52 protein-coding genes and 2 pseudogenes (2 of these 54 only partly in view) are annotated in these 56,466 nt (G+C 62.3%); 21 read left to right on the top strand and 33 right to left on the bottom strand.

Translation table 11 applies throughout. The annotated features are described in order from the left end of the window. The 9 genes from HBJ59_RS14740 to tssA form a co-directional block, all read right to left on the bottom strand. Window positions 1-384: the 5' portion of a type VI secretion system Vgr family protein gene (locus HBJ59_RS14740; RefSeq protein WP_167663987.1), read on the bottom strand. It extends 1,563 nt beyond the left edge of the window; the window shows 384 of its 1,947 coding nt (coding positions 1-384); the start codon lies at window positions 382-384; the stop codon falls past the left edge of the window. A gap of 158 nt (window positions 385-542) precedes the next feature. Next, complete coding sequence (tssH, locus tag HBJ59_RS14745; RefSeq protein ID WP_167663988.1) at window positions 543-3,221, bottom strand: type VI secretion system ATPase TssH; 2,679 nt, start codon at window positions 3,219-3,221, stop codon at window positions 543-545. Next, entirely contained in the window at window positions 3,214-4,257 is a 1,044-nt protein-coding gene (gene tssG / locus HBJ59_RS14750) for a type VI secretion system baseplate subunit TssG (protein WP_008439466.1), read from the bottom strand. The genes tssH and tssG overlap by 8 nt, the downstream gene beginning before the upstream one ends. Beyond that, window positions 4,221-6,080 (bottom strand): type VI secretion system baseplate subunit TssF, encoded by a 1,860-nt coding sequence (gene tssF, locus HBJ59_RS14755; protein WP_167663989.1) that lies wholly within the window; start codon window positions 6,078-6,080, stop codon window positions 4,221-4,223. Before tssF ends, tssG begins: the two co-directional genes overlap by 37 nt. Beyond that, entirely contained in the window at window positions 6,077-6,592 is a 516-nt protein-coding gene (gene tssE / locus HBJ59_RS14760) for a type VI secretion system baseplate subunit TssE (RefSeq protein WP_063034108.1), read from the bottom strand. Before tssE ends, tssF begins: the two co-directional genes overlap by 4 nt. Before the next feature lie 78 nt (window positions 6,593-6,670). After that, window positions 6,671-7,159 (bottom strand): type VI secretion system tube protein Hcp, encoded by a 489-nt coding sequence (locus HBJ59_RS14765; RefSeq protein ID WP_003213345.1) that lies wholly within the window; start codon window positions 7,157-7,159, stop codon window positions 6,671-6,673. A 174-nt stretch (window positions 7,160-7,333) separates the two neighbouring features. After that, the gene (gene tssC, locus HBJ59_RS14770) at window positions 7,334-8,830 is read right to left on the bottom strand and encodes a type VI secretion system contractile sheath large subunit (RefSeq protein WP_167663990.1); all 1,497 of its coding nucleotides are present in this window, start codon (window positions 8,828-8,830) and stop codon (window positions 7,334-7,336) included. A gap of 2 nt (window positions 8,831-8,832) precedes the next feature. Beyond that, a complete protein-coding gene (tssB, locus tag HBJ59_RS14775; RefSeq protein ID WP_010168268.1) occupies window positions 8,833-9,339 on the bottom strand; it encodes a type VI secretion system contractile sheath small subunit in 507 nt (168 codons plus the stop codon). 54 nt (window positions 9,340-9,393) lie between these two features. Beyond that, window positions 9,394-10,413 carry a type VI secretion system protein TssA gene (tssA, locus tag HBJ59_RS14780; RefSeq protein WP_076013176.1) on the bottom strand — a complete coding sequence of 340 codons (1,020 nt, stop codon included), beginning with the start codon at window positions 10,411-10,413 and terminating at the stop codon, window positions 9,394-9,396. Between the two features lie 404 nt (window positions 10,414-10,817). Here tssA and tagH point away from each other — a divergent pair, with 404 nt between their 5' ends. From tagH to HBJ59_RS14845, 13 genes are all read left to right on the top strand, one after another. Next, window positions 10,818-12,146: a type VI secretion system-associated FHA domain protein TagH gene (gene tagH, locus HBJ59_RS14785; protein WP_167663991.1), complete on the top strand. Its 1,329-nt coding sequence runs from the start codon at window positions 10,818-10,820 to the stop codon at window positions 12,144-12,146. 52 nt (window positions 12,147-12,198) lie between these two features. Then, window positions 12,199-12,705 (top strand): type VI secretion system lipoprotein TssJ, encoded by a 507-nt coding sequence (gene tssJ / locus HBJ59_RS14790; RefSeq protein ID WP_076013174.1) that lies wholly within the window; start codon window positions 12,199-12,201, stop codon window positions 12,703-12,705. 14 nt (window positions 12,706-12,719) lie between these two features. Beyond that, window positions 12,720-14,054, top strand: a complete 1,335-nt coding sequence (gene tssK / locus HBJ59_RS14795; RefSeq protein ID WP_076013173.1) for a type VI secretion system baseplate subunit TssK — start codon at window positions 12,720-12,722, stop codon at window positions 14,052-14,054. 6 nt (window positions 14,055-14,060) lie between these two features. Beyond that, the gene (locus HBJ59_RS14800) at window positions 14,061-15,350 is read left to right on the top strand and encodes a DotU family type VI secretion system protein (protein WP_076013172.1); all 1,290 of its coding nucleotides are present in this window, start codon (window positions 14,061-14,063) and stop codon (window positions 15,348-15,350) included. Further along, window positions 15,347-18,847 (top strand): type VI secretion system membrane subunit TssM, encoded by a 3,501-nt coding sequence (tssM, locus tag HBJ59_RS14805; RefSeq protein ID WP_167663992.1) that lies wholly within the window; start codon window positions 15,347-15,349, stop codon window positions 18,845-18,847. Before HBJ59_RS14800 ends, tssM begins: the two co-directional genes overlap by 4 nt. Then, a complete protein-coding gene (gene tagF / locus HBJ59_RS14810; RefSeq protein ID WP_167663993.1) occupies window positions 18,844-19,497 on the top strand; it encodes a type VI secretion system-associated protein TagF in 654 nt (217 codons plus the stop codon). Before tssM ends, tagF begins: the two co-directional genes overlap by 4 nt. After that, the gene (locus HBJ59_RS14815; protein ID WP_076013169.1) at window positions 19,498-20,217 is read left to right on the top strand and encodes a PP2C family serine/threonine-protein phosphatase; all 720 of its coding nucleotides are present in this window, start codon (window positions 19,498-19,500) and stop codon (window positions 20,215-20,217) included. Continuing rightward, complete coding sequence (locus tag HBJ59_RS14820) at window positions 20,214-23,231, top strand: serine/threonine-protein kinase (RefSeq protein WP_167663994.1); 3,018 nt, start codon at window positions 20,214-20,216, stop codon at window positions 23,229-23,231. The genes HBJ59_RS14815 and HBJ59_RS14820 overlap by 4 nt, the downstream gene beginning before the upstream one ends. Next, window positions 23,231-23,935, top strand: a complete 705-nt coding sequence (locus HBJ59_RS14825; RefSeq protein ID WP_076013167.1) for an ABC transporter ATP-binding protein — start codon at window positions 23,231-23,233, stop codon at window positions 23,933-23,935. The genes HBJ59_RS14820 and HBJ59_RS14825 overlap by 1 nt, the downstream gene beginning before the upstream one ends. After that, on the top strand, window positions 23,935-25,119 hold the full coding sequence (locus HBJ59_RS14830; protein WP_167663995.1) for an ABC transporter permease: 1,185 nt from the start codon (window positions 23,935-23,937) through the stop codon (window positions 25,117-25,119). Before HBJ59_RS14825 ends, HBJ59_RS14830 begins: the two co-directional genes overlap by 1 nt. Then, entirely contained in the window at window positions 25,112-26,824 is a 1,713-nt protein-coding gene (locus HBJ59_RS14835; RefSeq protein ID WP_063033839.1) for an SUMF1/EgtB/PvdO family nonheme iron enzyme, read from the top strand. Before HBJ59_RS14830 ends, HBJ59_RS14835 begins: the two co-directional genes overlap by 8 nt. Before the next feature lie 84 nt (window positions 26,825-26,908). Continuing rightward, window positions 26,909-27,832, top strand: coding sequence for a type VI secretion system-associated lipoprotein TagQ (gene tagQ / locus HBJ59_RS14840; RefSeq protein WP_167663996.1), 924 nt, complete (start codon window positions 26,909-26,911; stop codon window positions 27,830-27,832). 125 nt (window positions 27,833-27,957) lie between these two features. Beyond that, a complete protein-coding gene (locus HBJ59_RS14845; RefSeq protein WP_010168229.1) occupies window positions 27,958-28,338 on the top strand; it encodes a hypothetical protein in 381 nt (126 codons plus the stop codon). A gap of 148 nt (window positions 28,339-28,486) precedes the next feature. Here the strand turns inward: HBJ59_RS14845 and HBJ59_RS14850 are convergent, their stop codons facing one another. The 9 genes from HBJ59_RS14850 to exbB form a co-directional block, all read right to left on the bottom strand. Continuing rightward, a complete protein-coding gene (locus tag HBJ59_RS14850) occupies window positions 28,487-29,887 on the bottom strand; it encodes an aminoacyl-tRNA deacylase and HDOD domain-containing protein (protein WP_076013163.1) in 1,401 nt (466 codons plus the stop codon). Between the two features lie 213 nt (window positions 29,888-30,100). Further along, window positions 30,101-32,176: an ATP-dependent DNA helicase RecG gene (recG, locus tag HBJ59_RS14855; protein ID WP_088422055.1), complete on the bottom strand. Its 2,076-nt coding sequence runs from the start codon at window positions 32,174-32,176 to the stop codon at window positions 30,101-30,103. 8 nt (window positions 32,177-32,184) lie between these two features. Then, the gene (locus HBJ59_RS14860) at window positions 32,185-33,105 is read right to left on the bottom strand and encodes a hydrogen peroxide-inducible genes activator (RefSeq protein ID WP_017476716.1); all 921 of its coding nucleotides are present in this window, start codon (window positions 33,103-33,105) and stop codon (window positions 32,185-32,187) included. Window positions 33,106-33,219: 114 nt separating this feature from the next. Further along, window positions 33,220-33,750 (bottom strand): iron transporter, encoded by a 531-nt coding sequence (locus HBJ59_RS14865; protein WP_076013161.1) that lies wholly within the window; start codon window positions 33,748-33,750, stop codon window positions 33,220-33,222. Window positions 33,751-33,769: 19 nt separating this feature from the next. Continuing rightward, on the bottom strand, window positions 33,770-34,588 hold the full coding sequence (locus tag HBJ59_RS14870; RefSeq protein WP_167663997.1) for an FTR1 family protein: 819 nt from the start codon (window positions 34,586-34,588) through the stop codon (window positions 33,770-33,772). A 3-nt stretch (window positions 34,589-34,591) separates the two neighbouring features. Then, entirely contained in the window at window positions 34,592-34,927 is a 336-nt protein-coding gene (locus HBJ59_RS14875) for a cupredoxin domain-containing protein (RefSeq protein ID WP_076013159.1), read from the bottom strand. Window positions 34,928-35,093: 166 nt separating this feature from the next. Further along, window positions 35,094-35,843, bottom strand: coding sequence for an energy transducer TonB (locus HBJ59_RS14880; RefSeq protein WP_076013158.1), 750 nt, complete (start codon window positions 35,841-35,843; stop codon window positions 35,094-35,096). Next, window positions 35,840-36,265 carry a TonB system transport protein ExbD gene (gene exbD, locus HBJ59_RS14885; protein ID WP_017476711.1) on the bottom strand — a complete coding sequence of 142 codons (426 nt, stop codon included), beginning with the start codon at window positions 36,263-36,265 and terminating at the stop codon, window positions 35,840-35,842. Before exbD ends, HBJ59_RS14880 begins: the two co-directional genes overlap by 4 nt. Window positions 36,266-36,271: 6 nt before the next feature. Beyond that, window positions 36,272-37,258 (bottom strand): tonB-system energizer ExbB, encoded by a 987-nt coding sequence (exbB, locus tag HBJ59_RS14890; protein ID WP_076013157.1) that lies wholly within the window; start codon window positions 37,256-37,258, stop codon window positions 36,272-36,274. A 188-nt stretch (window positions 37,259-37,446) separates the two neighbouring features. Between exbB and HBJ59_RS14895 the strand changes: the two genes are divergently transcribed. Then, window positions 37,447-38,298 (top strand): NAD-dependent epimerase/dehydratase family protein, encoded by an 852-nt coding sequence (locus HBJ59_RS14895; protein ID WP_167663998.1) that lies wholly within the window; start codon window positions 37,447-37,449, stop codon window positions 38,296-38,298. Between the two features lie 44 nt (window positions 38,299-38,342). On the opposite strand, the gene HBJ59_RS14900 is transcribed toward HBJ59_RS14895, so the two are convergent. The 7 genes from HBJ59_RS14900 to HBJ59_RS14930 all read right to left on the bottom strand — a co-directional run bounded on the left by HBJ59_RS14900 (window position 38,343) and on the right by HBJ59_RS14930 (window position 44,542). Next, entirely contained in the window at window positions 38,343-39,077 is a 735-nt protein-coding gene (locus tag HBJ59_RS14900; protein ID WP_076013155.1) for a hypothetical protein, read from the bottom strand. Window positions 39,078-39,237: 160 nt separating this feature from the next. Further along, on the bottom strand, window positions 39,238-39,981 hold the full coding sequence (locus HBJ59_RS14905; RefSeq protein WP_076013154.1) for a hypothetical protein: 744 nt from the start codon (window positions 39,979-39,981) through the stop codon (window positions 39,238-39,240). A 63-nt stretch (window positions 39,982-40,044) separates the two neighbouring features. Continuing rightward, the gene (locus HBJ59_RS14910) at window positions 40,045-40,425 is read right to left on the bottom strand and encodes a RidA family protein (protein ID WP_003213288.1); all 381 of its coding nucleotides are present in this window, start codon (window positions 40,423-40,425) and stop codon (window positions 40,045-40,047) included. A gap of 24 nt (window positions 40,426-40,449) precedes the next feature. Further along, on the bottom strand, window positions 40,450-42,555 hold the full coding sequence (gene spoT, locus HBJ59_RS14915; RefSeq protein WP_167663999.1) for a bifunctional GTP diphosphokinase/guanosine-3',5'-bis pyrophosphate 3'-pyrophosphohydrolase: 2,106 nt from the start codon (window positions 42,553-42,555) through the stop codon (window positions 40,450-40,452). Window positions 42,556-42,615: 60 nt separating this feature from the next. Beyond that, entirely contained in the window at window positions 42,616-42,879 is a 264-nt protein-coding gene (gene rpoZ, locus HBJ59_RS14920) for a DNA-directed RNA polymerase subunit omega (protein WP_003176920.1), read from the bottom strand. Between the two features lie 167 nt (window positions 42,880-43,046). Then, window positions 43,047-43,667: a guanylate kinase gene (gene gmk / locus HBJ59_RS14925; protein ID WP_003213284.1), complete on the bottom strand. Its 621-nt coding sequence runs from the start codon at window positions 43,665-43,667 to the stop codon at window positions 43,047-43,049. Window positions 43,668-43,678: 11 nt separating this feature from the next. After that, entirely contained in the window at window positions 43,679-44,542 is an 864-nt protein-coding gene (locus HBJ59_RS14930) for a YicC/YloC family endoribonuclease (RefSeq protein WP_093203689.1), read from the bottom strand. A 217-nt stretch (window positions 44,543-44,759) separates the two neighbouring features. Between HBJ59_RS14930 and rph the strand changes: the two genes are divergently transcribed. Both rph and HBJ59_RS14940 read left to right on the top strand, forming a co-directional pair. After that, entirely contained in the window at window positions 44,760-45,482 is a 723-nt protein-coding gene (rph, locus tag HBJ59_RS14935) for a ribonuclease PH (RefSeq protein ID WP_167664000.1), read from the top strand. Window positions 45,483-45,504: 22 nt separating this feature from the next. Continuing rightward, window positions 45,505-45,873 carry a DUF4870 domain-containing protein gene (locus HBJ59_RS14940; protein ID WP_017476705.1) on the top strand — a complete coding sequence of 123 codons (369 nt, stop codon included), beginning with the start codon at window positions 45,505-45,507 and terminating at the stop codon, window positions 45,871-45,873. A 58-nt stretch (window positions 45,874-45,931) separates the two neighbouring features. On the opposite strand, the gene HBJ59_RS14945 is transcribed toward HBJ59_RS14940, so the two are convergent. After that, on the bottom strand, window positions 45,932-46,711 hold the full coding sequence (locus HBJ59_RS14945; RefSeq protein WP_003176915.1) for an exodeoxyribonuclease III: 780 nt from the start codon (window positions 46,709-46,711) through the stop codon (window positions 45,932-45,934). 82 nt (window positions 46,712-46,793) lie between these two features. On the opposite strand from HBJ59_RS14945, the gene pyrE reads away from it, so the two are divergent. Further along, the gene (pyrE, locus tag HBJ59_RS14950; protein ID WP_076013151.1) at window positions 46,794-47,441 is read left to right on the top strand and encodes an orotate phosphoribosyltransferase; all 648 of its coding nucleotides are present in this window, start codon (window positions 46,794-46,796) and stop codon (window positions 47,439-47,441) included. 63 nt (window positions 47,442-47,504) lie between these two features. Here the strand turns inward: pyrE and argB are convergent, their stop codons facing one another. The 4 genes and pseudogenes from argB to coaBC form a co-directional block, all read right to left on the bottom strand. Then, window positions 47,505-48,410, bottom strand: a complete 906-nt coding sequence (gene argB / locus HBJ59_RS14955) for an acetylglutamate kinase (protein WP_003213275.1) — start codon at window positions 48,408-48,410, stop codon at window positions 47,505-47,507. Window positions 48,411-48,431: 21 nt separating this feature from the next. Continuing rightward, window positions 48,432-49,835: pseudogene (locus HBJ59_RS14960) on the bottom strand (phosphomannomutase/phosphoglucomutase); the annotation flags it as partial. A gap of 271 nt (window positions 49,836-50,106) precedes the next feature. Beyond that, window positions 50,107-50,562 (bottom strand): dUTP diphosphatase, encoded by a 456-nt coding sequence (dut, locus tag HBJ59_RS14965; RefSeq protein ID WP_003213270.1) that lies wholly within the window; start codon window positions 50,560-50,562, stop codon window positions 50,107-50,109. Between the two features lie 5 nt (window positions 50,563-50,567). Continuing rightward, window positions 50,568-51,776 (bottom strand): bifunctional phosphopantothenoylcysteine decarboxylase/phosphopantothenate--cysteine ligase CoaBC, encoded by a 1,209-nt coding sequence (gene coaBC / locus HBJ59_RS14970; protein WP_010168193.1) that lies wholly within the window; start codon window positions 51,774-51,776, stop codon window positions 50,568-50,570. A gap of 130 nt (window positions 51,777-51,906) precedes the next feature. Here coaBC and radC point away from each other — a divergent pair, with 130 nt between their 5' ends. After that, window positions 51,907-52,581: a DNA repair protein RadC gene (gene radC, locus HBJ59_RS14975; protein WP_076013148.1), complete on the top strand. Its 675-nt coding sequence runs from the start codon at window positions 51,907-51,909 to the stop codon at window positions 52,579-52,581. A gap of 4 nt (window positions 52,582-52,585) precedes the next feature. On the opposite strand, the pseudogene HBJ59_RS31525 reads toward radC, so the two are convergent. Beyond that, window positions 52,586-52,693 (bottom strand): annotated as a pseudogene (locus tag HBJ59_RS31525) (outer membrane lipoprotein carrier protein LolA); the annotation flags it as partial. A 2-nt stretch (window positions 52,694-52,695) separates the two neighbouring features. Beyond that, entirely contained in the window at window positions 52,696-54,288 is a 1,593-nt protein-coding gene (locus HBJ59_RS14980) for an ABC transporter substrate-binding protein (RefSeq protein ID WP_063033851.1), read from the bottom strand. A 458-nt stretch (window positions 54,289-54,746) separates the two neighbouring features. On the opposite strand from HBJ59_RS14980, the gene rpmB reads away from it, so the two are divergent. Both rpmB and rpmG read left to right on the top strand, forming a co-directional pair. Further along, on the top strand, window positions 54,747-54,980 hold the full coding sequence (gene rpmB / locus HBJ59_RS14985) for a 50S ribosomal protein L28 (RefSeq protein WP_003213263.1): 234 nt from the start codon (window positions 54,747-54,749) through the stop codon (window positions 54,978-54,980). 11 nt (window positions 54,981-54,991) lie between these two features. Next, entirely contained in the window at window positions 54,992-55,147 is a 156-nt protein-coding gene (gene rpmG / locus HBJ59_RS14990; RefSeq protein ID WP_003176906.1) for a 50S ribosomal protein L33, read from the top strand. Between the two features lie 71 nt (window positions 55,148-55,218). Here rpmG and HBJ59_RS14995 read toward each other — a convergent pair whose 3' ends face one another. After that, a complete protein-coding gene (locus HBJ59_RS14995) occupies window positions 55,219-55,581 on the bottom strand; it encodes a cupin domain-containing protein (protein WP_003213261.1) in 363 nt (120 codons plus the stop codon). 230 nt (window positions 55,582-55,811) lie between these two features. Here HBJ59_RS14995 and HBJ59_RS15000 point away from each other — a divergent pair, with 230 nt between their 5' ends. Then, a protein-coding gene (locus HBJ59_RS15000) for an aldehyde dehydrogenase (RefSeq protein ID WP_017476698.1) crosses the window boundary here: on the top strand, window positions 55,812-56,466 show its 5' end (the start). 839 nt of this gene lie beyond the right edge of the window; only the first 655 of its 1,494 coding nucleotides appear in the window; the start codon lies at window positions 55,812-55,814; its stop codon lies beyond the right edge, outside the window.

Here is a 56,466-nt window from a genome sequence, read left to right on the forward strand (position 1 = left end):
CAGGTCGCGGAACACCTGCTTGATGATCTGCGGGATGCTCAGGTTCTGGAAAATCCGGCAGTCGGAGGTGCGGCTCAGCAGCCACAACCATGGGCGCAGGGTCACCTGGTAACTGGCGAACTGGCCTTGGTCGATGTTCTGGCTGCAGCGGGCGACGATGCCGTGGAAGTGCCGCTCGCCACCGTCCGCCAGTTGCAGGTTCAGGCTCATCGGCTTGCCCAGCAACTGGTTGAGGTCGATGTTGGCGTCCAGCGAGGTCAACTGCAGTTCAAAATTGAACAGCCGCCCCAACTCTTCACCGCCGCCCATTTCATTGAGCAGCAGCACATCCGGCCCCAGGGGGCTGGTGATCTTGGCCAGGCGTGACGATTGGTTGAATAGCATCGGTTAACCCGTAAATTGCGTAATAACTGTAGGAACCGGCTCCAACTGTGGGAGCGGGCTTGCTCGCGAACGCGGTGAATCAGTCACCGGATGCCTCAACTGATACACCGCTTTCGCGAGCAAGCCCGCTCCCACAGTTTTGATCGCATTCCGTCAGGTCAATCCGCGTCGTTGAAGTCGTAGTGCAATTCGTTATCCCGCGTGCTGATCCGCACCCCCGCCAGCGCCTTGCCTTCGAGCATGCGGGTGAGGAATTCGCGGCTCATGTCCGGCAGCAGGCTGTTGGTCAGGAGGGTGTCGATCATCCGCCCGCCGCTTTCGGTTTCGGTGCAGCGGGACACGATCAGGTCGACGACTTCGTCGTCGTAATCGAAGGCGACTTTGTGGGTGTTCTCCACGCGCTTCTTGATGCGGTTGAGTTGCAGGCGGGTGATCGCTTTCAGCATCTCGTCGCTCAGCGGGTAGTACGGAATGGTCACCAGGCGGCCGAGCAGCGCCGGCGGGAAAATCTCCAGCAACGGTTGGCGCAGGGCCTTGGCGATTTCCTCGGGCTCTGGGATGTTCGCCGGGTCTTTGCAGACCCGGGAAATCAGCTCGGTACCGGCGTTGGTGGTCAGCAGGATCAAGGTGTTCTTGAAGTCGATCACCCGGCCTTCGCCGTCCTCCATCACGCCCTTGTCGAATACCTGGAAGAAGATCTCGTGCACGTCCGGGTGGGCTTTTTCCACCTCGTCCAGCAGCACCACGCTGTAGGGTTTGCGCCGCACGGCTTCGGTCAGCACGCCGCCTTCGCCGTAGCCGATGTAGCCCGGTGGCGCGCCCTTGAGGGTCGACACGGTGTGGGCTTCCTGGAACTCGCTCATGTTGATGGTGATGACGTTCTGCTCACCGCCGTACATGGCTTCGGCCAGGGCCAGGGCGGTTTCGGTCTTGCCCACGCCGGAGGTGCCGGCGAGCATGAACACGCCAATCGGCTTGCTTGGGTTGTCGAGGCCGGCGCGGGAGGTCTGGATGCGCTTGGCGATCATCTGCAAGGCGTGGTCCTGGCCGATGATGCGCTTCTTCAGGTGCTGGTCGAGGTTGAGCACCGTCTCCAGTTCGTTGCGGGCCATGCGGCCCACGGGGATGCCGGTCCAGTCGGCGACCACCGAGGCCACGGCCTGGTAATCCACGGTCGGCAGGATCAGCGGGGTTTCGCCTTGCAGGGTGGAGAGGCGCTGTTGCAGATCGACCAGTTGCGCACGCAGCTCGTCGCTCTCGTTATTACCCGCATCACTGTCAACCACACCGGCTTTTTCACGCAACGTCGCACGGGTGGCGAGCAACTCATCCACCAGGGTTTTCTCTTCGGCCCAGCGGGTTTCCAGGGTGGCCAGGCGCTCGCGTTCGGCACCCAGCAGCGCTTCGCTGTTGGTCTGGCGCGCACCGATGGCGATGCCGATCGCATGCTCGCGGGCGATGATTTGCAGCTCGGTTTCCAGTGCCTCGATTCGACGGCGGCTGTCGTCGACTTCCGCCGGCACCGCGTGCAGGCTGATGGCGACGCGGGCGCAGGCGGTGTCCAGCAGGCTCACGGATTTGTCCGGCAATTGACGCGCCGGAATGTAGCGGTGGGACAGCTTCACTGACGCTTCCAAGGCTTCATCGAGGATCTGCACCTGATGGTGTTTCTCCATGGTCGAGGCCACGCCGCGCATCATCAGCAGCGCCTTGTCTTCCGACGGCTCGGCCACTTGTACCACCTGGAAGCGGCGGGTCAGGGCCGGGTCTTTTTCGATGTGCTTCTTGTACTCGGCCCATGTGGTGGCGGCCACGGTACGCAAGGTGCCACGGGCCAGGGCAGGCTTGAGCAGGTTGGCCGCGTCACCGGTCCCGGCGGCGCCACCGGCACCTACCAGAGTGTGGGCTTCGTCGATAAACAGGATGATCGGTTTCGGCGAGGCCTGGACGTCTTCGATGACCTGGCGCAGGCGCTGTTCGAACTCGCCTTTCATGCTGGCGCCGGCTTGCAGCAGGCCGACATCGAGGCTGCGCAGTTCCACATCTTTCAGCGCTGGCGGCACGTCGCCGGCGACGATGCGCAGGGCGAAGCCTTCGACCACGGCGGTCTTGCCGACGCCGGCTTCACCGGTAAGGATCGGGTTGTTCTGGCGGCGACGCATTAGGATGTCCACCAGTTGGCGGATCTCTTCGTCACGCCCGACGATCGGGTCGAGCTTGCCGCTACGGGCTTGTTCGGTCAGGTCGACGGTGAAGCGCTTGAGGGCTTCCTGCTTGCCCATCGCGCTCGGGGCCATGGCGCCGCTGGCTTCGCCGGGTACGGCGCCGGCATTGAAACCGTCGCTGGCACTCAGTGCATTTTCGGGCGAGTCGCCGACGTACTCGTCAAAGCGTTCGCTCAGGGCTTCGGCCTTGATCTTGTCGAACTCTCCAGACAACCCCAGCAGCGCATGGCGCAGGCTTGGCGTCTTGAGGATCCCCAGCACCAGGTAGCCGGTGCGCACCTGGGTTTCGCCAAACATCAGGCTGCCGTAGACCCAGCCACGCTCGACCGCTTCTTCCACATGGGACGACAGGTCGGTGATCGACGTCGAACCACGGGGCAGGCGGTCCAGGGCTTCGGTCAGGTCACGGGCCAGGCGCGCCGGCTCGACGTTGAACTGCCGGATGATGCGGTGCAGGTCTGAGTCCTGCAGTTGCAGCAACTGGTGAAACCAGTGGGCCAGTTCCACATACGGGTTGCCCCGCAGCTTGCAGAACACGGTGGCGGCTTCGATGGCCTTGTAGGCCACGCTGTTGAGTTTGCCGAACAGTGCGGCGCGACTGATTTCACCCATGCTCTGGATTCCTTGAGGTGTTGGCGTGTTCGGCGTAATGCCGGGCCAGGATTAGGTCGTTGGCGTCATGCTCGGGTTGGCCGAGCCAGGTGTTGAAACCGAGGCGGAACTGGCCGTTGAGTTGCAGGGCCGGCACTTCCGGTTGTTGCAGGATCAGGTTCAGGTCCCAGTCCAGTTCATGGCCCAGGTACTCGGCGACCCACGCCACCAGCTCGTTGAACGGCTGGCTGCCAGGCAGCATGCCCATGTAGTCATCGAGCTTCAGCGGGCCGAGGCGGATACGGAATTTGTGCTGGCGGTCCCACACGTGGCTGCCCAGGCAAAAGTCCACGCCCAGCTGGTTGGCGCTGACACTCACGCGGCTGCGCTCGGGCAGTTCCAGCCATTGGCCGACGTATTCTTCGATTTCCACCGGCAGGCCGAAGTACTCGCCGAGAATCGCCTTCAGGCCATCCGGGTAGCGGGTTTGCGCCGACAGGTGGCCGCTGTAATGCAGCTTCGCCGTGTCGGGGATCAGGCCTTGGTTGAGCAGGCTCGGTGTACCGCGACCACTCAGTGCCGCGAGGCGCGCCGACCAGTAGTCATCGTCCGGGCGGTCATGGCTGACGGTCGGCCGTGCCTCGGCCCATGCGCGATAAAACAGAGTCAGCAGGCGGTGGTGGAACACATCCAGGAAGCGCTTGCTGGTGCTGTCGGCGTTGTTGCGCTGGCGCTCACGCACGTACTCGGTGATGTGCAGCGGCAGCGGGCCGTTGGGGCCGCCGAGGCCGAAGAAGAACTGCTCCAGCCGTGCCGGCTGGCCTTCAGCCCCAGGTTCGACCGAGGCCAATGTGGCCGGCGCAAAGGTGCAATCGGCCTGCTGCCCGAGACGCAATGGGTCATCCGCCAGGCGCAGGGAATGTCCCAGGCGTGGCAGGTCCGGCGATTCGCACTCGATACGACGCAGCGCCTGGAAGAAGTCATATTCCCAGGGCTCCTGATGCATCGCATCCAGAGTACTCACAGGGTCGGACGGCGTCCGGGCTTGGCTTTCCATCGCATGATCTCGCCGCGTTCGGTGGTACGGATCACCGTCTCGGTAAAACTGTTGATCGACACATAGCGTGCCAGGAACCGTTCAAACACCGCACCGAGCAGGAACACGCCGGTGCCGCGGAACGCGTTTTCATCAAACTCCAGGGTGATCTCAAGGCCCCGGCCAAACACGATCGGGCCGGGCATCGGCAGGCGGCGGGTCACCGCTTTGCTGCTGACTTCCCGCAGGCCTTCGATCTGCAATTGCAGGGCGGCGTCGTTGCTGTCGCCATACAGGCGCAGCAGTTCGCGTAACGCGGCGGCGCCCTGGCCTTGCTCGCTCAGCGACAGGTAGTTCAACGACAACTGGCTGATCAGGCGCCAGGCCTTGGCGTCATGGGCATGGCTGGCGCGCGGGCGGCTTGGCCCGGCGACGCAACGCACGGCCAAGACCGGCGCACTGTCGGCCAGGGTGAAGTCGGTCTTGCCGTTGCCCACGCTCATGAACAGCGGCAAGTCGCGGTTGGTGCACAGCGCGGTAACGCCCAGTTGGCGCAGGTCATGGCGGTACGGCGCTTGCTGGGTGTCCACCAGGCTGACGAAGGTTTCGCTGCCCACATAGGTGGAGCGCGGCCCGTTGCGGCGCTGGTCGCTGGACAACACGCGGGGTTCGCGTCGCACCGTGTAGTAAGCCTGGTCACGGCCATAGCGCGACGGATCGCGTACGGCGTAGAACGGCAAGAACGGTTGCTCCGGTCCGGTGCCGTGGCCCGTGATGCCACTCAAGGAGTGAATCTCGAAATCCATCGGCCGCGTGCGGTCGGCGATCACATGGTGTTCGTTGACCCGCTCGGACAGGTGGATCCGGTCCACGCGCTTGGGAAACAGGTTGATTGCCGGGGTGCAGAACGGCACGAACTGCGCCTTGCCGACGCTGCCTTCCAGGCTTGGATCGTGGCGGTCGAACAGCACGATCAGTTCCAGCTCCTGGCCGTCACAGCGCTTGACGGCGCGGCTCAGCTCAGCGAATTCAACGAATAGAAAACGGTGGGGCAGGGCGAAGTACTCCTGGAGCAAGCGATAGCCCTGGAATGCCCGAGGCACCACCGGCATTGCCGCATCGGCGTCGTCGAAACCCCGGGAGCGCAAGGCATCCTGCGGCAGGCGTTCAACCCAATCGCCACCAGGCTTGCGCGCGAACACCGCACAGGCGTTGCCCAGCAGCTGTTCGTAGAGGCGGAACGGTTGCTCGTCGGCACCGCTGAGGTACAGCGGCAAGTTATCCAGCGCCAGGCTACTGAACGGCAGCTCGGCGCCGGTACGCAAGGTCAGGCGCAGGCCGGCCTTGGCCTTGGGTTCGCTGGCGGCCAAACGCCCGAGCACCGTGGACGGGTTGCCGAAGTACTCGGCCTGGGCGACCTGCAACGGCCACAGTGTCACCGGGTGCGCGGTGCGGTACTCGCAGCAGGTCTGGGTTTCGCGGCCCAAGGCGGCGCGCAAAACGGTGTCGCGGGGCAGTGGAAAACCACTGGCCAGGGAGCCTTCATCGGGATCGGCCTGCAACTGCACCACGGTCATCGACGGGGTCGGCGCCAGGTAGTGCGGGTAGGCGATCTCCAGCAGGTTGTTGGTGAAGGTCGGGTACTCGGCGTCGAGTTTGAGCTGCACCCGGGCCGTGAGATACGCAAAGCCTTCGAGCAAACGCTCGACGTACGGGTCGGCGCAGTCCATGCCGGACAGGGTCAGCCGACTGGCGATCTTCGGGTATTCCTTGGCGAACTCGGCGGCGCTTTCGCGCACGTGGTGCAGTTCCTGGTTGTACAGCTCCAGCAGGCGCGGGTTCATGGGCGTCTCCGCTGGTCGGCGTTGACCACGCGCACATGGCCGGATTCCAGGTCCAGGTCGGTTTGCAGCAACAGGCGCAATGGCACCGGCTGCGCCCACAGGTCGCCCTCGATCTCGAAACTCAGGGCGTTATGGTTCATCTCGCCATGGCCGACGCGCGCCTTGACCCGCAGGGTATGACGCAGGATACGCGGCTCGAAGGTGGCGATAGCTTGTCGAATCAAGGCTTCCAGGGCACTGACGTCGACACTGGAGACACTGTTGCCCGCCAGGGCAGGCAGCCCGTAATTGACCACCGACGTACCGGCCGGCGTGTGCAGCGTGGCATCGGCGTTGAGCAGTGAAGTGGTGTTGAGCAGCCACGTCAGGTCACGCAGCACCGAGGCTTTCAATTGGCTCAGGGACAGCACGCGTTTGTCGGCGCTTTCCTTGGGATTGGTCGGGTCATCGTCGGTCAACCGGTCCAGCAGGGACGGTTGCAGGCGATCGCGGGAAGCAATTTCAGTTACCACCAAAGCAGCTCCACGGACGGGTTGCGAGAGGAACAGGGGGCTTGCAGCCGCCACTTGGGGTGGCGGCTACAGGGGCAATCAGCGTTTGGTGTTGGAGCGAATGTTCCAGCCAAACTTGATCGCGCCGCCGTCTTTGGTGCCGTCGGCTTTCTGTGGCTGGTAGTCCACCATCACCTGGGCAAAGTTCAGGGTCACGTTTTCGGTGAGGCGATCATCGCTGCCCGAACCGCCGGTGCTCAGGGAGGTGACCAGCACTTCTTCCAGGTTGATGATCATGTACTCGACCTGGCTTTCACCACCGGCCTTGCGCACGGTCAGCGTGACCTTGTCGATGTGCTTGCCGCTGGCGCAGTGCATCATCAGGTTAGGCGAGGCCTTGTCGACGTACTTGGTCAGCGACAGGTCCTGGATGTTCACCTTGCCCGCGCCGCCGCCACCGCCAACGTGCATGTTGCCGGACTGGGCCATGCCCCAGCTCCAGTTCAACACGTCGATTTCGTCCTTGTGGGCCTTGTCCATGGACTCGCCCTTGATGTCGCCGATCTTGATGAAAATATCAACAGCCATGTTTTCTCCCTGTGTGGACTCAGCCACGATATTTGGTTAACCCAAGGGCGGTGCTTTTCTGTGGGAGCCGGGCTTGCCCGCGATGGCATCACTGCGGTCTGAATGACAGACCGCGTCGCCTGCATCGCGGGCAAGCCCGGCTCCCACAAAAAGCCCGATCCCGGCGGATCTTTATTACGCGCCTTTCGCCGAAGGCAGTTTCGATACCAGGCGCAGCGACACCGTCAGCCCTTCAAGCTGGTAGTGCGGGCGCAGGTAGAACCGGGAGTTGTAGTACCCCGGGTTGCCTTCAACGTCTTCCACGATCACTTCGGCAGCCGCCAATGGATGCTGGGCCTTGGTGGTTTCGGTGGAGTGCGCCGGGTCGCCGTCCACGTAGTTGAGGATCCAGTCCTGCAACCAGCGCTGCATCTCGTCCTTCTCTTTGAAGGAACCGATCTTGTCGCGCACGATGCACTTCAAGTAGTGAGCGAAACGGCAGGTGGCGAACAGGTACGGCAGGCGCGCGGCCAGGTTGGCGTTTGCGGTGGCGTCCGGGTCATCGTATTCGGCCGGTTTCTGCAACGACTGGGCGCCGATGAAGGCGGCAAAGTCGGTGTTTTTCTTGTGCAGCAGCGGCATGAAACCGTTCTTCGCCAGTTCCGCTTCACGGCGGTCGCTGATGGCGATTTCGGTCGGGCACTTCATGTCCACACCGCCGTCATCCGTCGGGAAGGTGTGGGCCGGCAGGTTCTCGACTTCACCGCCAGACTCCACGCCACGGATGCGCGAGCACCAGCCGAAGTGTTTGAACGAACGGTTGATGTTCACCGCCATCGCATAGGCCGCGTTGGCCCAGGTGTACTTGGAGCTGTCGGCACCGTCGGTGTTTTCTTCGAAGGCGAAGGCTTCCACCGGGTCGGTCTTGGCGCCGTACGGCAGGCGCGCCAGGAAGCGCGGCATGGTCAGGCCGATGTAGCGCGAGTCTTCCGATTCACGCAGGGAGCGCCAGCCGGCGTATTCCGGGGTGGTGAAGATTTTGGTCAGGTCGCGCGGGTTCGACAGTTCCTGCCACGAGCCCATGCCCATCACAGTCGGCGAAGCCGCGGCAATGAACGGCGCGTGCATCGCGGCGCAGACTTTCGACAGCTCGCCCAGCAGCTCCACGTCGGGAGGCGACTGGTCGAAGTAGTAGTCGCCCACCAGGCAACCGTAAGGTTCGCCACCGAACTGGCCGTATTCTTCTTCGTACATCTTCTTGAAGATCGGGCTCTGGTCCCACGCGGTGCCCTTGAATTTCTTCAGGGTCTTGTGCAGGTCCGGCTTGGAGATGTTGAGCACGCGAATCTTCAGTTGCTCATCGCTCTCGGTGTTGTTCACCAGGTAGTGCAGGCCACGCCAGGCGCTTTCCAGTTGCTGGAAATCCTGGTGATGGATGATCTGGTTGACCTGGGCGGTGAGCTTGGCGTCGATGGCGGCGATGATCGATTCGATCGACTTGATCGCGTCGTTGGACACCAGGTCCGTCTGGGCCAGTGCCTGCTCGGCCAGGGTGCGCACGGCGGTTTCCACGGCTTCGCGGGCACGCTCGGTCTTGGGTTTGAATTCTTGCAGCAGCAGCGACGCGAACTCGCTGGTTTCTTCGGTAGCGCCCAGGTTCTGGGCGCCTTCGCGGGCGGTATGCTCGGTCATGATTACTGGTCCCCTGCCGGCTTCGGCGCGCTCGCAAGGGCCTGCAGCAATGCCGGGTCCTTGATCGCTTTCATGATGATTTCTTCAGCGCCGGTCTTGCCGTCCATGTAGGTCAGCAGGTTGGCCAGCTGCGTGCGGGCTTCGAGCAGCTTGTTCAGCGAGTCGACCTTGCGCGCCACGGCGGCGGGGCTGAAGTCGTCCATGCTTTCGAAGGTGATGTCCAGGCTCAGGTTGCCTTCGCCGGTCAGCTCGTTGGGCACGTGGAACGCGACGCGTGGCTGCATGGCCTTGAGGCGCGAGTCGAAGTTGTCGACGTCCACTTCAAGGAACTTGCGGTCGGCCACCGGCGCCAGAGGCTCGGCGGGCTTGCCGGCGAGATCGGCCATCACACCCATGACGAAGGGCAGCTGGACCTTTTTCTCGGCGCCGTAGAGCTCGACGTCGTACTCGATCTGCACCCGAGGCGCACGGTTGCGCGCGATGAATTTCTGAGAACTTTGCTTCGCCACGTTGCTGCTCCTGGTCGCTTGAGCGACGGTGTTGTAACTGCGCGATCCGTACGCTTATTCGCTGTCCGGCCCGCGCAGATTTTCAAATTGGGACATGCCGTCGGGAATCAGGTTGCGCACGATGGCCGCAAAGTCGGCGTGCACCAGATTCTTCGCTCGGTTCAACAGCACCGGCAGCGGGCTCGAAGGCTCGTGGCGGGTGTAGTACGCAAGTATTTTGTCGAGGCTGCGCAGCACTTCATCGCGGCTCGCGATGTCGCCGGTCGGGCGTGCTGCAACGGGCGCGGCGGCGTATTCAACCGAGGGGGCATTGTCGTCACTGACAACCTCGGGCTCGCTGGCGGCGCCGCTGTGTGGGGCATATTGGTTGAGTATCTGCACGGCCTGCTTGAGCAGTTGCTTCAAGGGGCCGAGGTCCACGCCCTGGGCGGAACCGACCTGGTCGCTGACGTATTGTTCGATGGCATCACAGGCGGCGCGGGCGGCGTTCAGCGCGTCGCGGGTGGCTTGCAGTTGCTCGGCATCGCTGTCGAGGAACGCGCCGTTGAGCTGTTCGGCGCCGAGGCTTTCGCCGGGGAAACTCTGCAGCCCGCTGGCATTCAGCGCGGCGCGCAGGCTGACGGGGCCGAAGGTGCGCGAACGGGTAAGAATGGCTTCGCGCAGCAGGCGGATGTTCGCGTCGCTGGTCACGCCGCTGAGGGCGTTGATGCGCACGGTGGGGTCGTTGTCGTCATCGGCATCCAGGCGCGGATGCAGGTCGGCCCAGTATTCGCGCAGCAGCGCGTTGATCAGCGTGAGCGCGTCGGCAAGCCCCGCGATGCCCTGGAGGGCGAGGGCGCTTTGCAACAGGAAATGGGTGATGCGCAGGTCTTTGCTGCGTTGCAGGAGGTCGAGGCTTTGCTGCTGGATGCTGCGCCATTCCGGAGGTTCGGCGGGCAGGATCGAGTCGCCCATGCTGCGCTCGGGTTGACCCTGTGCGGCACGCTCAAGATGCAAATAATCGGCGTCATATTCCAAGTCTTCGCCACAAGGCGAAGTCGCGGAAACGGCGGCGAGCAGCAGAGGCACATCCACTAAATTCGATCTCCCTATCAGCCCGTTAGATGACGGGCAACTCATGCATTAGTTGCGCGAGGAACTTTGCATGTTTTCTTGGTCATATTTAGCGCTTTGACATCATGCTGATTTCAAAGTGCCATCATTGGTGTTCAAGAAGTTGTGCATTTTTGGTGTAGTACTTATGCCTTGTCAAGGTAAGCTATTCGCCCTCTATGACAGATGTGCGGTGCTTAACATCCTGCGCGACCGATCAGTCGAAGCAGGTGCCGAGGCAGGATTTTTGTCATACAGGCCGGTTAAGATCAGCTATTACGCGGGTTGAAGCAGGCTTTCAAGGTGTTGAAAGGATCTGTCGTGGATCCCTCGGGAGCATTTCTCCCAGGGAACGGCCGCGCGCGAAGTATCAGCAAGGAGGCATGATGTCGCTGTGTTTGACTATCACTAGTTATCACAAGATTACCCCTGGCCAGTGCCCTGAAAAGTCCATGGATCAGGGAGCGATGGCTATTGGCCGCGGTTCCGAAAATGACTGGATACTGCCTGACCCGGAGCGCCTGGTTTCCACGCAGCATTGCGTTATTCAATACAAAGATGGTCGTTATTATTTAACCGATAACAGCACTAACGGTGTTGAGCTAGTCAACGCCGGCATCCGTTTGCGCCGGGGAAACAGCGAGCCATTGCAAGACGGTGAGCTGATCCGCATCGGTGATTACGAAATCCAGGCGCGTATCGATTTCAACCTGAAAGTGACAGATACCCCGTCTTTCACCGGTGACGCCTCCAACAGCTTCGAAGCCCTGATGGGCGCCGCCGTGAGCACCCCGACGCCGCACCCGGTGATCGCGCCGCAGTTCCAGGGCGCCTCGTCGATGGACACCCTGCCGGACCTGTTCGACTTCCTCGCGCCCACCAGCGTACCGCCGGCCACCGTGCACGACCACGTACCGGCCGAGCAACACGACTTCCGTCCGCCGACACCGCTGCCCGTGGCTGAACCGCCTGCGCCTGTGGTCTCGGGCTCAATCATTCCCGACGACTGGGATTTGTTTGGCGATGCACCGGCACCCCAGCCTGTTGCGCCGCCGCCACTACCTCCTCCAACACCGATTATCGAGCCTCCCAAGGTTGAGCAGCCGCTCCCTGTGGCCGACGCCAACCCACCCGATTTGCTGCAAGCCTTCCTGCGCGGTGCCGGCCTCGATCAGTTGCGGCTGGACAAGGCCCAAGCCGAAGCCCAGATGGAAAGCATCGGCCGCAGCTACCGGTTGATGGTCGAAGGTTTGATCGACGTATTGCGTGCCCGCAGCAGCCTCAAGGGTGAGTTCCGCATGCAGCAGACGGTGATTCAGCCGGTGGAAAACAACCCGTTGAAATTCGCCCCCAACGCCGATGAAGCGTTACTGCTGCTCCTACGTCACAGCAACCAGGCGTTTATGGCGCCGGACGTGGCGGTTCGCGACAGTTTCGACGATCTGCGCGCACACCAATTGGCGGTAATGGCCGGGGTCGAAGCCGCCATCAAGCACCTGCTGACGCGCTTTGAACCGGCGCAGCTCGAAGAGCGCATGGGCAAGCCCGGCGGGCTGTCGAGCATTTTCAACGGTTCGCGCCAGGCCCAGTACTGGCAGCAGTTCACCGAGCTCTACAGCAATATTTCCCGCGAGGCCCAGGAAGATTTCCAGGACTTGTTCGGGCGTGAATTCAGCCGTGCCTACGAAGAGCACAGCAGCCGACAGCGTCACTAACAACGCAGTACATGGAACAACGGATAGCTAAGTACGTCATTGAGGACGCAGGATGATTCCCAGGTTTTTACTCGCAGCCGCCACCGCGCTTCTGCTGACGGCGTGTGCCAAGGATGCGGCCAAGCCCGAAGCCCCCGAGGCTGAGGCAGACACCGCCGCCGTCGAGCTGCATTTCCACGCCATCACCGGGCTCAACCCCGGCGCCAATGGCCAGGCAGCCCCGGTACGGGTGCGGATTTTCGAACTGAAAAACGCCGCCACCTTCAGCCGTTCCGACTACTTCGCCTTGGCCGATCGCGCCCAGTCGACCCTCGGCCTCGACCTGCTCGACCAGGACGAAGTGGTGATCCAGCCCGGCCAGCAATTGAGCATTCAGCGCGACCTCGACCCGTCCACCCGCCAGATCGGCCTGCTGGTGGGCTATCGCGAACTGGACCGCGCCGTGTGGCGCACCGTGCTTAACGTGCCGGCGCGCCAATACACCGAATACCAGATCAGCCTCGATGTGCATGCGGTGCGTGCCGACGTCGTGGTTCCCCCATCCAGCCCTGCCCAATAAGAATCGGAGCCCCCATGTCCTGGAACAATCGCGTGGTCTGGTCGGAAGGCATGTTCATCGGAACGCAGCACTTCCAGCAGCATGACCGTTACCTGGAAAACCTGATCGATGCGCGCAGCCGCCCGTTGTCGGCAGGGGCCTGGGGCTTCTCCGAATTGTTGATCGACCAGGGCCTGTTGGCCCAGGGCAAGCTGGCGATTGTCTCGGCACGCGGTTTGTTGCCCGACGGTACGCCGTTCAATATCCCCCAGGACGACCTGGCGCCGAGCCCGTTGAACATCGACGACCACCTGCGCGATGGCCTGGTCTACCTGGCGCTGCCCCTCAAGCGTGCGGGCGCCCGCGACACCGTCGACGAAGGCGAAGCCCTGGAAGCGGCGCGCTACGTCAGCCAGGTGCGCGAAGTGCGCGACGACAACGCCCCCTTTGAAAACCGTGCGCCGGTGGCGGTCGGTTCCCGTGCCCTGCGGCTGTTGACTGCCCAGGATGGCATCAGCGATTACGCAGCCATCGGCCTGGTGCGCATCAAGGAAAAACGCGCCGACCGCGCCCTGGTGCTGGACGACAGCTACATCCCGCCGGTACTCGACGTGGCTGCCAGCAAACCGCTGACCGCGTTTCGCAGCGAACTGCTGGGCCTGCTGCACCAGCGCGGCGAAGCGTTGGCCGGGCGCGTAGTGGCTTCGGGCGCCGGTGGAGCTTCGGAAATTGCCGACTTCATGCTGTTGCAACTGGTCAACCGTGCCCAGCCGCTGATCCAGCACCTGAGCCAGTTGAGCCCGCTGCACCCAGAGCGTTTCTTCAGTGAGCTGGTGAGCCTGGCCGGCGAGTTCTCGACCTTCTCCACCACTGGCCGCCGCCCCCAGGAATACCCGCAATACCAGCATGACGACCTGGCCCTGAGCTTCACCCCGGTGATGCAGGCGCTGCGCGAAGCACTGTCGATGCTGATCGACAGCAAGGCCACGCCGATCCCGATTGTCGAGAAAGCCTACGGCGTGCACGTGGCGATGCTGGCCGACAAAACCCTGATCGACAGCGCCAGTTTCATCCTGGTGGTGCGCGCCGATGTGCCGGGCGAAACCCTGCGCGCGCGCTTCGGCCAGCAAAGCAAAGTCGGGTCGGTGGAACACATTCGCGACCTGGTCAACCTGCAACTGCCGGGCATCGGCCTGCTGCCGCTGCCGGTGGCGCCACGGCAGATTCCGTACCACGCAGGCAGCACCTATTACGAGCTGGACCGGGGCAGCGAGCACTGGCAGCAACTGAGTAATTCCGGCGGCTTTGCGTTCCACATCGCCGGCCAGTTCCCGGGGTTGAACCTGGCTTTCTGGGCCATCCGAGGATAATCCGCGATGCATCCCAATGACGATGACCGCACCCAGTTCATGCCGCGCCCGGGTGGCCGCGCACCGGAGCCGGTTCGCGCAGAGACGGCGCCGCTGTCGATGCCTGCCGCGCCGATCCTGACCGGCAAGGCCCAAGGCCTGAACCCACTGGAAAGCGCCGCCGGCCCGCTGCTGTCGCTGCTGACACGCCTGCGCAACACCATTTCCCACCCGGCGCCGTCGAGCCTGCGCGCGCAATTGCTGGCCTACCTGCGCCAGTTTGAAGAGCGTGCCGAGGCCGCCGGCGTGGCCCGCAATGACGTGCTGCTGGCGCGTTACGCGCTGTGCACCGCCCTCGATGAAGCCGTGCTGAGTACGCCGTGGGGCAGTGCCAGTGACTGGGGCAAGCAGAGCCTGCTGATCACCGTGCACAACGAAGCCTGGGGCGGCGAAAAGGTCTTCCAGTTGCTGGATCACTGCCTGCAAAGCCCGCGGGAACGCCTGTACCTGCTGGAACTGCTGTACCTGTGCCTGTGCCTGGGTTTCGAAGGTCGCTACCGCGTGATGAACGACGGCCGCAGCCAGCTGGAAGCCTTGCGCGAGCGCACCGCGGCGGCGATTCGCAGTGCCCGTGGCGAGCATGAACGCGAGCTGTCGCCCCATTGGCGCGGCGTGACCGTGGCCCGTGATCGCCTGGCGCAATTCATGCCGCCGTGGATTGCCGTGGCGATCGGCGTGGCGCTGTTGCTGGCGTTGCTGTTCGGGTTGCGGATGAAACTGGCGTCGGATGCCGAGCCGGTGTTCAAGAATATTCATGCCCTGGGCGAGATCCCGGTGCAGGCCATCGACCGTCCAGTCGCCCAGCCGAAAATCATTGAGCGACCACGCCTGGCAGGCTTCCTGGTGGAAGACATCAAGGCCGGTCGCGTGGCTGTGGAAGATGCCGTCGACCGCTCCGTGGTGACCATCCGTGGCGATGAACTGTTCGCCTCGGCCAGCTCCAGCATCGTCGATGACTTCCAGCCGCTGATGCTGCGCATCGCCGACGCCATCCGCAAGGTCAAGGGCCAGGTGCGCGTCACCGGCCACAGCGATAACCGTCCGATTGCGACCCTGCGTTTCCCGTCCAACTGGGCGCTGTCCGAGGCGCGGGCCAAGTCGGTGCTGGAGATTCTCGCGGCCAAGACCGGCCAGGCGGAACGCTTCAGCGCCGAGGGCCGTAGCGACACCGAGCCGGTGGCGACCAACGCCACTGCTGAAGGCCGTGCGCGCAATCGCCGGGTAGAAATCACCGTATTGGCGGAGGGGGTCGAGTGAAGGCGTTTTTCAGTTTTTTGATTCGCTGGGTGATCCCGTTGCTGGGCCTGATCGCCTTAAGCCTGATCATCTGGTTCGTGGGGCCGTTGCTCGATGTGCTGGTGCCGGAAGGGCGCCGCTGGGCGCTGATCATCCTGGTGTTCGCGGTGTGGATTGCCTACCGCGTGTTCCGGATTATCCAGGCCCGCCGCCAGGCCGCCGAAGTGATGCGCAGCCTTGCCGCAGAAACCCCGGCAGACCCGGCCAGTGTCGCCACTGCCGAAGAGCTGGCAACCCTGCGCCAGCGGATGGACGAAGCCCTGGCCCTGTTGAAAAAGGCCAAGCTGGGCGGTGACGAGCGCCGCAACCTGTATGAGCTGCCGTGGTACGTGATCATCGGCCCGCCGGGTTCGGGCAAGACCACCGCGCTGGTCAATTCCGGCCTGCACTTTCCCTTGGCTGCGCAGTTGGGTGCCGGTGCGGTAAGGGGCGTGGGCGGTACGCGCAATTGCGATTGGTGGTTTACCGACCAGGCCGTATTGCTCGACACCGCTGGCCGCTACACCACCCAGGACAGCAACTCCACTGTAGATAAAGCCGCCTGGCTGGGCTTTCTCGACCTGCTGAAAAAGCAGCGTTCCCGGCGCCCGATTGACGGCGCATTTATCGCCATCAGCCTCTCGGACCTGCTGCTGGGCAGCGACGCCGAGCGTGCCGCCCATGCCGCCGCGATCCGCCTGCGCATCCAGGAGCTGTACACCCAACTGGGCGTGCGCTTCCCGATCTACCTGATGCTGACCAAGCTCGACCTGGTGCCGGGCTTCATGGAGTTCTTCGACAACCTGAGCAAGGAAGAGCGCGCCCAGGTGTGGGGCATGACCTTCGCCCTGGACGACGGCAAGAACAGCGACAGCCCGTTGGCTCATTTGCAAAGCGAATTCGCCGGCCTGGAACAGCGGCTCAACGAGCGCCTGGTGGAACGCCTGCAACAGGAGCGCGACCCGGCCCGGCGCGACCTGATCTACGGCTTCCCGCAGCAGTTCGGCGCATTGAAGGATTGCCTGCAAAGCTTCCTCGAAGGCGTGTTCAAACCCAATGCCTTTGAAGAGCGCGTCTTGCTGCGCGGCGTGTACTTCACCAGCGGCACCCAGGAAGGCAGCCCGATTGACCGCTTGATCGGCGCCATGGCCCAGAGCATGAACCTGGACCGCCAGCACCTGGCGCGCCAGACCGGCACCGGGCGCAGCTATTTCATCGAAAAACTGTTCACCGCCGTGGCGTTTGCCGAGCGTGGCCTGGTGGGCGTCAACCCGAAGGTCGAGCGCCGCCGCAAGTGGATTGCCCGTGGCGTGCTGGCCGCAACCGTGGCGTTGGTGCTGGTCGTCAGCACGCTGTGGTGGGTGAGTTATCGCGCCAACCAGGCCTACATCGCCCAGGTTGACCAGAAGGTCGCACCGCTGGGCCAGACCGTGCAGAACCTGAGCCCGGCGCAACGCGAAGTGCTCGCGGTATTGCCGTTGCTCAACGCCGTGAAGAACCTGGCGGGCGACTCGCCGAGCTGGTCCGAAGGCTTGGGCCTGTATCAGGGCGACATGCTCGAAGCCGAATCCGCCAGCGTCTACCGCAAGCTGTTGATTGCCGTGTTCGCGCCCCGTTTGGTGACGCGCATCGAAGAGCAACTGCACGGCGGCGGCAATTCCGACTTCCTCTATGAAGGCTTGAAGGCCTACCTGATGCTCGCTGACAGTGAGCATTACGACCCGGACTTCATCAAGGCCTGGATCGCCCTGGACTGGGACCGCAACCTGCCGCGCGACCTGCCGGCGGACCAGCGCCAGGCACTGATCGGGCACTTGCAGGCCTTGTTCGAGCGGCATCCGCCCAGCGCCCGGCTTGACCCGCGCTTGATCGACGACCTGCGTCGGCAACTGCAGCAACTGCCGGTGGCCCAGCGCGTCTACGACCGGATCAAGCGCCAGAAATTGCCGGAAGGCGTGCCGGACTTTCGCATCAACGAAGCGGCGGGCCGCGATGCCGCGCTGGTGTTCAGTCGCAAAAGTGGCAAGCCGTTGGGTGAGCCGTTGAGCGGCTTCTTCACCGCCAAGGGTTATCGCCAGGGCTTCCTGCTGACCAGCCTGAACCAGACCGGCACCCTCGCTGAAGAGCAATGGGTGCTGGGCCGCGAGCCGGCGGATCAACAGAATGTGGTCAGCCTCGCGGCCGACGTGCGTCGCCTGTACTTCCAGGACTATCAACGCCAGTGGGACGCCTTGCTGGCCGACATCGACTTTGTGCCGATCACCAGCGTGGCCCAGGCGGCCGACGTTTTGCGGGTGATTTCCGGACCGACCTCGCCGCTGAAGAAGCTGCTGGTGGCGGTCTCCAAGGAGACCGACTTGCAGGCGGAAGAACGCCTGCTGGCCGCCAAGGGCGCGCCGGTGGAAGGTGGCGTGGACAAGCTCAAGGAACGTCTCGGCAGCCTGCTTGGCCAGGACCAACCAACCGCGAATGCACCAGCGGCCAGTGAAGATCCGGTGACCGCGCACTTCGCCGAACTCAACAGCATCGTCAGCAAGAACGAAGGCGAACCGGCGGCCATTGATGGCCTGCTGTCGGACATGAATGCGTTGTATGTGCAGGTCAGCGCCATGGTCGGCGCCAGCGGCGATGCGTTGCTCGGCGAAGCGAAAAACCAGGCAGCGGCTGCGGCCACGCGGGTCAGCCTGAATGCCGAACGCCAGCCGCCGCTGGTGCAGGGCATGGTCAAGTCAGTGGTCAACTCCACCACCAACAGCATGATGGGCGGGGTGCGTAACCAGTTGAATGCGGCGTGGGTCAGTGAAGTGGTGAACGTGTATCGCCAGTCCCTGGCCGGGCGTTATCCGATGTCGCCCGGCAGTGCGCGGGACGCGACCCTGGATGACTTCGGGCAGTTCTTTGGGGTGGGCGGGGTGATGGACAACTACTTCCGCAAGTACCTGCAACCTTACGTCGACACCTCCACGCAAACCTGGCGCTGGCAGCCGGGCGCGGCGCAGAAGCTCGGCATCGCGCCGGGCGTGCTGCAAACCTTCCAGCGCGCGGCAACCATTCGTGACGCGTTTTTCCGCGCCGGTGGCACTCAGCCGATCGTGCGCTTTGAACTCAAGCCGGTGGCGATGGACGCGACCATCACCCAGTTCCTGTTGGACCTGGACGGCCAGCAACTGAGCTACGACCACGGCCCGAGCCGCCCGGTCGCGATGCAGTGGCCGAACCCCGGCAGCATTGGCGTGGTGCGCATCTCCATCATGCCGCCGTCGGCCAGTGGGCGCTCCGGTGTGACGCTGGATGGCCCGTGGGCATGGTTCCGGTTGCTGGAACAATCGGACCTGACCGCCGGCAATTCGCCGGACCGTTTCAACCTGCGCCTGCGGGTCGACGGCGCGAGCATCTCCTACGAGTTGCGGGCCAACAGCGCCTTCAACCCGTTCAAGAGCCGCGTGCTTAACGGCTTCAGCCTACCGGAGCGGCTATGACCACGCTGGGTTTCTACGGCAAGTTGGCCAGCCGCGGCGACTTTGTCAGTCGCGCGCTGCCGCAGAGCTTTATCGGTCCTTGGGACAGTTGGCTGGCGTCCGGGCTGCTCGCCAGCCAGACCCGCCTTGGGGCTGACTGGTTGAACGCTTACCTGGTCAGCCCGCTGTGGCGTTTCGTGTTGGCACCCGGTGTGTGCGGGCCGGACGCGGCGGTGGGCGTGGTGATGCCGAGCATCGACCGGGTAGGGCGCTATTTCCCGCTGACCGTGGCTGCGCTGTTGGATCACGACAGCGACCCAGCCTCCGTCGTCAGCGGCCCGGACGCTTGGTTTGAACAGGTGGAAGAACTGCTGTTGAGCACGCTGGATCCCGGTGCCACCTTCGAAGGTTTCAGCGACGGGATCGAATCCCTCGGCGCTCCAGCCTGCCAACCACGCACCTTGGGTAGCCGCTTTGCCGGCCTGCAACGCGTCGCTGCCACAGACCCGCAAGCGCGGATGACTGCGCTTGCCGAACAGGCCTGCGAAGGCGCGAGCCTGTGGTGGGGCCGTGGTTCGCAACAGATTTCCCCCGGTTTATTGCGGTGTCAGGGCCTGCCTGCCGCCGACGATTTTGCGCAATTTTTGCTTGGCCAAGAAGGTGTTGTGTAGATGCGGTCCACGTTCAAATCCGCCAGCAAAAGCCATGTCGGCATGGTTCGCCAAGTCAATGAAGACGCCTGCCTCGACCTGCCGGAAAACGGCCTGTGGGTGGTGGCCGACGGCATGGGCGGGCATGCGGCAGGGGACTACGTCAGCAGCCTGATCGTCGACAGCCTGCGCAGCATTCCCGTCGGCCGTTCCCTTGAGGAATACACGGCGGCGTTGCGCAGCGACCTGTTGCGGGTCAACGGCGCAGTACGCGAAGAAACCGCCCACCGTGGCGTGAGCATGATGGGCAGCACCGTGGTGTTGCTCGCCACCCGAGGCTTGCGCGGTGTGTGCTTGTGGGCCGGCGACAGTCGCCTGTACCGCCTGCGGGATGGCGTGCTGGAAGGCATTTCCCGCGACCACAGTTACGTACAGGATTTGCAGGACAGCGGCCTGCTCAGCGAAGCCGACGCCCGGGTGCATCCACGGGCGAATATCGTCACCCGCGCGATTGGCGTGGAAGCGCAGTTGGCGTTGTCGTCGGTCGACCTGTTGATCGCCCCCGGCGACAGTTACTTGCTGTGCAGCGACGGCCTGAACAAGACCGTCGAGGACCACGAGATTCGCGAAGTGTTGAGCCATGCCGAGCCCGACGAAATCGTCCGCAGCCTGGTGCACCTGGGGCTCAATCGCGGCGCGCCGGACAACATCACCGCCATCGTTGTGAAGGTGTCGACATGAACATCGTCATTCCCGGCTACGACATCGAAGGCGAAATTGGCGTTGGCGCCATGGCCAGCGTGTACCTGGCGACCCAGCGGTCCCTGGAGCGCAAGGTGGCGCTGAAGATCATGGCGGCGGCGCTGGCGGCCGACCCGAGCTTCTGCGAACGCTTCCTGCGCGAAGGCAAGACCCTGGCGCGCCTGTCCCACCCGCATACCGTGACCATCCATGACATCGGCAATGTCGGTGAGCTGTATTACATGGCCATGGAATACCTGCCCAATGGCACGCTCAAGGAGCGCATCGCCGCTGGCCTGACGCCGGAGCAGGGGCTGACGTATATCCGCCAGATCGCGTCGGCGCTGGGCTATGCCCACGCCCAGGGGTTGGTCCACCGTGACGTGAAGCCGGCGAACATTCTGTTCCGCGCGGATGGCACGGCGGTGTTGTCGGACTTTGGTATCGCCAAATCCCTGGATGACCGCACGCAGTTCACCCAGGCCGGATTTGCCGTTGGCACGCCGAGCTACATGAGCCCGGAGCAGGCGCGGGGCCAGGAGATTGATGGCCGCGCCGACCTGTATGCGTTGGGCGTGGTGCTCTACGAAATTCTGGTGGGCAAGCTGCCTTATAACGGCACCGATGCGCTTTCCACTGCGCTGGCGCACCTGACTGAACCGCTGCCGGAATTACCGGTGCATCACGGGCGTTATCAGGAGGTACTGCGCAAGCTGCTGGCCAAAGACCCGGCGGAACGTTTCCCGGATGCGGCGGCGTTGCTGGCGGCGCTGGATCAGTTGCCGAAGGAGGCCGAGGTCGAGGCGACGTTAATTCGGCCTTTGCCGATTCCGCTTTCGGTCACGAATGACCTGGCCGGATTGACGCCGGTATCGATCGAAATTCCGACTGAAAAGCCGCAGCCACAACCCGTGCGCCAGCCGGTGGTAGCACCGACGCAACACTCCGCCGTGTCCGAACAGAACCGTGGGCCGATGATGGCGTTGGCAGCGGTTGCCGTAGCGGTCGCGCTGGCGATTGGTGGCGCGAGTTACTGGTGGTTGAAAGATGACGCACCCGCCGCGTCGCCGGTTGCCGACGCGGTCAAGGCCGTCACGCCGCCTGCCACGCCGCCTGCCGCGCAACCGGTTACGGCGCAGGCCGATGGCGGCCAACGGCCGTTGCTGATGGCAGGCAAGAAAACCCTGTTCCAGCGGGTACTGAGCAAGCCCGGCGCGAAATTGTCGAGTGACGCGGGCGGCACGGCAGGCGAGGGTTTGCCGGCGTTTTCGGTGCTCTACGTCTACCAGCGCAAGGACGTCGACGGCAGCCCGTGGCTGCGGGTTGGCGCTGCCACCGACGGGCGCAGCGACGGCTGGTTGCCGGCGGCGCAAGTCAGCGACTGGAAGCAGAGCCTGGTGCTCAAGTTCACCGAGCGATCGGGCCGGGCGCCGGTGATGTTCCTGCGCCAATCCGCAGAAGTGGAAAAACTGCTGGCTGATCCGGCGGCGGCGAAAAACCTGCTGCTCAAGGTGCAGAAAAACAGCGAGGACAACCAGCAAGTGCTGGCCCTGGAACCCACCGCCAGCGCCGTCCCGCAGAACCAGTTCTACTTGCTGCCGATCTTCGACTCCAAAGAGAGCTTCGACGAAAACGGCCAGCCGGTGCAGTTGCTCAACGTCGCCTCCATCGACCCCGGCAGCACACCGAACACCATTGCCAAGGCCGTCGGCCGAACCCCGGTGACCGACGCCCACGCCGATGCCTTCCGTACGGCCGTGGTGCTGGTGGTCGACACCACCGTGTCCATGCAGCCGTATATCGACCAGGTCCGCGACGTGGTCCACGAACTGCAAACCCGTATTGCCGAACGTGGTGAGTTGGACAGTGTGAGCTTTGGCCTGGTGGGCTTTCGCAACAGCATCAGGAAAACCCCGGGCTTGGAATACGTGGCCAAGACCCTGATCACCCTCGACCAGGGCCGCGACCCGCAACGCTTCCTCGACATGGCGCGGCAGGTGAAGGCGTCCACTGTGTCCAGCCACTCGTTCAACGAAGATGCGTTCGCCGGTGTGATGCAGGCGGTGGAAGGCATGGACTGGTCCGGCTACGGCGGGCGCCTGATCCTTCTGGTGACCGACGCCGGTGCGCTGCGCAAGAACGACCCGTTCGCCACCACCCAGATGAACGAAGCCGAAGTACGCCAGGCTGCATTGGGCAAGCAGATCAAGATCTACGCCCTGCACCTGCGCACCGACGCCGGCAAGAAAACCCACAGCGGCGCCGAAACCCAGTACCGCACACTCACCGCCGACGCCAACCCGCAGATCGGCGACCTGTACACGCCGGTGCCCGGTGGCGATGTGCGCAAGTTCGGCGAGCGGGTCGACGAGATCGGTACGGTGTTCGCCAACCTGGTGCATCAGGTGCGCAGCAACACGCCGCAGGCGGTGCCGCTGCTCAGCACCGCGCCGACCCTGGCGGACAAATCCGCCGCCGTCGGTTATGCGATGCACATGGATTTTCTCGGCCGCAAAACCGCGAGCCAGGCGCCGCAACTGGTGAGTGCCTGGACCGCCGACCGCGACCTGACCAACACCGCACTGCCGGCCTTCCAGGTGTGCGTGATGTTGACCAAATTGCAGCTCAACGACTTGCAGCAGTCGCTGAAACTGATCGTCGACGCGGCGCGTAAAACCCAGACCTCACCGAAGGATTTCTTCCAGGAAATCGCCAGCGCCTCGGCCTACATGAGCCGCGATCCACAGGCCTTGAAAAAAGGCGGCAACCTGGCGGACGGCGGCATCCTTGGTGAATACCTCGAAGGCCTGCCGTACCGCAGCAAGTCGCTGAACATGACCCAGGATTTGTGGCTGTCGTTGAGCGTGGCCGAGCAGGAAGACTTTATCGACGAGCTGGACTCGAAGATCCGCCTCTACGAAACCTTCCACAACGACGTGGCGAACTGGGTCCGTTTCGGCGATGCCGAGCCGGGTGATGCGTTGTACCGCGTGCCGCTGTCGACGCTGCCGTAATGCTGAACTTGAGCGCAGTGCACAAGAGCCGGGGCGTTGGTGCCCAGCGCTACAGCCTGGTGATTCCGGGCCTGCAACTGCGTGCGGGTGAACAGTTGGCGGTGGTTGGGCCGAGCGGCTGTGGCAAGAGCACCTTGCTGGATTTGCTGGCGTTGGTGCTGGCACCGGATCAGGTCGGGCAGTTCGATTTCAACCGCGTCGACATCGCCGGGCTCTGGCGCGGCGACCAGCAAAGCACGCTGGCGGACCTGCGCAGTCGGCACCTGGGTTATGTACTGCAAACCGGCGGCCTGCTGGGTTTTCTCGATGTGCGCGGCAACATTGCGTTGTCGCGGCAACTGCTGGGGTTAAAGGATGACGGCAGTGTGGCGCGGCTGGCCGAGCAGTTGGAGATCACTGATCAACTGGATAAGAAACCGGCGGCGTTGTCCGTCGGCCAGCGTCAGCGGGTCAGCTGTGCGAGGGCACTGGCTCACGGTCCGCAGCTGTTGCTGGCGGATGAGCCCACCGCTGCGCTTGACCCGTTGAACGCCGAGCGGGTGATGCAGGCACTGTTGGCCCAGGCCCGGAATAACGGCGCGTGCTGCGTGATCGCTACCCATGATGAACCCCTGGCCCGGGCCAGTGGCTTGCAGGTGCGGCGCATCAGTTGCCGTCGCGACACCGACGGCGGTGTCACCGCGACCCTCGGGGAGGCCTGCTGATGCGTATCGCACTGGTGGCTTCCCTGGCCTGGCAGGATTACCGCAACGACGCGTGGCTGTCGGTGTGTTCGGTGCTCGCGCTGGTGGCGGTGATCGCACCGCTGTTGGTGTTATTCGGCCTGAAATATGGACTGGTTAGCAGTTTGACCGAACGTTTGGAAAACGACCCGGCCACCCGGGAAATTATTCCGTTGGGCGGTGGTCGATTCAGCAGTGAGTTTGTCGAGCAGCTCCGCCAGCGCGGCGACGTGGCGTTTGCCTTGCCACGCACTCGGCAAATTGCGGCGACGGCGCAGTTGGGCGCCGTGACGGTAGAGATGCTGCCGACCGCCGACAACGATCCATTGCTGGCCGGTATGCCGATGCCCAAGGGCCTGGATCAAATCGTGCTGAGCCAGACCGCCGCCGAGAAGCTCGGGGCAAAGGCCGGGGATTGGCTGGAGGCGGTTTTTGGTCGCCAGGTGGCGGGGCGGGTCGAGTCGCAGCGCACTCGGGTTCAAGTGCTGCAGGTCTTGCCGTTGGAAGCTTTCGCTCGGGATGGACTGTTTGCGCACTTGGGCTTGCTGGAAGCGGCGGAAGACTATCGCGATGGCCGCGCGGTGCCGGCGTTTGGCTGGGACGGCGATGCGGTGGGTGTGAGTGAGCAGCGGGTTTACCCGGCGTTTCGTTTGTATGCGCGGCGCCTGGTGGATGTGGAACCGCTGCGGGTGTATTTCGCCGGGCAGAATCTGTTGGTGTCGACCCAGGCCCAGACCATCGCACAGGTGCAGTCGTTGAGCCGCAACCTGTCGATCGTGTTCTGGATCATCGCCGGGCTGGCGTTGGCGGGCGCGTTTGCCGCGATCTTTGCCGGGGCGCTGGCAGCGGTAGAGCGCAAGCGTCGGGAGTTGTCGGTGTTGCGGCTGTTGGGGTTTTCCACCGCCGGGCTGTTGCTGTTCGTGGTGTTGCAGGCGCTCTACAGCGCCGGGTTTTCCGCTGTATTGAGTGGCGTGTTGTATGGCCTGGCGCAGTCCGGCCTGAACCAATTATTCGTGCAGGTGCCGGGCGAGTACGCCAGTCACCTGCTGGCGCGTCACTACGGCCTGGCCTTGGCCGCTGTCCTTGGCGTCAGCGCCGTGGCGGCGGCCTGTGGCGGTTGGCGTGTGGCGCGGATCCAGGCTTCTGAAGGAATCAGAGATGTATAAGTTACTGGGCGCCGCCGTGGCGCTGACCCTGTCCTGCGTGGCCTGGGCCGATGAGGCGAGCGACAAGCTGGACAACCCCAAGCCGTTGCCGGACGACGTCAGCCTGCCGCTGCCCTGCGAAGGCAACATGGTGTTCCGCTACGCCTATGTGCTGGCCCAAGGCACCCTGGATGACCGCGAGATCAGCCTCGGCTACCCGTTCAGCGAGGGCGAGGCGGGCTACCAGCAGTCGTTCATTTCCGGTTATCGCCGGGACTTCATCAACGGCCAGTTCACCCTCAAGGACCTGCCCAAGGACTGGAACAAGGTCATCGCGCCGCTGATGCCCAAGACCGACGCCAAGACCCCGCTCAAGCCGATGCTGTACTTCATCGGCAAGTACGAAGTCACCGCACGGCAATACGCGCAGGTCATGTCCCAGGCGCAGTCCCTGGCCAGTGGCGAGCCGGCCCCGGCGTGCGACGTACCCACCGGCATGGCGGCGCGCCTGCCCAAGGTCAAGCTGTCGCGCTTTGAGGCGGAACGCTTCTCGGCGGTGTACAGCGCGTGGCTGATGAAGTATCACCGCGAGCTGCTGCCGGTGAGTGGTCGCGGTGCTTCGGCGGATGACGGCGGCCTGGGTTTTGTGCGCCTGCCTACCGAGGTGGAGTGGGAGTTTGCCGCACGCGGCGGCCAGGCAGTCAGCCGTCAGGACCTGGAAGGCCGGCTGTTCCCACGGCGCACCGAGGGCAGCGAAAGCGACGGCCCCCTCGCCGATTATGCGGTGTTCAATCAGGTCGCCGGTGGCACCGGCCAGGCCGCACGCTTGATGCCCATCGGCACCAAGTTGCCCAACCCGATCGGCATGTTCGATGTGATCGGCAACGCGGCGGAAATGGTCCAGGAGTCCTTTCAACTGGTGCACGCCGGGCGTCGTCAGGGCACCTATGGTGGGTTCGTGGTCAAGGGCGGCAACTACCTGGAAGGCGAGGGCACGCTGTTCACCGGCATGCGCCGCGAGTACCCGTTGTTCGCCGCTGACGGCACCGAACAAAGCAACGAGACCACCGGCTTTCGCGTAGCGATTGGCGCCTTGTCGGCACCGCGCTCGCGCTACAAGGAACTGTTCGCCCAGTGGCAGAAAGAAGGCCGCCTGGCCTCGCTGACCGACGCCATCGACGACGCCCAGGACCCGACCAAGCGCCTGGACAGCATCATCGCCGCGAGCGTCGACCCGCGCCTGCAAGCCGAACTTGGGTTGGTCAACGAAGAGCTCAAGCGCAACGTCTCGCTGATCGCCCAGCAGCGCGAAGAAGCGGCCGGTAACCTGATTCAGTCTGCAGCCCTGGTGGCCGAGACCATCAACAACTACAACATCCGCCTGATCAATTTGCAGAAGAGCCGCCAGCAGGCTATCGACGCCAAGGATGAAGCCAGCGCGCAGCTGTTCGCCACGGCCATCACCAATGGGCGCAGCGCGCTGGATGGCGCGGTCGCGATCTATATCGACAACCTGGCCACCGGCACGCGCTACACCGATGCCGTGATCCAGGCGCAGTTTCAACGGATCAAGGAAGAGTTGGATCGCAAGCCGGTACTGGGCAAGAGCCTGGTGACGCGCGCGACGTTATTCGTTCGCCATGTAGGCAACTACCGCAAGCAACAGCGGGCCGACCCGGCGACGATTTTGAAGGAATTGCTCGCAGCGAGCGGTCAGCGGTCTTGACCGTTGGTTGTATGGCGAGCTTGGAAAGGACTCAGGCGGCGGTGGGCCGTGCTGGGCAAGTCAAACTTAAAAGAGAACACAACGATGATTTTTTCCCGTAAGGCGGTTTCCAAGCGTCATCTGCTGTTGATCGCAGCTGGTTTCAGCACCGTGCTGACTGGTTGCGCAACGTCGCCGACCAACAAGGTCGCCTCGACCACCAAGGTCGAGTACTACCCGAACTGCTACGAGCCGGTGCAGCACCTGCGCGCTACCGATTCGGACCTGACCAAGTCGGTAGTCACCGGCGCTGCAATCGGTGCGGCCGGTGGTGCTTTGCTGGGCGCCCTGACCGGCGACTCCGACAAGCGTGGCCGCAACGCCGCGATCGGCGCAGCGGGCGGCGCCCTGGCCGGTGGTGCAGCGGGTTACTACACCGAGCGCCAGAAGCAGATCACCGATGACAACCAGCGCATCGCCTCCTACGCCACTGACGTCAACAAGCGCGCTTCCGACATTGATCGCAGCACCGCGTATGCCAAGGCGTCCCAGCAGTGCTATCAGAGCGCATTCACCAAGCTTGTGGCTGACCGCAAGGCCAAGACCGTTAACGACACCGAAGGCCGCAAGCGCCTGGCAGAAATCGTCTCGGGCCTGAAAGAGTCCAACGACCTGATCGTCGCGGTAAACGGCAAGGCCAGCGAAGACCTGAACAACTACACCCAGGCGTACGAGCAGGATCTGCAACAAGTGGGCGTACAACGTGCCGACGTCGTAACCGTTGCGACTGCCGATACCACGCCGGTGGTGACGCCAGCCAAAGGCAAGAAGCCGGTAAAAGTCGCGAAGAAGCCGGTGCTGCCAACCGTGCCGAAAGAAGCCGTAGCGACCGAGAAAACCATCCAGACCGCCCAAACCAAGCAAGCTGAAAGCAAGCAGGTTGCCAGCGCCGGTAAAGCGCAGATCGAAGGCACTTGCCGCGATCCAAACCTGGCGGATTGGGCACCGGTTCCTTGCCCTAACGTCTAAGCAAAGTTGTTGCTATAAGCGGTAAACGCCAGCCGATCTCCTGCTAAAACGGGAGATCGGTAGCGTTATTTGCGCAAATCGTTAAACTGCTGCGGCCACCCAATAATTACACTGAGGCCGTGTGCATGAAATTTCGTTTTCTTCTCTGGATGCTTGGCCTGTTGATGGGCAAAGCCAGCCGCACCAACCCTGCGTTCCAGCAGCAGTTGGGTGACAAGGACCTGGCGTTCCAGCTGCAGACCCTCGACGGCAAGGTTGCTCGTCACTTCATCGTCAAAGACCAGCGCATCACCAGCCGTTCGGGTGTTCATCCCGCGCCTGCGTTTGCTATTGCCTTCAAGGACGCCGCCTACGGCTTCGCCACGATGCAGGCGAAGAACAAACAACTGGCGTTCATGACGGGGATTCAGGACAAGTCGATCCAGATCAAGGGCAACCCGGCGCTGGTGATCTGGTTCCAGGGGTTGACCAAGTATTTGAAGCCGAAGAAAAAGCCGAAGGCTTGATGGCTGCACCACAACTTATGCGGTGAAAATGCTTGTTGTGGCGAGGGAGCTTGCTCCCGCTGGGCTGCGAAGCGGCCCCCGGCTTTTTTGGGAGCGCTGCGCACTCCAGCGGGAGCAAGCTCCCTCGCCACATTGATCTGCTGAGGTTTTAGCCTTGGCTGAACTGCGACGCCAACTCGCGCAACAACGTTTCCGCATCCAGCACTTTAGCCACCACATCCTCTGCCTTGTCCCGGGTCAGCCCCAGGCGCTCAAGCAGTTCGTCCGGGATGTCTTCGTCCGGCCCGGAGCCGATCCCCCGGCTGCGCAACAAGCGCACGGCCAGGCACACCAGGTTCGGGTATTCCGCATATTGCCCGTCGTAGGTCGGGTCGTGCTGGAAGCGCAGGGCCGTGGACAGTTCGTCCGGCATGTCCCAGTAACGCATCAACCACGCACCAATCTGCTCGCGGCTGATACCCAGCAGGTGCTGTTCGATGTAGCTGTGGCACAGGTGCGGGTTGACCTCCAGGTGCCGGCAGATCAGCGAGAAATGCGGCGGGAAGACGTGGGCCAGCAACAGGTAGCCGAAGTTGTGCAGCAGGCCGGCCAGGTAGGTCAGGCCGGCTTCCGGGCGCTGGGCGCGGGGCATGGCGCGGGTCAGGCCTTCGATCACCGCGGCGGTGTAGATCGACTGGTGCCAGTACGGCGTGGCCTGTTGCGGGTGGTCCTTGGGCAGGCTCAAGGTCTTGCCCAGGGCCAGGCCCAGCGCAAGGTTGATCACCAGGTCAAAGCCCAGCACGCGCACGATGGCGTCTTCCACCGAGCGAATCTTGCCCGGCGAGGCGTAGTAGGGCGATGCGGCCCAGCTCACCACTTGGGCGGCCAGGGCCGGGTCGGTTTCCACCACACCGGTGATGTCGTCGATGGTGGCGTTGGGGTCGACCCGCAGCTTGATGATCTTCTGCGCCGTGTCGGCCAGCGGGGGAATCTCGATGGTCGCTTCCAGGCGCTGCTGGATACGGCGGGCGGTGAACGCCTGCATCGCCTGGGTGATTTCCTCGCGGTCGTCGTTGGGGCGATCCAGGTTCGGCCGGATGCTGCTCAGCGGCTCGCCGAAATGCGCGGCGCTGGCCTTGGTCAGCATGCTCTTGAAGGCGTCGCTGGAAATCTCCAGCAGCAGCCCGGCCTCGCCCGAGTGCACCAGCACGGTTGGCTCACGCAACAGGCTTTCTTCGTACAGGCACGGCGAGCTGGTGAGCGGCGGCAGGCCAGGCAGCAGGCTCAGGCTGTGTTTGCCGAGCATGCGCTCGAGGCGCTCCGGCGACACGGCCGTGAGGCGGCGGCCGGTAAGTTCGGCCAGGCGATTGAGGTCCAGCAGCTGACTCTGTGGAAACAGCACCATGAGTGCACCCACGGCATCATCGAGCAACACTGCCTGAACCTTTTGTGCCGGGTTCAGGCCAGGGCGTTCGGCAACTTCCGTGTAGCTGATAGCGAGCTTTGCAAGCAGCGTCCGAATCACCGAAGGGGCGGTCGGCGGCGCTGTGGCGAGGGCAACTTCTGACATGGCCTGAATCCAATTTCCTACAGTCAATGGAGTATAACCAGCTTGATAGGAGTGAGGGTCGTCTAAGTGCGGTTTGTGACACTGTCGGCTATTGCAGGCCTGTGTAGGCGCGAGCTTGCTCGCGAAGGTCGTTAACGATGATGCGGGCATCCTGATTCAACGCGGCGCCCTCAGGTTTTTCGCGAGCAAGCTCGCTCCTACGGTGGGCCAGCGTCACACTTGGCCGTATTGCTGCCCATGCCTGAGCCAGCGATCCAGTAACGGGCTGACATGCTCCGGCCAGCGCTCGATCAACGCTTGGGCAGCATCGCGCACGGCGGGCAATAGGTCGGCGTCGCGCATCAGGTCGGCGACCTTGAATTGCAGCAGGCCGGTCTGGCGGGTGCCGAGCATTTCGCCGGGGCCGCGCAGTTCGAGGTCTTTTTCGGCGATCACGAAACCGTCGTTGGTCTCACGCATGATGCCCAGGCGCTGGCGGCCAATCTGCGACAGCGGCGGGTGGTACAGCAGCACACAATGGCTGGCAGCGCTGCCCCGGCCGACACGGCCACGTAATTGGTGCAGTTGGGCCAGACCGAGGCGCTCGGGGTTCTCGATGATCATCAGGCTGGCGTTGGGCACGTCGACGCCGACTTCGATGACGGTGGTCGCCACCAGCAATTGCAAATTGCCGGCCTTGAACTCGGCCATCACCGCGGCCTTTTCCACCGGCTTCATGCGGCCGTGGATCAGCCCGACCTTGAGTTCGCCCAAGGCGCTGGTGAGGTCTTCATAGGTGGTTTCGGCAGCCTGGCAGGTCAGTTCTTCGGACTCTTCGATCAGGGTGCACACCCAATACGCCTGACGGCCTTCGGCACAGGCACCGCGCACCCGTTCGATCACTTCGACCCGGCGAGTGTCGGTGACCAGCACCGTGTTGACCGGCGTTCGGCCCGGCGGCAGTTCGTCGAGGATCGAAGTGTCGAGGTCAGCGTAGGCGCTCATGGCCAGGGTGCGCGGGATCGGTGTGGCGGTCATGATCAACTGGTGCGGGCTCATGCGGCCGCCCACGCCTTTCTGGCGCAGGGCCAGGCGCTGCTGTACGCCGAAGCGGTGCTGTTCGTCGATGATCACCAGCGCGAGGTTCTTGAACTTCACTTCGTCCTGGAACAGCGCGTGGGTGCCCACCACCATCGGGGCGCCGGCGGCGATTTGTTCCAGGGCCGATACGCGGTTCTTGCCCTTGAGCTTGCCGGCCAGCCACGCGACTTCCAGGCCCAGTGGTTCGAGCCAGCGCTTGAAGGTGATGAAGTGCTGTTCGGCAAGAATCTCGGTAGGCGCCATCAGTGCAACCTGATAACCCGCTTCGAGGGCCTGCAGCGCGGCGAGTGCGGCGACCACGGTTTTACCCGCGCCTACGTCGCCCTGGATCAGCCGCAGCATGGGTTCTTTCTGGCTCAGGTCGTAGGCGATTTCGTTGCCGACCCGTTGCTGGGCGCCCGTCGGTGCAAACCCCAGGTTGGCCAGATATTGAGCCGGAAGACGTGTGGCCTTGGGCATCGCCGGCGCGCGCAGGGAACGCATGCTCTCGCGCAGGCGTTGCTGGGACAGTTGGTGGGTCAGCAGTTCTTCGAACGCCAGGCGATGCTGGGCCCAGTGATGACCGAGGGCCAACTCGTCGACATCGGCGTCGGCAGGCGGGTGATGCAGATAGCGGATCGCATCATCCAGCGGTGCCAATTGATAGTCGCGGGCCAGTTCCTGAGGCAGCCAGTCGGGCAGGCTTTTTGGCCCGAGCATCGTCAGGGTTTGCATGCACAACTGGCGCAGGCGCTGTTGGGTCAGGCCTTCGGTGAGCGGGTAGATCGGTGTGAGGGTGGTGTCCACTGGCGGCGGTTCGTCGCCGGTAATGGCGCGGTATTCCGGGTGGTAGATTTCCAGCCCCGAAGCGCCGGGCCGGGCTTCACCGTAGCAACGCACGCGGGTGCCACGCTTGAGGCCTTCCTTCTGGGCGTTGCTGAAATGGTAGAAGCGCAGGCTCAGGCCGCCAGTGCCGTCTTGCAGGCGCACGACCAAGCTGCGGCGCTTGCCCATCACCACATCAGCGCCGCTGACGGTGCCTTCAACCACCGCGTCCTGCCCCGGGCGCAGTTGGCCGATGGGCACCACGCGGGTGCGGTCCTGGTAACGCAGGGGCAGGTGGAACAACACGTCCTGGAGATTTTCCAGGCCGACCTTGGCCAATTTCTCGGCCATGGCCTCCCCGACACCCTTGAGTGCCGTCACCGACACCTGCGACAGCTCAGTCATACCGTTACTTAGCTCGCAGCAGGCGGCTTGGCCACCGAACACAGGCGGATCGAGTCGGCGAGGATTTCAATCGCTTTCGGTCGCGGAAAGCTGGCGCGCCAGGCGATCGCCACGGTACGGAACGGCACCGGCGGCGTCAGTGGGCGCACGGCGATCACGCCGGGGGCGTAGTGATGGCTGTCCACCGCCGACAGCGGCAGGATCGAAATACCCAGGCCGGAAGCGACCATATGGCGAATGGTTTCCAGGGAGCTGGATTCCACGGTGGTGTGCTTGGCGCCGTCATTGCCCTTGGTCAGGGTCGGGCAGGCTTCCAGCACCTGGTCGCGGAAGCAGTGGCCTTCGCCCAGCAACAGCAGGCTCTTGTCGTTGAGCAGGGCGGCGTCGATGGTTTCTTTTTGCGTCCACGGGTGGGACGCCGGCATCAGCACGTAGAACGGCTCATCGTAGAGCGGCAGGGTCAGCACGTCTGCCTCGTTGAACGGCAGGGCGATGATGATCGCGTCCAGTTCGCCGTTACGCAGTTTGTCGCGCAGCACGTGGGTGAAGTTTTCTTCGATATACAGCGGCATCTGCGGCGCGACGCGGTGCAGTTGCGGAATCAAGTGCGGAAACAGGTACGGGCCGACGGTATAGATGGCGCCGACTTTCAGCGGGGCGGTCAGCTGGTTTTTACCGGCCTGGGCCAGCTCGCGAATGCTTTGGGCCTGTTCCAGAACCTTCTGGGCCTGGGCGACGATGCCTTCGCCGACGGGCGTGAGGCGCACGGCGCTTTTGCTGCGCTCGAAAATCAGCACACCGAGTTCGTCTTCAAGCTTCTTCACACCCACCGACAGCGTCGGCTGGCTGACGTGGCAACGCTCGGCCGCGTGGCCGAAGTGCTGCTCTTGGGCGAGGGTAACGATGTAGCGTAATTCTGTAAGAGTCATAGCGGGCGTCCATGAGGTTGCGGGCCAAGCATACCGGCTGCAATCGATAGACGCACGTTATCAGACAGCGTAGGGGCCACGACACTGGTTAATCGAGTATCACGGCCCGGTATTTCACTTCTGCGGGTACTTGAAGGTGAAGGTTTCGGTGAAGGGAGCCCACCAGTCAGGCACGCCGGTTTCCTTGTCCACATGGTGGAAGAAACCTTTGATTTGCGGGCTTTCATAGCGCAATACCACGGTGTAGGTGCCGGGGCCGTCCATCTTCACGTTGTTCGCGTAGTGAGCGCCGTCTTTGGCCACCATCGGCAGCAACGTACCGATTTCCTTGTAGTCGGGCGAACCTTGCTTGACCAGCGAGTAGCTGATGGTCAGGTAGGGCACCCACTCACCGTTGGACAGGCCGTACTTGTTGTCGGCGGTGGCGTGCACGTCCGTTTCAAGGTGCACCGAGTCCTTGCTCATCACCATGCCCGGCGGCATGGGCGCCATTTCGATGCCCACCAGATAGGAAGAGGCGATCTCCATATCGTTGATCTGGACTGGCCCGCCGATCGGGTATTCGCGGGCCTGGGCGAGGGAGGAAGCGGCCACGGCGCTGACAAGCAGCAGTGCGGCGGCCAAGGGATTGCGCAGAGGTTTCATGGTGGGGCTCCTGGGGCGGTTAAGGTGATTGTGTCGCGCGTGAATGCAGTAAGCGGTTACCCAGCACCAGGAGCGCGAGGGTGACGGACCAGGCAACCAACTGGACGCCCAGTGGCCGGTCGGTGTAGCCCACCAGCGCGGTCAGTGCCCGGCCTGTGAGGCTGCCATCGGAGACCAGCCAGGAGGTGTCCCAGAGCTGGTAGCCACAGGCGGGAATCAGGTCGATACCGGCAAGGATCGCGGCGGCCCGGCCGGCCATGCCGGCGGCGAGCAAGGCGATCATCCAGCCGGTAATCGAGAACAGGCGCTTGAGGCTGATGGCGACCAGGCCGCGGTACATCAGCCAGGACAACGCGGCCCCGGCAGCGATGCCGAGCACGCCGCCGGTCAGCATCGAGAGCGGGTCTGCCTGGCTCGACGCGGCGATGCCGTAAAGGAACAGCACGATTTCCGAGCCTTCGCGCAGTACGGCGACGGTAATCACTACGGCCAGGGCCCAGAGTGATTTTTCGCCGTTGAGTACGGCATTGCCGGCGCTGCGCAGTTGGGTCGCCAGCTCGCGACCGTGGCTGGCCATCCACAGGTTGTGCCAGCCCAGCATCACCACGGCGACCACCAGAATGGCCGCGTTGAAAATTTCCTGGCCGAAGCCTTGCAGCGCCTGGGTGATTGCGCCGGTAAAGAGCGCGAGGACGCCGGCACCGAGTACGCCGGCCGCGATTCCACCACCAATGAACAGCCCGCGTCTGGCCAGGCCTTGGGTGGCGGCCATCACAATCCCCACCACGATCCCGGCTTCCAGCACTTCTCGAAACACGATTAACAGACAGGCCAGCATGGCTTACTCCTTGGCCGCGACCGCAGTGACCGTGCCTTTGGCCTGGTCCGGGTGGTAGTCATCGAAGAAGGTGTAGGTGCCGGGATGCAGCGGGCCGGCGAACACCGTAACGGTGTTGCCGGGGACGATGATTTTTTCGAATTTCATGTCATAGCTTTCGAACTCATCGACGCTTTCGTCATGGCTGGTGAGTTGAATACGAAAGCGTTCCCCGGCCGGCACCTCGAACGTCGAGGGGCTGAAGGTGTGGTTTTGAATGACCAGGGTGACCAACTGATCCGCTTGCGCTGCGACGGGAAAAGCCAGTAGGAGAAGAGCCAGCCGGGCAAGGTTGGGCATGCCGAATGTCCGCTAATGAGAACGATTCGCGGATGATTGGCTTTGTCTTTAAATGTTACAAGTGAAGATAAAGTTAGGTTGAGGCCTGTTCAACTGGGGTTCAGCTTGCGGCGATAGGCAGGGAGACGTAGCAGCCGTGGGCACCCGAGAGTGCCCACGGAGAGGATTACCGGCGACGTTTTTCGATGTTGTAAACGAACGGCGCAACGATCTCGATGCTGCCGCCTTTCAACATGTCGGCCGGCGGCTTGGGCAGCGGCTGGGCGCGACGAATCATGTCGAGGGTGGCGCGGTCCAGATCGGCGTTGCCAGAGCGGCCCACCAGTTCATAGGACAGTACGTTACCGTCGGCATCTACCACGAAACGCAGGCGGTTCAGACCTTCCTTGCCACGCGCCTGGGCGCCCGGCGGGTACTTCTTGTACTTCTGCAGGTGGCCCAGCAGGGTACTTTCCCAGGTGGCCTTGGCCGCGATCTGCTGCGGTGAAGGGCCCGGTTGTGGCTGAGCGGACTTCTCCGTAGGCGCGTTGTTCTGCGGAGTTTCGCTCGGTGGCTCCTCGGAAGGTTTCTCCTTGGGCGGATCGGGCTTCTTCTCCACAGGCTTGGGCGGCTGTGGTTTTGGCTTGGGTTTGACCGGCTTTGGCACCTGGATCGTCGGCTTCGGTGCCTCGGCCAGTTTCGGCAATGGCAGCTCTTCCACCGGCGCGGGCGGTTGCGGCGGCGTTACCACCTTCGGCGGGGCCGGAGGTGGAGGCGCCGGCATCGGTGCCAGGTCGATAACCATGGCCGCCGGAGGCAGCTGGACCATATGTGGCGCCGACCACTGGAGCGCGATGATGATCGCGACGGCGTGGACGCCCAGCACGACGGCGAGGCTGGTGCCATAACGCGTCAGTTTGTGGCGCGTCGTGATCATTTCTTGGCTGCCGTCTCAAGTCCGACCAGGCCTACCTTGAGGTAGCCGGCTGCCCGCAGGGCATCCATCACGCTCATCAGGTCGCCGTAGTCCACGCCCTTGTCGGCCTGGAAGAAGATCGTCGTGTCTTTCTTGCCCTGGGTCTTGGCGTCGAGCACCGCGCCCAGGGTTTCGGATTTGACTTCTTCTTCGCCCAGGAACAGACGTTGGTCCGCCTTGACGCTGAGGAATATCGGTTTCTCCGGCCGCGGCGCAGGTTTCGCGCTGGAGGCGGGCAGGTCGACCTTGATGTCCACAGTGGCCAGTGGTGCGGCCACCATGAAGATGATCAGCAGCACCAGCATCACGTCGATAAACGGCGTGACGTTGATTTCGTGGTTCTCGACGAGCTCGTCGTCGCCTTGATTCAAATGCAGGCCCATGGCCGATTACCCCACTTTCACCATATGCGGTTGCGAGCTGCGCTCGGTAGGCAGGTGATCGAGGTCACGGCTGACCAGCAACAGGACTTCTGCCGAAGCGTCTGATACCTGGGCCTTGTAGCCGGCGATCGAACGGGCGAAGACGTTGTAGATGACTACCGCAGGAATCGCGGCAACCAGGCCCAGTGCCGTTGCCAGCAGGGCTTCGGCGATGCCGGGAGCCACGACGGCGAGGTTGGTGGTCTGGGTTTTGGCGATGCCGATGAAGCTGTTCATGATGCCCCACACGGTACCGAACAGGCCGACGAAGGGCGCGGTGGAACCGATGGTGGCCAGCACGCCGGTGCCGTTGCTCATGTTGCGACCGCAGGCGGCAACCAGGCGCTCAAGACGGAAGCTGACACGCTCCTTGATGCCTTCTTTTTCACGGGTGTTGGCGGACAGGCGCATCTCTTCGAGTGCGTCGTGAACCAGCAGGTGTGCCAGGGTGCCCTTCTTCGCCGCGCTTTCGCTGGCTTCTTTAAGGGTGGTGGCTTTTTTCAGGTGGACGATTTCAGTGCGCAGGCGACGCTTGGCGCCCAGCAGCTCGAAGCCCTTGGCGATCCAGATTGTCCAGGTGATGATCGAGGCGATGGCCAGGCCGATCATCACGATCTTCACGATGATGTCAGCGTTCTGGTACATGCCCCAGGGCGACAGGTCGTGGGCCATGCCCAGGCTGTTGTCTTCTTCCAGCACGACGCCGGAATCGTCAGCCGGTGCGCCTTCGGCGGCCAGGGCTGGGTCGGTGGCAGCGGGTGCGGCGGCTGGCGCAGGAGCATTTTGCTCGGGGGCTGGCGCAGTGGCAGCAGGCGGGGTGGCTGGTGCGGTGTTATCGGCGAACGCGGCGGTCGGAGCCAGCAGAACGCTGAACAGCACTGCAGCTATCGCACGCCAGGCGCGGGATGGGCTGTGAGGCTTGGTTGGCGAAGCGGGGAATTTATTGCGTGTCATGCTGGCCGGACCTGAGAGAAAGAATGAGTGGGTGTCCTTCCAGACCGTATCGGGTCGAGGACAAAAGGGCGGTTATTATTGCAAGTAATTCTTGTTAACAGAAGCAATACGGATACTTTATTTGTCGTTTTGCTGGCCGCTGGTCATCTGTGGGGGCTAATCTTGACCTTTAAGAATGGAGTTTTGTGATGTCTGCGCCTTCTGTGGTGATTGCCGGTTGCGGCGATGTCGGTAGCCGTCTGGCCACCCAATTGCTGGCCAAGGGCTGGGAGGTTCATGGCCTGCGGCGGGATGTCTCGCGCCTTCCCGAGGGCGTGATCGGGATTGCCGGCGACCTGTTCAAAGAAGATTGCCCCGACACCTGGCCGGTGGGCGGGGTGGATTACCTGGTGTATTGCGCGGCGGCCACCGATCACGACGAAGCAGGCTATCGCGCCGCGTACGTGCAAGGGTTGCAGCATGTGCTGGAATGGTTGAACGACTACGGCCAAGAACCTAAGCACTTGCTGTTTGTGTCCAGTAGCAGTGTGTATGGGCAGCAGAACGGTGAGTGGGTCGACGAAAGCTCCGCGACCCAGGCGGGCGGTTATTCCGGACAAGTGATGCTGGAAGCCGAGCAAGTGGCGTTGGATAGCGGGATTCCCGCCAGTGTCGTGCGCCTTACCGGTATCTATGGGCCGGGCCGTGAACGGTTGTCGACCCAGGTGCGTGAAGGCTATCGCGTGACGATTGACCCACCTTTATATGGCAACCGGATTCACGTTGACGATGCAGCAGGCCTGCTGGCGTTTTTGTTGCTTCATGTGGAGCAGGGTGGCGCACTGGACAACTGCTACATCGGCGTCGACGATGCTCCCGCACCATTGGCCGAGGTGGTGGACTGGCTGCGTGAGTACCTCGGCGTAACCGAATGGGCCGCAGACGCCAGCGTGCGACGGGCCGGCAGCAAGCGGTGCAGTAACGCCCGGGCGAAGGCGTTGGGCTGGGTGCCGCGATACCCAAGTTATCGCGAAGGGTACGCAGCGATTCTTGAAGGTTGATCGCGACCTAAAGAAAAAGGAGCCCAAGGGCTCCTTTTTTTGCGTCACTGTTTTTCCAGCAGCCATTGGCGTGGGCCTGGAGTGAGCTGTGGGATTTCATCCGGTTGCGACTGATTGATCGCCTGGAGAATCTCCAGTTGTTTGCCGTAGCGGACAAAAATCCAGCTGTGTCCCACATCGCCCTTGCCCAGGTAGAGGGTGTCATTGCCAGCCCCTTGAGTAGCACAATCGCCTCCCAGGCATAACTCGTACCGGTTGTTTTGCGCCAGGCCGGATACGCTGCCGTCAGCGTTGAACACTACGATGTTCCCGGTGCCCTGGCCTTCAATGATTTTCCACTGGCCACCCACATAGGCCGAGTTCAACGCACGTCTGAACGTCGTACCCCACTGGGCGTCCACTGCGGCGGGTTGGGCGGGGCGGGTGAAGCGTTGGGCTGCGTAATTTTTTGTGGTCTGCTGAATCAGTTGGTTGCCATCCAATTGCAGTTCATCGGTGCCATGACCGTTGTAGTCGACGGTCCATACACCCGGCGCCGTTTGCTGCAATTGCCCTTCGCCCAGTTCGAACGCATTGCTGACTTGCGCCTTGTTGCTGCGGGTGTCGATGTTCCATTCCAGATTTAAGCCATGCGCATCAATGGCTCGCAGCAAGGGCCTGCCTTGGGCAGCCGAATCGATGGCTGCCTGGTTGATCCATAGTCCGCTGATGTCGGTTGGCTGCGGCGCATGGGTGCAGCCGCCCAGCAGAATCAGGCTAAGGACAAGTAATGTGCGCATGGGGCAATCCCTGGACGGTAAAAAACATGGGGCCTGATGTAGGAGCGAGCTTGCTCGCGAAAAACGCAAAGACCCCGCGTTAATTCAGGATGCCAGCGTTACCGTGGACGTCCTTCGCGAGCAAGCCAGCTCCTACAGAAAGCAGGAGCCTGTTTCTGTATCACTGTTTTTCCAGTAACCACTGTCGCGGCCCGGGGGTAAACGAGGGTACTTCGTCGGCCTGGGCGGTGTTGATCGCCTGGAAGATCTCCAGTTGCTTGCCCTTGCGCGCAAAGATCCACGGGTTGCCCTGGCCGTTCAGTTGCAGCCAGATGCTGTCGTAGCCGCCACTCATGGAGGCGCAATCGCCCGCCAGGCACAGCGAGTACTGATCAGCGCCGGGCAAGCCGGTTACCTGGCCATTGGCCTGGAACTGCACGGTCGCGCCTTCGCCATTACCGCTGCTGATTTTCCAGGTGCCGCCCATATAGGCTGCGTACAGGGTGCGCTCGAAGTTAGCACCGAGCGGCGCGCCTTCGGGAGCTGGGTCCTTGGCACGGGCAAATAGCTGCTCGGGCTCGTTGTCATTGGCCCCTTGCAGCAGTTGTTTGCCTTTACGCTTGAGTTCAGTGGCGGAGCTGCCGTAGAAATCGACGCTCCAGGCGCCGGATTTTTCACCCAGCAACTTGCCTTCAGCTACTTCAAAACCGTTGTAGTAGCGTGCCTGAGACGCTTTGGTGTTCACCTCCCATTCGAGGTTCGGACCGTAGCTCTGCAGGGCTTCACGCAAAGGGCCGCCCTTGGCTGCTGCGTCGATGGCGGCCTGGTTGATCCAGGTGCCGCTCACATCCAGGTCGGCGGGATTGCTGGCGCAGCCGCCGAGCAACAGGGCGAGCAACGAAGAGGCAACGAGCGCTTTGCGCATTACGAAATCCTTCCAAAAACCAATTCGGCGCAGCCTTCCCGTGGAAGCGCTGCGCCGGATGTTTTATTCGATGACCAGAATGGCGTCCATCTCAACCTGCGCGCCCTTTGGCAGGGCGGCAACGCCGATGGCGGCGCGTGCTGGGTACGGCTGTTCGAAGTACTTGCCCATGATCTCGTTGACCTTGGCGAAGTGGCTCAGGTCGGTGAGGAAGATGTTCAGTTTGACGATGTCCTTGAACGAACCGCCTGCAGCTTCGGCAACCGACTTCAGGTTTTCGAAGACCTGGATGGTCTGGGCTTCAAAGCCTTCAACCAGCTCCATGGTTTTTGGGTCCAGTGGAATCTGGCCGGACATGTAGACGGTATTGCCCGCCTTGATCGCCTGGGAGTAAGTACCGATTGCTGCTGGTGCCTTGTCGCTGGTGATAACAGTCTTGGTCATGAATGACTCCTTGTAATGAATGGGCTAGGCGCGCATGCGGGTGATGCGGATGACCCCGGTCAGGGCGCGCAGTTTCTTGATCACGCGGGCCAGGTGCACGCGGTCGTGCACGCTGACCACCAGTTGGACCACGCTGATGCGACCATCGCGTTCGTCCATGCTGATTTTCTCGATATTGCCGTCGGCCGCATTGACGCTGCTGGCCAGCAGGGCGATCAGGCCGCGCTGGTGTTCCAGCTCGACCCGCAGCTCGACGTTGAATTCGCCGGTGACATCCTTGGCCCACGAAAGCTGGATGCATTTCTCGGGGTTATGGCGGATTTCACTGATATTGCGGCAGTTGTCCAGGTGCACCACCATGCCTTTGCCGGCGGACAAATGGCCGACAATCGGGTCACCCGGGATCGGCGTGCAGCACTTGGCGTAGCTGAGCACCAGGCCTTCGGTGCCGCGAATCGCCAGCGGGCCTTCGGGGCTTGGCAGCTGTTCGCCTTCGCCCAGCAGGCGACGGGCGACCACATAGGCCATGCGGTTGCCCAAGCCGATGTCTTCCAGCAAGTCTTCGATCAGTTCCTGGCGGTACTCGTGGAGCATCGCCTGCACGCGCTCGGTCGGGATCTTGTCCAGGGAGCTGTCGAAGCCGTTGAGCACCTTGTTCAGCAGGCGTTCGCCCAGGCTGATGGACTCGGAGCGGCGCTGCAGTTTCAGGGCGTGACGGATATGGGTGCGGGCCTTGCCGGTGACCACAAAGTTCAGCCACGCCGGGTTCGGGCGTGCGCCCGGTGCGCTGACGATCTCCACCGTGGAGCCGCTTTGCAGCGGTTCCGACAGCGGGGCCAGTCGACGATTGATCCGACAGGCTATGCAGCTGTTACCCACGTCGGTGTGCACCGCGTAGGCAAAGTCGACCGCGGTGGAGCCTTTGGGCAGCTCCATGATCCGGCCTTTGGGCGTGAACACGTAGACCTCGTCCGGGAACAGGTCGATCTTCACGCTTTCGATAAATTCCAGGGAGTTGCCGGCACGTTGCTGCATTTCCAGCACGCCCTTGACCCACTGGCGGGCGCGGGCATGCGTACCTTTCGGCTGCTCGTCGCCGGTGGATTTGTACAGCCAATGGGCGGCGATGCCGTTGTTGGCCATCTCTTCCATTTCGCGGGTGCGAATCTGGATCTCGATTGGCACCCCGTGCATGCCAAACAGCGTGGTATGCAGCGACTGATAGCCGTTGGCCTTGGGAATTGCGATGTAGTCCTTGAAGCGCCCCGGCAGGGGTTTGTACAAATTATGCACAGCGCCCAGCACGCGGTAACAGGTATCGACCTTGTCGACGATGATCCGGAACGCGTACACGTCCATGATCTCGTTGAAGGCCCGACGCTTGCCGCGCATCTTCTTGTAGATGCCGTAGATGTGTTTCTGCCGGCCGCTGACTTCGCCCTCGATCTCATCGATCGCCAGGCAGTGGCTCAGGGACTCTTCGATCTTGTTGACGATTTCCTTGCGGTTGCCCCGGGCGCGTTTCACTGCCTGGTAGATGCGCGCAGAACGCATCGGGTGCATGGCTTTAAAGCCTAGGTCTTCGAACTCGATACGAATGGCGTGCATGCCCAGCCGGTTGGCGATGGGCGCGTAGATTTCCAGGGTTTCCTTGGCGATGCGCCGGCGTTTTTCGCCGGAGAGCACTTCCAGCGTGCGCATGTTATGCAGCCGGTCGGCCAGCTTTACCAGGATCACGCGGATGTCCCGGGCCATGGCCATGGCCATCTTCTGGAAGTTTTCCGCTTGGGCTTCGGCCTTGGTTTCGAAGTTCATCTGGGTCAGTTTGCTGACCCCGTCGACCAGTTCGGCCACGGTTTCGCCAAATTGCGCGCTGAGCGCTTCCTTGGCAATGCCGGTGTCTTCGATCACGTCATGCAGCATCGCGGCCATCAAACTCTGATGGTCCATGTGCATGTCGGCAAGAATGTTTGCCACGGCAAGAGGATGCGTGACATACGCCTCGCCACTGCGGCGGCGTTGGCCGTCGTGGGCTTGTTCGGCGTAGAAATACGCTCGGCGGACCAGGTTGACCTGGTCTGGGCCGAGGTAGGTCGATAAGCGATCGGCGAGGGCGTCTATGCTCGGCAAAGTATTAACTCCTGCCGTTGGCTGTGACCCCGCGCCGTGCTACGTCGACCAGGCATAGGCTTAGACGGCCTCGTTGGACTCGTCCTCGAACGCTGCAAACAGCGGTTCGTCTTCAACGATTTCGGCGTTGGCGATGAACTCGTAGCTCATCAGGCCTTCAGCGATTTCACGCAGGGCTACAACGGTAGGCTTGTCGTTTTCCCACTGGACCAGAGGCTCTTTGCCGCCAGTAGCCAGTTGACGGGCACGCTTGGTAGAGAGCATGACCAGCTCAAAGCGGTTATCCACGTGTTCTAGGCAGTCTTCAACGGTTACGCGGGCCATGGTATTCCTCGGAGCGAATGCAATATGCGCGCTGCCCGGTTGGGCGAGCGGACTGAACAGTTTAAAAAATCACCAGCGTTTAGGGAAGCGCTGATTTTTCGCAGGCCATCGCAAACGCGCTACAAGTGCCAATGTAAAGCCCTTGCAGCGGTTTTGGGAAGAGCCAATCAGCCGAGCAGTTCGGCCAACAATTTGCCGAAACGCTGCTGCTGACGCTTTTGCTGGAGCTGATTGGCGCGGAAAATCGCCTTCAGATCGTCCAGTGCGTGAGCGAAATCGTCGTTGATGATCAGGTAGTCGTAGTCGACGTAGTGGCTCATTTCACTGACGGCTTCGCGCATGCGGCCTTCGATGATCTCGTCGCTGTCCTGGCCGCGATTGGTCAGGCGCTGGTGCAACGCTTCCAAAGACGGCGGCAGGATGAAGATCGAGCGGGCTTTGGGCATCAGTTGGCGCACTTGCTCGGCGCCCTGCCAGTCGATTTCCAGGATCAGGTCGTGGCCTTCGTCCAGGGTCTGCTGCAGGTGGCTTTGGGAGGTGCCGTAGAGGTTGCCGAAGACTTCGGCGCGCTCGAGGAAATCACCGTGCTCGATCATCTTGACGAACTCGGTGCGCTCGACGAAGTGGTAGTGCACGCCGTTCACTTCACCCGGGCGCATGGCGCGGGTGGTGTGGGACACCGAGATGCGGATCTGCTCGTCAGCGTCGGTCAGGGCTTTGACCAGGCTGCTTTTGCCCGCGCCCGATGGGGCAGAAATGATGTAAAGGGTGCCGGTGCTGTGGGTCATGTCAGGGTGCCTTACTCGATATTCTGTACTTGTTCGCGCATTTGCTCGATCAACACTTTGAGGTTGACCGCAGCCTGGGTGCTGCGCGGATCAAAGGCTTTGGAGCCCAGTGTATTGGCTTCGCGGTTGAGTTCCTGCATCAGGAAGTCCAGGCGCCGACCGGCGGCACCGGCAGACTTGAGCACGCGGCGCACTTCCAGGATGTGGGTGCTCAGGCGGTCGAGCTCTTCGGCGACGTCGCTCTTTTGTGCCAGCAGCACCATCTCTTGCTCCAGGCGCACCGGGTCCAGCTCGGCCTGCATGTCGGCGAAGCGATCCAGGACCTTCTGGCGCTGGGTAGCAAGCATCTGCGGCACCAGTTCGCGCAGGGTGACCACGTCTTCTTCGATGGAGGTCAGGCGGTCGCTGATCAGGCGGGCCAGTTCGGCGCCTTCGCGCTCGCGGCCGGCCTTGAGTTCTTTCAAGCCTTGATTGAACAGGGCCAGGGCCTCGGCGTTCAGCGCCTGTGGGTCAGTGGCGTCGGCCACCAGCACGCCGGGCCAGGCCAGGACTTCCAGCGGATTGATGGCGGCAGGCTGTTTGATAAGGCTGGCGATGGTTTCGGCGGCGGCGACCAATTGGGCGGCGCGCTCGCGATCCACCTGCAATGGCTTGCCGGTGGTTTCCTCGGTGAAGCGCAGGGTGCATTCCAGCTTGCCGCGGGAAATGCCCTGGCGCAGTGCTTCACGGACCGCGCCTTCGAGGTCGCGAAACGATTCCGGCAGGCGCAGGTGCGGCTCCAGGTAGCGGCTGTTGACCGAGCGCAATTCCCAGCTCAGGGTGCCTTGGACGCCGGCTTTTTCGACGCGGGCGAAGGCGGTCATGCTGTGCACCATGGAGGTACCTCGCGATGCAGTCCCGCAAACAGGCGGGCTGATGGGTAGATTGGAGCCGACAGGCTGCGAAGGCGCAGGATTGTAGCTCAACGGGACGGGTGGCCCCAAACAGTGGCTTCGGGCCCCGGGTTTGTAACAGGATTTTTTAGAAGTGCCGATCAGGGCTGGCGGCTCTATAATGCTCGGCAGTTTTTCGTCCTCCGTACAGGTATCCCCTATGAAACGTCCAAGTGGTCGCGCTGCCGATCAGCTCCGCTCGATCCGCATCACCCGCAACTACACCAAACACGCCGAGGGATCTGTACTGGTCGAGTTTGGCGATACCAAGGTTATCTGCACCGTCAGCGTCGAAAACGGCGTGCCGCGTTTCCTCAAGGGCCAGGGCCAGGGTTGGTTGACCGCCGAATACGGCATGCTGCCGCGCGCCACCGGCGAGCGTAACCAGCGTGAAGCCAGCCGTGGCAAGCAAGGCGGCCGCACCCTGGAAATCCAGCGCCTGATCGGTCGTTCCCTGCGCGCTGCGCTGGACATGTCCAAGCTGGGCGACGTGACCCTGTACGTCGACTGCGACGTGATCCAGGCCGACGGCGGCACCCGCACTGCATCCATCACCGGCGCCATGGTTGCCCTGGTCGATGCGCTGAAAGTCATCAAGAAGCGTGGCGGCCTGAAAGGCGGCGATCCGCTCAAGCAGATGATCGCGGCTGTATCGGTAGGCATGTATCAAAGTGAGCCCGTGCTGGATCTGGACTATCTTGAAGATTCGGCTGCCGAGACCGACCTGAACGTGGTGATGACCAGCACTGGTGGTTTCATCGAAGTGCAGGGTACCGCCGAAGGCGCGCCATTCCAGCCGGCGGACCTGAATGCCATGCTGGCATTGGCCCAGAAAGGCATGACCGAGATCTTCGAACTGCAGAACGCCGCATTGGCCGACTGATTCATCCCCAAGGAGCTACGCCATGAGTGACAGTCAACTTCCGCTGCCGACACCGTCCAAGGAAGTTCGCCAGTGGGCGATGCTCTGTCACTTCGCGGCGTTTTTCGGCTTGATGTTCCCGTTCGGCAGCCTGCTGGGGCCTTTGATTCTCTGGCAGGTGAAGAAGGACACGGACCCGTTCATTGATGATCAGGGCAAGGAAGCGCTGAATTTCCAGATCACCGTGGGCATAGCCTGGGCGGTCTGCTTCCTGCTGGGTTTTATCGTGATCGGCTTCGTGTTGATGACCGTCCTGGTGATCGGCGCGGTGGTGATGACGATCATTGGGGGCATCAAGGCCAACAAGGGTGTGGCTTATCGTTATCCGTGGACGTTGCGGTTGATCAAATAACCACCGCCCACAAAAAAACCGACAGCGATGTCGGTTTTTTTGTGCCTGGAGAAAGACCTTAGATGGTCAAGGTCCAGTCGTAGTCCACGATCAGCGGCGCGTGCTGCGAGAAGCGCGGCTGGCGTGGCAGGCGTGCGCTGCGCACAAAGCGTCGCAGGCCTGGCGTCAGCAGCTGGTAGTCAAAACGCCAGCCGAGGTTGAGCATCTCGGCCTGTTCGTTATCCGGCCACCAGCTGTACTGGTCGCCTTCGCGGCTGACTTCACGCAGGGCATCGACATAGCCCATATTGCCGACAATCTCGTCCATCCAGGCCCGTTCCGGCGCCAGGAAGCCCGGTGATTGCTGGCTGTCGCGCCAGTTCTTGATATCCAGCTTCTGTTGCGCGACGTACAGCGAGCCACAGTAAATGTACTCGCGACGTTTGCGCCGCTGTTTATCCAGATAACGGGCGAAGTCGTCCATTAGCTTGAACTTCTGGTTCAAGTCTTCATCGCCATTCTGCCCTGATGGAAGCAGCAAGGTCGCGATGCTGACCTTATCGAAATCGGCTTGCAGGTAGCGCCCGTAGCGGTCGGCTGTCTCGAAGCCGAGGCCGCTGATGACCGCCTTGGGTTGCAACCGCGAATACAAAGCCACGCCGCCTTGGGCGGGAACTTCGGCATCACAGGCATAAAGGAAGTAGCCATCCAGTTGGAAGGCTGGGTCGTCCAGTTCAAAGGCGGAGGCGCGGGTGTCCTGCAGGCAGATGACGTCGGCATTCTGGGCTTGCAGCCAACTGAGCAAACCACGCTCGACTGCAGCCTGAATACCATTGACGTTCACACTGATGATCCGCATAAATGGCCCCAAAAATCGCGTGCGTGTATGATACACGCCGTCTACCTAATTAGCTAAATCCGTGGTATCTGAGGCTTTTTTCATGCAGGCGTATCAACGCGATTTCATTCGTTTTGCCATCGATCGCGGCGTATTGCGCTTCGGTGAGTTCACCCTGAAGTCCGGGCGCACCAGCCCTTACTTCTTCAATGCCGGCCTTTTCAACTCGGGTTCTGCCCTGGCGCAGTTGGGTCGTTTCTATGCGGCCGCCATCGTTGAAAGCGGTATTTCCTTCGACGTGCTGTTCGGCCCGGCCTACAAGGGCATTCCCCTGGCCGCCGCGACCGCCGTGGCGTTGGCTGAACATCACGGGCTGGATTTGCCTTGGTGCTTCAACCGCAAGGAAGCCAAGGCCCATGGCGAAGGCGGTAGCCTGGTGGGCGCGCCGCTCAAGGGCGACGTGCTGATCATCGACGACGTGATCACTGCCGGTACGGCGATTCGCGAAGTGATGCAGATCATCGCTTCCCAGGACGGCGCCAAGGCAGCCGGTGTGCTGATCGCGCTGAACCGCCAGGAGCGCGGCAACGGTGAATTGTCGGCGATCCAGGAAGTGGAACGTGATTTCGCGATTCCTGTGGTGAGCATCGTGTCGCTGAACCAGGTGTTGCAGTTCCTGGAAGATGACCCGCAGCTCAAGCAGCACTTGCCAGCGGTCAAGGCCTACCGCGAGCAGTTCGGCGTTCAATAATCGCCGACCAATAAAAAGGCCCCGTTCAATCGAATTGAACGGGGCCTTTTTGTTTGCCAGCGCTTAGGGGCGCTTGCGATTGCTGATCAGCGTACCCACACCGGTGTCGGTGAAGATTTCCAGCAGGATCGCATTCGGAACCCGGCCATCCAGGATCAACGAGCTGCCGACACCACCTTGCACCGCTTCCAGTGCGCAGCGGATCTTCGGCAGCATGCCGCCGTAGATGGTGCCATCGGCGATCAGGTCGTCCACTTGCTGGGTCGTCAGGCCGGTCAATACCTTGCCTTCCTTGTCCATCAAGCCGGCGATGTTGGTGAGCAGCATCAGCTTCTCGGCCTTCAGCGCCTCGGCCACCTTGCCGGCCACCAGGTCGGCATTGATGTTGTAGGACTCACCGTTGGCACCGACGCCGATTGGCGCGATCACCGGAATGAAATCGCCCTTCACCAGCAGGTTCAGCAGATCGGTGTTGATGCCGATCACTTCGCCCACCTGGCCGATGTCGATGATTTCCGGCTGAGTCATCTCCGGGGTCTTGCGGGTCACGGTAAGCTTCTTCGCCCGGATCAGCTCGGCGTCCTTGCCGGTCAGGCCGATGGCGCTGCCGCCATGGCGGTTGATCAGGTTGACGATGTCTTTGTTCACCTGGCCACCCAGGACCATCTCCACCACGTCCATGGTCTGGGCGTCGGTCACACGCATGCCGTCGATGAAGTGACTCTCGATAGACAGGCGTTTGAGCAAGTCACCGATTTGCGGGCCGCCACCGTGTACCACCACCGGGTTGATCCCGACGGCTTTCATCAACACGATGTCGCGGGCAAAGCCGGTTTTCAGCTCGTCGCTTTCCATGGCATTGCCGCCGTACTTGATCACCAGCGTCTTGCCGACGTAGCGTCGAATGTAAGGCAACGCTTCGGAAAGGACCTTGGCGGTATTGGCGGCGGCTTCGCGTTCGAGGGTCATTCAGGGCTCCGGTACAAAAAATCAGAACGGTAATTGGAGATCAGGGGCAACACGTTTCAACTGGGCGTGGAACACGTCCTTGATGCGTTGCAACTCAGCCTCGGAATCCGCCTCGAAACGCAGCACCAGCACCGGTGTGGTGTTGGATGCGCGAACCAGGCCCCAGCCTTTGGCGTAATCGACCCGCACGCCGTCAATGGTGGTCAGGTTGGCGCCTTCGCCCCATTGCGCATCGTGCAGTGCGTCAATGATGCTGAATTTGCTCTCTTCGGTCACATGGATATTGATCTCTGGCGTAGAAATATCATTCGGGAAGGTCTCAAACAGGTCTTCCGCGGTGGATTTTTCCTTGCTGAGGATCTCCAGCAGACGGGCGGCGCTGTAAATGCCGTCGTCAAAACCGAACCAGCGCTCCTTGAAGAACACGTGGCCGCTCATTTCACCGGCCAACAGCGCACCGGTTTCCTTCATTTTCTTTTTGATCAACGAGTGACCGGTCTTCCACATTAGCGGACGACCACCGTATTCCTTGATCAGCGGCGTCAGGCGGCGGGTGCATTTGACGTCGAAGATGATCTCGGCGCCCGGGTTGCGCGCCACGACGTCGCGGGCAAACAGCATCAGCAGGCGGTCCGGGAACACGATATTGCCGGTGTTGGTCACTACGCCGACGCGGTCGCCGTCGCCGTCGAAAGCCAGGCCGAGGTCGGCGCCGGTTTCCTTGACCTTGGCGATCAGGTCCACCAGGTTCTCAGGCTTGCCCGGGTCCGGGTGGTGGTTAGGGAAGTTGCCGTCGACCTCGCAGAACAGCGGGATCACTTCGCAATTCAGGGCTTCGATCAGTTGCGGGGCGATCACGCCAGCCGCGCCGTTGCCGCAGTCCACCACCACTTTCAGGCGGCGGGCGAGTTTGACGTCGCGGGTGATTTCGTCCGAGTAGCGATCGAGAATCTCAACCTTGGTAATGCTGCCGGTGCCGCTGGTCAGGTCGTTGGTCTTCAGGCGGGTGTGCAGGGCCTGGATCTGTTCGTTGGCCAGGGTATCGCCGGCGATGACGATCTTGAAGCCGTTGTAGTCCGACGGGTTGTGGCTGCCGGTGAGCATCACGCCCGACTTGCCGGCCAGTACGTTGGCCGCGTAGTACAGCGCAGGCGTTGGCACCAGGCCGACGTCGCTGACATGGCAGCCGCTGTCGGCCAGGCCCTGGATCAGTTGCTCCACCAGCTCGGGGCCGGAGAGGCGGCCATCACGGCCAACGGAAACATTGGGCTCGCCCTGGGCCAGGCTCTGGGAGCCAATGGCACGGCCGATCCAGTAGGCGGTTTCGGCGGTCAGGGTCTTGGGGACCACGCCACGGATGTCATAGGCGCGGAAAATGCTGTCGGGAAATGTCGGGGCGACTCGGGCTGCGTTGCTCATTGCGGGGGGGGAACTCCATCGATAAGGGGCGGGGCTGGCCTCAGGGGTGCTGACCGGCAGGCTCAAACTGAAGGGTAAGACGGCGTTTTTGGCATAGAGTTCGTGGTGCAAAAGTGCCATCGGCGCCGAAGCACCGCCCTTTCGCCCGCCTAATGCCCTGATTTCACTGGGGAAATCTTGCTGATAAGTTCCGCGCATTCTTCATCCTGAAAGGCCATGCGTTGGCGTCAGGCCGGGTGAGGCACCCGGCTTGTCCGGCTGAGTCAGTTCAGCTTAGTCAGTGGCTGCCGGAATGTCCGAAGCCGCCTGCACCGCGCTGGGTTTCGTCGAACTCCTCGACCAGTTCGAAGTGCGCCTGCACCACCGGCACAAGCACAAGTTGGGCAATGCGCTCGCCGACGGCGATGTTGAACGCGGTCTGGCCACGGTTCCAGCAGGACACCATCAACTCGCCCTGGTAGTCCGAATCGATCAGGCCTACCAGGTTGCCGAGGACGATCCCGTGTTTGTGACCCAGGCCGGAGCGCGGCAGGATCAGCGCCGCCAGGCCAGGGTCGCCCACGTAGATCGACAGGCCGGTCGGAATCAGAATGGTCTGGCCCGGCTCAAGCACGGTGTCCTGCTTGAGCATGGCGCGCAGGTCGAGGCCGGCGGAGCCTGGAGTGGCGTAGGCCGGCAGCGGGAATTCGTTGCCGATGCGTGGGTCGAGGATCTTGGCTTGCAAAGCGTGCATGGAAATTAAACCTGGTTCAGCCGTAGGGCGATAAAGGAGATCAGTTGGCGGGCAATCTTGCCCTTGCTGGTCTGGGCGAAAACGGTAGCGTGCAACTCGCGGTCGATCACGCTGATGGCATTTTCCTCGCTGTTGAAGCCGATGCTCGGGTTGGCGACATCGTTGGCGACAATCAGGTCGAGGTTCTTGTCTTTCAATTTGCGTGCGGCGTAGTCCAGCAAATGCTCGGTTTCGGCAGCGAAGCCGACGCTGAACGGGCGGTCCTCGCGGGTGGCTATGGTCGCCAGAATGTCCGGGTTACGGACCATTTGCAGGAGCAGGCCGTCGCCGCTTGTAGGGTCTTTCTTGAGTTTCTGCGGTGCAACTACTTCGGGGCGGTAGTCCGCGACCGCTGCCGAGGCGATAAACAGGTCGCAGGGAATCGCCGCTTCACAGGCCGCCAGCATGTCGCGGGCGCTGACTACGTCGATTCGGGTGACACGATCCGGGGTCGGCAAATGCACCGGGCCGGTGATCAACGTCACACGGGCGCCTGCCTCGACCGCCGCTTCAGCCAGGGCAAAGCCCATTTTTCCTGAGCTATGGTTGGTGATGTAGCGCACCGGGTCGATGTTTTCCTGGGTCGGGCCGGCGGTAATCAGCACGTGCTTGCCGGTCAGGGCCAGGTGCTGGAAGCAGTCGGCGGCGCATTGGGCGAGGTCGGTGGCTTCGAGCATGCGGCCCATGCCCACGTCGCCGCAGGCCTGGCTGCCGGAGGCCGGCCCGAAGACCTTGAGGCCGCGGCTTTGCAAGAGTTGGGTGTTGGCCTGGGTGGCGGGGTCGCGCCACATGGCCTGGTTCATGGCCGGGGCGATCGCGACGGTGGCGTCGGTGGCCAGCACCAGGGTAGTCAGCAGGTCGTCGGCAATGCCTTGGGCGAGGCGGGCGATCAGGTCGGCGGTGGCCGGGGCGATCAGCACCAGGTCGGCCCACTTGGCCAGCTCGATGTGGCCCATGGCGGCTTCGGCCGCGGGGTCCAGCAGGTCGAGGTGAACCGGGTGGCCGGACAGGGCCTGCATGGTCAGTGGGGTAATGAATTCACTGCCGCCACGGGTCATCACCACGCGCACTTCGGCGCCTTGGTCGAGGAGCCTGCGAACCAGCTCTGCGCTCTTGTAGGCGGCAATGCCGCCGCCGACGCCGAGAACGATGCGTTTCCGATACAGACGCTGCATTGGCTTGCCTTTCCAGTTCAGTGATGGCGTTGCGATGCCCCCTCCCCAGGTGAAATCGCACGCAAAAAGATGGCCTAAGATACCACAGCGTCCGCCATGCAACAGCGGCGCACATGCACACGGAGGTGCCATGAGTATTCGCGATTGGCCTGCGGCAGAGCGTCCGCGGGAGAAGCTGTTGGAACTGGGCGCGGAGAACCTTTCCGACGCTGAATTGCTGGCGATTTTCCTGCGCACCGGGGTGTCCGGTAAAAGTGCCGTGGACCTGGCGCGGCATCTGCTGGCGCAATTTGGCAGCCTGCGCGCGCTGATGGAGGCCCGGCAGACGGTGTTCAGCCAGCACCTGGGCCTGGGGCCGGCGAAGTTCGCCCAGCTTCAAGCCGTACTGGAAATGGCCCGTCGTCATTTGGCCGAGCGCTTGCGCAGCGATTCGGTGCTGGAAAGTCCGGAGGCCGTGCGCGACTACCTCAAGGCGCTGCTGCGCCATGAGCCTCACGAGATATTCGGCTGCCTGTTTCTCGACTCCAAGCATCGGGTGCTGGGCTTCGAGAAGCTGTTTCAAGGCACCATCGACAACGCCACGGTTTATCCCCGGCAAGTGGTCAAGCGCGCCCTGGACTACAACGCCGCGGCGCTGATCCTGTGCCACAACCATCCTTCCGGCAGCGCCGAGCCCAGCATCGCTGATCGAAAACTGACCAGAGTGCTGCAAAAGGCGTTGGAGATGGTGGACGTGCGTGTGCTGGACCACATCATTGTGGGGGAGGGTGATCCGCTGTCGATGGCGGAATTTGGGTGGATGTAGGCTCTGTAGGAGCGAGCTTGCTCGCGAAAAACCTGAGGGCACCGTTGGGTGTCAGGTTTCCCGCGTTATCGTTGACGACCTTCGCGAGCAAGCTCGCTCCTACAGGGGACATGCTTATGGCTTGACGCTGACCTTGGAGTAATCCTGGCGCCCGAACGGGCTCACCTGGTATCCCTCGACATTTTTGCGCGTCAGCGCAAACGCCGTCGGGTGCGCCAGTGGCAGCCACAACGCCTGTTGCTGGATCTGCGCCTGGGCCTGCTGGTACAGCTTGCTGCGCACGCCTTGTTCGCTGGTGGTCTTGCCGGCGCTGATCAGCTTGTCCAGCGCAGGGTCGCAATAGCGGGCGAAGTTGGTCCCGGACTTTACGGCCGCGCAGGAGAACTGCGGCGTCAGGAAGTTATCCGGGTCACCGTTATCGCCGGCCCAGCCCATGAACAGCAGGTCGTGCTCGCCGGCCTTGGCGCGACGGATCAGTTCGCCCCATTCGATCACGCGGATTTCAGCCTGGATGCCGACCTTGGCCAGGTCCGCTTGCAGCAGTTGTGCGCCGAGGCTTGGGTTGGGGTTCAGCAGGCTGCCCGACGGTCGGGTCCAGATGGTGGTCTTGAAGCCATCCTTGAGCCCGGCACGATCCAGTAGCTGTTTGGCCTTGGCAATGTCCTGCGGGTAGCCCGGCAAGTCCTTGGCGTAGCTCCAGGTATTGGGCGGGTATGGGCCATTGGCGGCTTCGGCGGTGCCTTCGAATACCGCCTTGAGGTAGCTGGCCTTGTCGAAGGCCAGGTTGATTGCCTGGCGAACTTCCGGCTTGTCCAGCGGCGGATGCTGGCTGTTGATGGCGACAAACGCGGTCATGAAGGCCGCTGTTTTCTCGATCTTCAAGTCGGCGTCTTTCTGTGCAGCATCGATATCCAGGGGCTTGGGCGACAGGGCGATCTGGCACTCATCGCGACGCAACCTTTGCAGGCGCACGTTGGCGTCCGGGGTGATCGCAAAGATCAGGTTATCCACCGCAGGCTTGCCGGCGAAGTAGTCCGGGTTGGCCTTGTAGCGAATCGTTGCATCCTTCTGGAAGCGCCCGAAAATGAACGGCCCGGTACCGATAGGCTGGCTGTTGAGTTTTTCGGGTGTGCCGGCCTTGAGCAGTTTGTCGGCGTATTCCGCCGGGTAGATTGAGGCGAAGCCCATGCTCAATGCGGCGAGGAAGGTCGAATCGGCGTGGTCCAGGGTAAAGCGCACGGTCAGCGGATCGAGGGCGTCGATCTTCTTGATCAGCGTTGGCAGCTGCAGCGATTGGGCGTGGGGGAAGCCGCTCTGGGCAATCTTGTGCCACGGGTTGGCCGGGTCGAGCATGCGCTCGAAGCTGAAGCGCACGTCTTCGGCGGTCAGGGTGCGGCTTGGAGTGAAGTATTCGGTGCGATGGAATTTAACGTCCGGGTGCAGCTTGAAGGTGTAGGTCAGGCCGTCCGGCGATACATCCCAGCTGTCTGCCAGGCTCGGGACCAGCTTGCCGCTGGTGGCGTCGAAGTCCACCAGGCGGTTCATCAATACGTCTGCCGAGGCATTGGTGGTGGTCAGCGAGTTGTATTGCACCACGTCGAAGCCTTCGGGGCTGGCTTCGGTACAGACGCTCAAGGTGGTGGCCGCCTGGGCGTGTGCAGCAATAAAAAGAGGGGCTAGCAATAGCGGTAGGGCAGCGAGGCGCATATTCGGTTTCCTTTGCAGATCGAAGGCCCATCTGCGAGTGCAGTCTGGAAAAGTCCTACCGTAGTGGGCTGATTGACAAATGACTAGCCCATTTTTGCCTGTGCTTTTGCCTCAAATACTGTTTTGATGGCGCCTCAGGTCGTTTTGCCGGGCACTTTGCAGTGCGCGCGGGCGCTGTAAATCATTCTGTGCGACGAGCGGTTAGCTTCTATAGCGGCCCACCCTGGCAACGGTTCAGGCGTCCATAGCCTGGATTTACGCGTGTAAAAACACACGGCCTGTTGTTGCACTGGGGTCTTTCTGGTATAAAGCAGCGCTCTTTTCTAGGGGCCCGGTTCCTTCGCTAGTAGGTGTAGCCGGTAAGACCCTAAAGAAACGCGGCGCCTGGCGCCAAATGACTGAGAGATTAAGCGGCCAACCCATGCCGGGTTGGGCATGTGGTTTTAGAGGGCTGAGGCATGTCGAGAGTCTGTCAAGTTACCGGTAAGGGTCCGGTGACTGGGAATAACATTTCCCACGCAAACAACAAAACCCGTCGTCGTTTCCTGCCAAACCTGCAGCATCATCGCTTTTGGGTTGAAGAAGAGAAACGTTTTGTCCGTCTGCGCGTATCTGCCAAAGGCATGCGTGTTATCGACAAGCGTGGCATCACTGTCGTGCTGGCCGAACTGCGCCGCGACGGCAAAATCTAAGGAGCTAAATCATGCGTGAATTGATTCGAATGATCTCTAGCGCCGGTACTGGTCACTTCTACACTACCGACAAGAACAAGCGTACTACCCCGGACAAGCTCGAAAAGAAAATGTTCGACCCGCGCGTTCGCAAGCATGTGATCTACAAAGAAGGCAAAATCAAGTAATTGGTTTTCTTTCTTGTGAAAAAAAGCCCGTATCTCACGATGCGGGCTTTTTTTTGTGCCTGAAGAATTGATCAGGCCTTTTCTTCGAACACCACGTAGATTTTGCGGCACGGTTCCAGCACTTCCCAGGTGCCGCTGAAACCCGCCGGAATGACGAAGCGGTCACCGGCGCGCAAGGTCTTGGCGTTGCCATCGGCGTCGCGCAATACAGAGACGCCCTGCACGATCTCGCAGTATTCATGCTCGGTGTAGTTGACCTTCCACTGCCCGACTTCACCTTCCCAGACCCCGGCGCTCATCTGGCCGCATGGACTGTTGTAATGGTTGTAGACGGTTTGCTCAGGGTCACCCTTGAGGATTTTCTCCGCGGCCGGACGGTAGCGGTCAGGCTCGGTCCTGGCCTGGCTGAAGTCGACGATATTCTGGATGTTCATGGGCGTGTCCCGTCTGGCCTGCGGTTGGAGAGCTCAAAGTCTATGTTTATTAAAATGAACATCGCAAGGGCGTTTGCTGCAGTTATGTCAAATATATTGAAACATCCATCGCCGCTGGTTTAGGGTGGCAGCTGCCTTGAGCCGAACAGCTGGCTGGCCGGGCAAGCATTCTTCGAAGGTGCCTGGGTACATCGCCCGGCCCTTGTATTCAATAAGAGGAGGACACTCGCATGACCACCCTGACCCGTGCCGACTGGGAACAACGCGCCAAGGATCTGAAGATCGAAGGCCGCGCCTACATCAATGGCGAATACACCGCCGCGGTTTCCGGCGACACGTTCGAATGCCTCAGCCCGGTCGATGGCCGTCTGCTGGCCACCGTTGCCAGCTGTGACGTCGCCGACGCCCAGCGCGCTGTTGAAAACGCCCGCGCCACCTTCAATTCCGGTGCCTGGTCACGCCTGGCTCCGGCCAAGCGCAAAGCCACCATGATCCGTTTCGCCGGCTTGCTCAAGGCCAACGCCGAGGAGTTGGCACTGCTTGAAACCCTGGACATGGGCAAACCGATCAGTGACTCCCTGAACATCGACGTCCCGGGAGCGGCGCAAGCCCTGAGCTGGAGCGGTGAGGCCATCGACAAGATCTACGATGAAGTCGCTGCCACGCCCCACGACCAACTGGGCCTGGTGACCCGCGAGCCAGTGGGCGTTGTCGCGGCTATCGTGCCGTGGAACTTCCCGCTGATGATGGCCTGCTGGAAACTCGGGCCGGCGCTGTCCACCGGTAACTCGGTGATCCTCAAGCCGTCTGAAAAGTCGCCGCTGACCGCCATCCGCATCGCCGAGCTGGCGGTTGAAGCCGGTATCCCGAAAGGCGTGTTCAACG

Source organism: Pseudomonas sp. AN3A02 (assembly GCF_011765255.1).
Taxonomy (GTDB): Bacteria; Pseudomonadota; Gammaproteobacteria; order Pseudomonadales; family Pseudomonadaceae; genus Aquipseudomonas.

Coding starts and splice junctions, on each gene's coding strand:
- tssH (WP_167663988.1), bottom strand. CDS start 3,221: ATGGGTGAAATCAGTCGCGCCGCACTGTTCGGCAAACTCAACAGCGTG.
- tssG (WP_008439466.1), bottom strand. CDS start 4,257: ATGGAAAGCCAAGCCCGGACGCCGTCCGACCCTGTGAGTACTCTGGAT.
- tssF (WP_167663989.1), bottom strand. CDS start 6,080: ATGAACCCGCGCCTGCTGGAGCTGTACAACCAGGAACTGCACCACGTG.
- HBJ59_RS14765 (WP_003213345.1), bottom strand. CDS start 7,159: ATGGCTGTTGATATTTTCATCAAGATCGGCGACATCAAGGGCGAGTCC.
- tssC (WP_167663990.1), bottom strand. CDS start 8,830: ATGACCGAGCATACCGCCCGCGAAGGCGCCCAGAACCTGGGCGCTACC.
- tagH (WP_167663991.1), top strand. CDS start 10,818: ATGTCGCTGTGTTTGACTATCACTAGTTATCACAAGATTACCCCTGGC.
- tssJ (WP_076013174.1), top strand. CDS start 12,199: ATGATTCCCAGGTTTTTACTCGCAGCCGCCACCGCGCTTCTGCTGACG.
- tssK (WP_076013173.1), top strand. CDS start 12,720: ATGTCCTGGAACAATCGCGTGGTCTGGTCGGAAGGCATGTTCATCGGA.
- HBJ59_RS14800 (WP_076013172.1), top strand. CDS start 14,061: ATGCATCCCAATGACGATGACCGCACCCAGTTCATGCCGCGCCCGGGT.
- tagF (WP_167663993.1), top strand. CDS start 18,844: ATGACCACGCTGGGTTTCTACGGCAAGTTGGCCAGCCGCGGCGACTTT.
- HBJ59_RS14815 (WP_076013169.1), top strand. CDS start 19,498: ATGCGGTCCACGTTCAAATCCGCCAGCAAAAGCCATGTCGGCATGGTT.
- HBJ59_RS14820 (WP_167663994.1), top strand. CDS start 20,214: ATGAACATCGTCATTCCCGGCTACGACATCGAAGGCGAAATTGGCGTT.
- HBJ59_RS14825 (WP_076013167.1), top strand. CDS start 23,231: ATGCTGAACTTGAGCGCAGTGCACAAGAGCCGGGGCGTTGGTGCCCAG.
- HBJ59_RS14830 (WP_167663995.1), top strand. CDS start 23,935: ATGCGTATCGCACTGGTGGCTTCCCTGGCCTGGCAGGATTACCGCAAC.
- HBJ59_RS14835 (WP_063033839.1), top strand. CDS start 25,112: ATGTATAAGTTACTGGGCGCCGCCGTGGCGCTGACCCTGTCCTGCGTG.
- tagQ (WP_167663996.1), top strand. CDS start 26,909: ATGATTTTTTCCCGTAAGGCGGTTTCCAAGCGTCATCTGCTGTTGATC.
- HBJ59_RS14845 (WP_010168229.1), top strand. CDS start 27,958: ATGAAATTTCGTTTTCTTCTCTGGATGCTTGGCCTGTTGATGGGCAAA.
- HBJ59_RS14850 (WP_076013163.1), bottom strand. CDS start 29,887: ATGTCAGAAGTTGCCCTCGCCACAGCGCCGCCGACCGCCCCTTCGGTG.
- recG (WP_088422055.1), bottom strand. CDS start 32,176: ATGACTGAGCTGTCGCAGGTGTCGGTGACGGCACTCAAGGGTGTCGGG.
- HBJ59_RS14860 (WP_017476716.1), bottom strand. CDS start 33,105: ATGACTCTTACAGAATTACGCTACATCGTTACCCTCGCCCAAGAGCAG.
- HBJ59_RS14865 (WP_076013161.1), bottom strand. CDS start 33,750: ATGAAACCTCTGCGCAATCCCTTGGCCGCCGCACTGCTGCTTGTCAGC.
- HBJ59_RS14870 (WP_167663997.1), bottom strand. CDS start 34,588: ATGCTGGCCTGTCTGTTAATCGTGTTTCGAGAAGTGCTGGAAGCCGGG.
- HBJ59_RS14875 (WP_076013159.1), bottom strand. CDS start 34,927: ATGCCCAACCTTGCCCGGCTGGCTCTTCTCCTACTGGCTTTTCCCGTC.
- HBJ59_RS14880 (WP_076013158.1), bottom strand. CDS start 35,843: ATGATCACGACGCGCCACAAACTGACGCGTTATGGCACCAGCCTCGCC.
- exbD (WP_017476711.1), bottom strand. CDS start 36,265: ATGGGCCTGCATTTGAATCAAGGCGACGACGAGCTCGTCGAGAACCAC.
- exbB (WP_076013157.1), bottom strand. CDS start 37,258: ATGACACGCAATAAATTCCCCGCTTCGCCAACCAAGCCTCACAGCCCA.
- HBJ59_RS14895 (WP_167663998.1), top strand. CDS start 37,447: ATGTCTGCGCCTTCTGTGGTGATTGCCGGTTGCGGCGATGTCGGTAGC.
- HBJ59_RS14900 (WP_076013155.1), bottom strand. CDS start 39,077: ATGCGCACATTACTTGTCCTTAGCCTGATTCTGCTGGGCGGCTGCACC.
- HBJ59_RS14905 (WP_076013154.1), bottom strand. CDS start 39,981: ATGCGCAAAGCGCTCGTTGCCTCTTCGTTGCTCGCCCTGTTGCTCGGC.
- HBJ59_RS14910 (WP_003213288.1), bottom strand. CDS start 40,425: ATGACCAAGACTGTTATCACCAGCGACAAGGCACCAGCAGCAATCGGT.
- rpoZ (WP_003176920.1), bottom strand. CDS start 42,879: ATGGCCCGCGTAACCGTTGAAGACTGCCTAGAACACGTGGATAACCGC.
- gmk (WP_003213284.1), bottom strand. CDS start 43,667: ATGACCCACAGCACCGGCACCCTTTACATCATTTCTGCCCCATCGGGC.
- HBJ59_RS14930 (WP_093203689.1), bottom strand. CDS start 44,542: ATGGTGCACAGCATGACCGCCTTCGCCCGCGTCGAAAAAGCCGGCGTC.
- rph (WP_167664000.1), top strand. CDS start 44,760: ATGAAACGTCCAAGTGGTCGCGCTGCCGATCAGCTCCGCTCGATCCGC.
- HBJ59_RS14940 (WP_017476705.1), top strand. CDS start 45,505: ATGAGTGACAGTCAACTTCCGCTGCCGACACCGTCCAAGGAAGTTCGC.
- HBJ59_RS14945 (WP_003176915.1), bottom strand. CDS start 46,711: ATGCGGATCATCAGTGTGAACGTCAATGGTATTCAGGCTGCAGTCGAG.
- pyrE (WP_076013151.1), top strand. CDS start 46,794: ATGCAGGCGTATCAACGCGATTTCATTCGTTTTGCCATCGATCGCGGC.
- argB (WP_003213275.1), bottom strand. CDS start 48,410: ATGACCCTCGAACGCGAAGCCGCCGCCAATACCGCCAAGGTCCTTTCC.
- dut (WP_003213270.1), bottom strand. CDS start 50,562: ATGCACGCTTTGCAAGCCAAGATCCTCGACCCACGCATCGGCAACGAA.
- coaBC (WP_010168193.1), bottom strand. CDS start 51,776: ATGCAGCGTCTGTATCGGAAACGCATCGTTCTCGGCGTCGGCGGCGGC.
- radC (WP_076013148.1), top strand. CDS start 51,907: ATGAGTATTCGCGATTGGCCTGCGGCAGAGCGTCCGCGGGAGAAGCTG.
- HBJ59_RS14980 (WP_063033851.1), bottom strand. CDS start 54,288: ATGCGCCTCGCTGCCCTACCGCTATTGCTAGCCCCTCTTTTTATTGCT.
- rpmB (WP_003213263.1), top strand. CDS start 54,747: ATGTCGAGAGTCTGTCAAGTTACCGGTAAGGGTCCGGTGACTGGGAAT.
- rpmG (WP_003176906.1), top strand. CDS start 54,992: ATGCGTGAATTGATTCGAATGATCTCTAGCGCCGGTACTGGTCACTTC.
- HBJ59_RS14995 (WP_003213261.1), bottom strand. CDS start 55,581: ATGAACATCCAGAATATCGTCGACTTCAGCCAGGCCAGGACCGAGCCT.